This is a genomic window from Barnesiella sp. An22, assembly GCF_963931395.1.
In the GTDB taxonomy this organism is placed as follows: domain Bacteria; phylum Bacteroidota; class Bacteroidia; order Bacteroidales; family Barnesiellaceae; genus Barnesiella; species Barnesiella merdigallinarum.
This window is the reverse complement of sequence record NZ_OZ007014.1, coordinates 1,326,446-1,384,116: the sequence shown is the minus strand read 5'-3', so window position 1 is coordinate 1,384,116 and position 57,671 is coordinate 1,326,446. Positions and strand designations below refer to the sequence as shown.

At 55.3% G+C, this 57,671-nt stretch carries 47 protein-coding genes and 6 tRNA genes (2 of these 53 running past the window's edge); 19 read left to right on the top strand and 34 right to left on the bottom strand.

Features of this window, described 5'->3' with window-relative positions; genetic code table 11:
* The 9 genes from ABGT88_RS05550 to ABGT88_RS05510 form a co-directional block, all read left to right on the top strand.
* Positions 1-608 carry the 3' portion of a sensor histidine kinase gene (locus ABGT88_RS05550; RefSeq protein WP_087409444.1) on the top strand. Its footprint begins 403 nt before the window's first position, so 608 of the gene's 1,011 nt are visible here — the last part of the coding sequence; the start codon falls outside the window, past its left edge; its stop codon occupies positions 606-608.
* Complete coding sequence (locus ABGT88_RS05545; protein ID WP_258327911.1) at positions 605-1,327, top strand: LytTR family DNA-binding domain-containing protein; 723 nt, start codon at positions 605-607, stop codon at positions 1,325-1,327. Before ABGT88_RS05550 ends, ABGT88_RS05545 begins: the two co-directional genes overlap by 4 nt.
* Before the next feature lie 142 nt (positions 1,328-1,469).
* A complete protein-coding gene (locus tag ABGT88_RS05540) occupies positions 1,470-3,338 on the top strand; it encodes an alpha-L-fucosidase (protein WP_346700875.1) in 1,869 nt (622 codons plus the stop codon).
* A gap of 333 nt (positions 3,339-3,671) precedes the next feature.
* Positions 3,672-5,960, top strand: coding sequence for a TonB-dependent receptor (locus tag ABGT88_RS05535; RefSeq protein WP_298663933.1), 2,289 nt, complete (start codon positions 3,672-3,674; stop codon positions 5,958-5,960).
* A 253-nt stretch (positions 5,961-6,213) separates the two neighbouring features.
* A complete protein-coding gene (locus ABGT88_RS05530) occupies positions 6,214-8,100 on the top strand; it encodes a DUF4980 domain-containing protein (RefSeq protein WP_087409447.1) in 1,887 nt (628 codons plus the stop codon).
* A 19-nt stretch (positions 8,101-8,119) separates the two neighbouring features.
* Positions 8,120-10,315 (top strand): alpha-galactosidase, encoded by a 2,196-nt coding sequence (locus tag ABGT88_RS05525; protein ID WP_346700872.1) that lies wholly within the window; start codon positions 8,120-8,122, stop codon positions 10,313-10,315.
* Positions 10,316-10,415: 100 nt separating this feature from the next.
* Positions 10,416-11,579 (top strand): MFS transporter, encoded by a 1,164-nt coding sequence (locus ABGT88_RS05520; RefSeq protein ID WP_087409449.1) that lies wholly within the window; start codon positions 10,416-10,418, stop codon positions 11,577-11,579.
* A gap of 39 nt (positions 11,580-11,618) precedes the next feature.
* Positions 11,619-12,515, top strand: coding sequence for a carbohydrate kinase (locus tag ABGT88_RS05515; RefSeq protein WP_087409450.1), 897 nt, complete (start codon positions 11,619-11,621; stop codon positions 12,513-12,515).
* Between the two features lie 263 nt (positions 12,516-12,778).
* A complete protein-coding gene (locus ABGT88_RS05510) occupies positions 12,779-15,544 on the top strand; it encodes a substrate-binding domain-containing protein (RefSeq protein ID WP_346700869.1) in 2,766 nt (921 codons plus the stop codon).
* Positions 15,545-15,619: 75 nt separating this feature from the next.
* On the opposite strand, the gene ABGT88_RS05505 is transcribed toward ABGT88_RS05510, so the two are convergent.
* From ABGT88_RS05505 to ABGT88_RS05495, 3 genes are all read right to left on the bottom strand, one after another.
* Positions 15,620-16,417 carry a Cof-type HAD-IIB family hydrolase gene (locus tag ABGT88_RS05505; RefSeq protein WP_346700867.1) on the bottom strand — a complete coding sequence of 266 codons (798 nt, stop codon included), beginning with the start codon at positions 16,415-16,417 and terminating at the stop codon, positions 15,620-15,622.
* A 150-nt stretch (positions 16,418-16,567) separates the two neighbouring features.
* Complete coding sequence (locus ABGT88_RS05500; RefSeq protein WP_087409452.1) at positions 16,568-17,185, bottom strand: response regulator transcription factor; 618 nt, start codon at positions 17,183-17,185, stop codon at positions 16,568-16,570.
* Positions 17,182-17,877: a hemerythrin domain-containing protein gene (locus ABGT88_RS05495; protein ID WP_087409453.1), complete on the bottom strand. Its 696-nt coding sequence runs from the start codon at positions 17,875-17,877 to the stop codon at positions 17,182-17,184. The genes ABGT88_RS05500 and ABGT88_RS05495 overlap by 4 nt, the downstream gene beginning before the upstream one ends.
* A 230-nt stretch (positions 17,878-18,107) precedes the next feature.
* On the opposite strand from ABGT88_RS05495, the gene ABGT88_RS05490 reads away from it, so the two are divergent.
* Together ABGT88_RS05490 and ABGT88_RS05485 are read left to right on the top strand one after the other, a co-directional pair.
* Positions 18,108-18,677, top strand: a complete 570-nt coding sequence (locus ABGT88_RS05490; RefSeq protein WP_346700864.1) for an N-acetylmuramoyl-L-alanine amidase — start codon at positions 18,108-18,110, stop codon at positions 18,675-18,677.
* A 49-nt stretch (positions 18,678-18,726) separates the two neighbouring features.
* Positions 18,727-19,233 carry a copper resistance protein NlpE gene (locus ABGT88_RS05485; RefSeq protein ID WP_258327920.1) on the top strand — a complete coding sequence of 169 codons (507 nt, stop codon included), beginning with the start codon at positions 18,727-18,729 and terminating at the stop codon, positions 19,231-19,233.
* Positions 19,234-19,369: 136 nt separating this feature from the next.
* On the opposite strand, the gene ABGT88_RS05480 is transcribed toward ABGT88_RS05485, so the two are convergent.
* The 9 genes from ABGT88_RS05480 to dnaN all read right to left on the bottom strand — a co-directional run bounded on the left by ABGT88_RS05480 (position 19,370) and on the right by dnaN (position 29,414).
* Positions 19,370-21,052, bottom strand: coding sequence for a hypothetical protein (locus ABGT88_RS05480; protein ID WP_346700862.1), 1,683 nt, complete (start codon positions 21,050-21,052; stop codon positions 19,370-19,372).
* The gene (locus ABGT88_RS05475) at positions 20,992-21,978 is read right to left on the bottom strand and encodes a hypothetical protein (protein WP_346700860.1); all 987 of its coding nucleotides are present in this window, start codon (positions 21,976-21,978) and stop codon (positions 20,992-20,994) included. The genes ABGT88_RS05480 and ABGT88_RS05475 overlap by 61 nt, the downstream gene beginning before the upstream one ends.
* 215 nt (positions 21,979-22,193) lie before the next feature.
* Entirely contained in the window at positions 22,194-22,781 is a 588-nt protein-coding gene (locus ABGT88_RS05470) for a Crp/Fnr family transcriptional regulator (protein WP_346700858.1), read from the bottom strand.
* 56 nt (positions 22,782-22,837) lie between these two features.
* On the bottom strand, positions 22,838-23,581 hold the full coding sequence (gene rlmB / locus ABGT88_RS05465; protein ID WP_346700856.1) for a 23S rRNA (guanosine(2251)-2'-O)-methyltransferase RlmB: 744 nt from the start codon (positions 23,579-23,581) through the stop codon (positions 22,838-22,840).
* The gene (gene recN, locus ABGT88_RS05460; RefSeq protein ID WP_346700854.1) at positions 23,568-25,250 is read right to left on the bottom strand and encodes a DNA repair protein RecN; all 1,683 of its coding nucleotides are present in this window, start codon (positions 25,248-25,250) and stop codon (positions 23,568-23,570) included. The genes rlmB and recN overlap by 14 nt, the downstream gene beginning before the upstream one ends.
* A gap of 16 nt (positions 25,251-25,266) precedes the next feature.
* Entirely contained in the window at positions 25,267-26,163 is an 897-nt protein-coding gene (locus ABGT88_RS05455) for a DUF4835 family protein (RefSeq protein ID WP_087409460.1), read from the bottom strand.
* Between the two features lie 52 nt (positions 26,164-26,215).
* A complete protein-coding gene (gene coaBC, locus ABGT88_RS05450; protein WP_346700852.1) occupies positions 26,216-27,424 on the bottom strand; it encodes a bifunctional phosphopantothenoylcysteine decarboxylase/phosphopantothenate--cysteine ligase CoaBC in 1,209 nt (402 codons plus the stop codon).
* Between the two features lie 34 nt (positions 27,425-27,458).
* Positions 27,459-28,259 (bottom strand): 3'-5' exonuclease, encoded by an 801-nt coding sequence (locus ABGT88_RS05445; protein WP_087409462.1) that lies wholly within the window; start codon positions 28,257-28,259, stop codon positions 27,459-27,461.
* Between the two features lie 27 nt (positions 28,260-28,286).
* Positions 28,287-29,414, bottom strand: a complete 1,128-nt coding sequence (gene dnaN, locus ABGT88_RS05440) for a DNA polymerase III subunit beta (RefSeq protein ID WP_087409463.1) — start codon at positions 29,412-29,414, stop codon at positions 28,287-28,289.
* A 280-nt stretch (positions 29,415-29,694) separates the two neighbouring features.
* Between dnaN and ABGT88_RS05435 the strand changes: the two genes are divergently transcribed.
* Entirely contained in the window at positions 29,695-30,465 is a 771-nt protein-coding gene (locus ABGT88_RS05435; RefSeq protein WP_346700850.1) for a hypothetical protein, read from the top strand.
* A gap of 46 nt (positions 30,466-30,511) precedes the next feature.
* On the opposite strand, the gene ABGT88_RS05430 is transcribed toward ABGT88_RS05435, so the two are convergent.
* From ABGT88_RS05430 to ABGT88_RS05345, 18 genes are all read right to left on the bottom strand, one after another.
* A complete protein-coding gene (locus ABGT88_RS05430) occupies positions 30,512-31,858 on the bottom strand; it encodes a hypothetical protein (RefSeq protein WP_346700848.1) in 1,347 nt (448 codons plus the stop codon).
* Positions 31,859-31,891: 33 nt separating this feature from the next.
* The gene (locus ABGT88_RS05425) at positions 31,892-32,857 is read right to left on the bottom strand and encodes an IS30 family transposase (protein WP_346699950.1); all 966 of its coding nucleotides are present in this window, start codon (positions 32,855-32,857) and stop codon (positions 31,892-31,894) included.
* A gap of 625 nt (positions 32,858-33,482) precedes the next feature.
* A tRNA-Leu gene (locus ABGT88_RS05420) sits at positions 33,483-33,566 on the bottom strand.
* 23 nt (positions 33,567-33,589) lie between these two features.
* A tRNA-Leu gene (locus tag ABGT88_RS05415) sits at positions 33,590-33,674 on the bottom strand.
* 28 nt (positions 33,675-33,702) lie between these two features.
* Positions 33,703-33,778: transfer RNA gene (locus ABGT88_RS05410), tRNA-Gly, on the bottom strand.
* A 45-nt stretch (positions 33,779-33,823) separates the two neighbouring features.
* A tRNA-Gly gene (locus ABGT88_RS05405) sits at positions 33,824-33,896 on the bottom strand.
* A gap of 108 nt (positions 33,897-34,004) precedes the next feature.
* On the bottom strand, positions 34,005-34,595 hold the full coding sequence (gene folE, locus ABGT88_RS05400; RefSeq protein WP_346702825.1) for a GTP cyclohydrolase I FolE: 591 nt from the start codon (positions 34,593-34,595) through the stop codon (positions 34,005-34,007).
* Between the two features lie 26 nt (positions 34,596-34,621).
* Positions 34,622-35,125 carry an SPOR domain-containing protein gene (locus ABGT88_RS05395; RefSeq protein ID WP_087409428.1) on the bottom strand — a complete coding sequence of 168 codons (504 nt, stop codon included), beginning with the start codon at positions 35,123-35,125 and terminating at the stop codon, positions 34,622-34,624.
* A gap of 83 nt (positions 35,126-35,208) precedes the next feature.
* Positions 35,209-35,964, bottom strand: coding sequence for a triose-phosphate isomerase (tpiA, locus tag ABGT88_RS05390; RefSeq protein WP_087409427.1), 756 nt, complete (start codon positions 35,962-35,964; stop codon positions 35,209-35,211).
* Between the two features lie 28 nt (positions 35,965-35,992).
* Positions 35,993-37,453, bottom strand: coding sequence for a BT_3928 family protein (locus ABGT88_RS05385; RefSeq protein ID WP_346700845.1), 1,461 nt, complete (start codon positions 37,451-37,453; stop codon positions 35,993-35,995).
* Complete coding sequence (locus tag ABGT88_RS05380) at positions 37,434-37,985, bottom strand: DUF1599 domain-containing protein (protein ID WP_346700843.1); 552 nt, start codon at positions 37,983-37,985, stop codon at positions 37,434-37,436. The genes ABGT88_RS05385 and ABGT88_RS05380 overlap by 20 nt, the downstream gene beginning before the upstream one ends.
* A 189-nt stretch (positions 37,986-38,174) precedes the next feature.
* Positions 38,175-38,810 carry a tetratricopeptide repeat protein gene (locus tag ABGT88_RS05375; RefSeq protein WP_346700841.1) on the bottom strand — a complete coding sequence of 212 codons (636 nt, stop codon included), beginning with the start codon at positions 38,808-38,810 and terminating at the stop codon, positions 38,175-38,177.
* Between the two features lie 432 nt (positions 38,811-39,242).
* Positions 39,243-39,470 carry an SEL1-like repeat protein gene (locus ABGT88_RS05370; RefSeq protein WP_346700839.1) on the bottom strand — a complete coding sequence of 76 codons (228 nt, stop codon included), beginning with the start codon at positions 39,468-39,470 and terminating at the stop codon, positions 39,243-39,245.
* A gap of 393 nt (positions 39,471-39,863) precedes the next feature.
* The gene (gene rplT, locus ABGT88_RS05365; RefSeq protein WP_008860709.1) at positions 39,864-40,208 is read right to left on the bottom strand and encodes a 50S ribosomal protein L20; all 345 of its coding nucleotides are present in this window, start codon (positions 40,206-40,208) and stop codon (positions 39,864-39,866) included.
* Between the two features lie 123 nt (positions 40,209-40,331).
* Positions 40,332-40,529, bottom strand: coding sequence for a 50S ribosomal protein L35 (rpmI, locus tag ABGT88_RS05360; protein WP_087409424.1), 198 nt, complete (start codon positions 40,527-40,529; stop codon positions 40,332-40,334).
* A 51-nt stretch (positions 40,530-40,580) separates the two neighbouring features.
* Positions 40,581-41,111, bottom strand: coding sequence for a translation initiation factor IF-3 (gene infC, locus ABGT88_RS05355; protein ID WP_087409423.1), 531 nt, complete (start codon positions 41,109-41,111; stop codon positions 40,581-40,583).
* Positions 41,112-41,167: 56 nt separating this feature from the next.
* A complete protein-coding gene (gene thrS, locus ABGT88_RS05350; RefSeq protein ID WP_346700836.1) occupies positions 41,168-43,108 on the bottom strand; it encodes a threonine--tRNA ligase in 1,941 nt (646 codons plus the stop codon).
* A 158-nt stretch (positions 43,109-43,266) separates the two neighbouring features.
* Positions 43,267-45,348, bottom strand: coding sequence for a tetratricopeptide repeat protein (locus ABGT88_RS05345; RefSeq protein WP_298662099.1), 2,082 nt, complete (start codon positions 45,346-45,348; stop codon positions 43,267-43,269).
* 185 nt (positions 45,349-45,533) lie between these two features.
* On the opposite strand from ABGT88_RS05345, the gene ABGT88_RS05340 reads away from it, so the two are divergent.
* The 3 genes from ABGT88_RS05340 to ABGT88_RS05330 all read left to right on the top strand — a co-directional run bounded on the left by ABGT88_RS05340 (position 45,534) and on the right by ABGT88_RS05330 (position 49,480).
* Complete coding sequence (locus ABGT88_RS05340; protein ID WP_087409420.1) at positions 45,534-46,820, top strand: NAD(P)/FAD-dependent oxidoreductase; 1,287 nt, start codon at positions 45,534-45,536, stop codon at positions 46,818-46,820.
* 53 nt (positions 46,821-46,873) lie between these two features.
* Entirely contained in the window at positions 46,874-47,692 is an 819-nt protein-coding gene (locus tag ABGT88_RS05335) for an META domain-containing protein (protein ID WP_346700833.1), read from the top strand.
* A 297-nt stretch (positions 47,693-47,989) separates the two neighbouring features.
* Positions 47,990-49,480 carry a hypothetical protein gene (locus tag ABGT88_RS05330; protein ID WP_298662097.1) on the top strand — a complete coding sequence of 497 codons (1,491 nt, stop codon included), beginning with the start codon at positions 47,990-47,992 and terminating at the stop codon, positions 49,478-49,480.
* Between the two features lie 414 nt (positions 49,481-49,894).
* On the opposite strand, the gene ABGT88_RS05325 is transcribed toward ABGT88_RS05330, so the two are convergent.
* From ABGT88_RS05325 to serB, 4 genes are all read right to left on the bottom strand, one after another.
* A tRNA-Arg gene (locus tag ABGT88_RS05325) sits at positions 49,895-49,968 on the bottom strand.
* Between the two features lie 58 nt (positions 49,969-50,026).
* Positions 50,027-50,100, bottom strand: a tRNA-Arg gene (locus ABGT88_RS05320).
* 124 nt (positions 50,101-50,224) lie between these two features.
* Complete coding sequence (locus ABGT88_RS05315; protein ID WP_346700831.1) at positions 50,225-52,513, bottom strand: patatin-like phospholipase family protein; 2,289 nt, start codon at positions 52,511-52,513, stop codon at positions 50,225-50,227.
* 40 nt (positions 52,514-52,553) lie between these two features.
* Positions 52,554-53,780 (bottom strand): phosphoserine phosphatase SerB, encoded by a 1,227-nt coding sequence (gene serB / locus ABGT88_RS05310; protein ID WP_346702823.1) that lies wholly within the window; start codon positions 53,778-53,780, stop codon positions 52,554-52,556.
* A gap of 542 nt (positions 53,781-54,322) precedes the next feature.
* Here serB and ABGT88_RS05305 point away from each other — a divergent pair.
* The 4 genes from ABGT88_RS05305 to ABGT88_RS05290 all read left to right on the top strand — a co-directional run.
* Complete coding sequence (locus tag ABGT88_RS05305; RefSeq protein ID WP_087409416.1) at positions 54,323-54,814, top strand: peroxiredoxin; 492 nt, start codon at positions 54,323-54,325, stop codon at positions 54,812-54,814.
* 241 nt (positions 54,815-55,055) lie between these two features.
* Entirely contained in the window at positions 55,056-55,607 is a 552-nt protein-coding gene (locus ABGT88_RS05300; RefSeq protein ID WP_087409436.1) for a DUF4924 family protein, read from the top strand.
* Positions 55,608-55,623: 16 nt separating this feature from the next.
* Entirely contained in the window at positions 55,624-56,490 is an 867-nt protein-coding gene (gene rfbD, locus ABGT88_RS05295; RefSeq protein ID WP_300133618.1) for a dTDP-4-dehydrorhamnose reductase, read from the top strand.
* Positions 56,491-56,494: 4 nt separating this feature from the next.
* Positions 56,495-57,671, top strand: the 5' portion of a protein-coding gene (locus ABGT88_RS05290; RefSeq protein ID WP_087409414.1) for a peptide chain release factor 3. Its footprint extends 404 nt past the window's final position; the window shows 1,177 of its 1,581 coding nt (coding positions 1-1,177); its start codon is at positions 56,495-56,497; its stop codon lies beyond the right edge, outside the window.

Below are 57,671 nucleotides of genomic sequence, written 5' to 3'. Positions count from 1 at the left end.
AGCAGATACTCTCGAAGCAGGAAATCGAAGCCGAGAAGAACAAGGCCGAGCTGGCGCTCTACAAGGCACAGATCAACCCGCACTTCCTCTTCAACACGCTCAATGCCCTCTACGGGCTGGTGCTCACCAAATCGGACAAGACGGAGTCGGCCTTTATCCAGTTCTCCGACATCCTCAAGTACATGTACACCCAGACTACACTCGACACCATACCCATCTGCAACGAAATCGAATACATCAGGCAGTATGTCGACCTGCAGTCGCTGCGCCTCAACCGCCATACCCACATCGACTTCCACACCGAGACCGACGACGAGCAGGCCCAGATACCGCCCATGATTCTCATCACCTTTGTCGAGAATGCCTTCAAGTACGGCACCTCGTCCGATGTCGACTGCACCATCTATATCCAGATTGCCGTGAAGGAGGGGGTGTTGCACTTCGAGACCGAAAACACCATTATGAAGGAGAAGAAGGAGCCGACCCCGGCCATCGGCATCGAGAACTGCCGCAAACGGCTGGAGCTGCTCTACCCCGGCCGCTTCTCGCTCACGACCGGCCGGGAAGGCAACCAGTTTAAAACCCGACTGACTATTCAACTACAATGAAAAAAGCCACCTGCATAGCCATCGACGACGAGCCTCTGGCATTGCTCGTCATCACCCAGTTCTGCGAACGATTCGGCGGGCTGGAGCTGACCACCTTCAGCGAACCCCTCGTGGGGCTCGAGGAGATACGCCGCTGCAAGCCCGACCTGGTGTTTCTCGACATCGAGATGAACAGCATCAGCGGCCTCGACATAGCCCGCGACCTGCCCGAGGAGTGCTGTTTCATCTTCACCACGGCTCACGCCCAGTATGCCCTCAACGGCTTCGAGCTCGACGCCGTCGACTTCCTGCACAAGCCCTTTGCCTACGAGCGGTTCGAGAAGGCGGTCGAGAAGGCCATCCGCCGCATCGAGACCGAGCGCGACCGCACCCCCGACAGCATCGTGGTCAAGCAGGAATACAACAACGTGACCATCCCCACCAACGATATTCTCTATATCGAAGCGATGGAAAACTACACCAAGATTTTCCGCGAGAGCGGCGGCTACATCCTGTCGCGCACCAACATGAAGGCCCTCCAGGAGATTCTGCCCGAGGAGAGTTTCCTGCGCATACACCGCTCCTACATCGTACCGATAGACCGCGTGGAGATGTTTTCCAAAAAGAAAATCAAGCTCGCCGGGCAAGAGACACTGCTGCCCGTGGGCCGGCAGTTTGCCAACCACATCTACGACCTACTCATTGCCCGCAACTCGGGGGGCAGCCGGACCAATCTGTGACGGTTCCCTGCCCGGGTTCACCAACGACCGCCGGTGCCTCTTCGTCCCCCCTACTCGATTTTATCCGACGAAGTCTCCCCTCGCTCTGTTTTCTTTGGACAAAAACATTATCTTTGTGACCATAAACAACAAATTACCCGCAATGAAACACACCTGCATCACCGCTGCTTTGCTGGGGCTGCTGCTCATGGGCTGCCAGTCGAGCAAAACCCAGTATTACGAAAAGCATCTCGTATTTCCCGAAGGAGCCACCCTCGAACAGAAAGTCGACATGGCCTCGCGCCTGACCCCGTCGCCCCAGCAGCTGCAATGGCAGCAACTGGAGCTGACCGCCTTCCTGCACTTCGGCATCAATACCTTCACCAACAAGGAGTGGGGCGACGGCCAGGAAGACCCCCGCCTCTTCAACCCCACCCAGCTCGACGCCGAGCAATGGGCCCGCACGCTCAAGGAGGCGGGCTTCAAGATGGTCATCCTCACGGCCAAGCATCACGACGGATTCTGCCTGTGGCCCACGGCAACCACGCGCCACTCGGTAGCCTCGTCGCCCTGGAAAGAGGGTAAAGGCGATGTGGTGAAAGAGCTGAAGGAGGCTTGCGACAAATACGGTCTGAAGTTCGGTGTATACCTCTCGCCCTGGGACCGCAATGCCGAGTGCTACGGCGACTCGCCCCGCTACAACCAGCTGTTCATCCAACAGCTCACCGAGCTGCTCACCCACTACGGCGAGATTCACGAAGTGTGGTTCGACGGTGCTTGCGGCGAAGGCCCCAACGGCAAGAAACAGGTCTACGACTGGGATGCCTTCTACAAGACCATACAACGGTTGCAACCCAACGCCGTGATGGCCATCATGGGCGACGACGTGCGGTGGGTAGGCAACGAGAAGGGATTCGGCCGGGAGACCGAGTGGAGCGCCACGGCTCTCGTGCCGGGCATCTACCAGCGGGCCGACAGCGTGAACCAGGCTCTGGGACTGGCCAATAAGAGCGAAGACCTGGGCAGCCGCGAGCTGCTGGCCCGGGCCAACGAGCTATTCTGGTACCCGTCGGAGGTCGACGTCTCCATCCGTCCGGGGTGGTTCTATCACCCGGCCGAGGACAATCAGGTGAAATCGCTCGCCCGCCTCGTCGACATCTATTTCGAGTCGGTGGGCTACAACTCGGTGCTGTTGCTCAACATCCCGCCCGACACCCGGGGACTCATCCACGAGAACGATGCCCGACGGCTGCATGAACTGGGGCAGTACATCCAACGCACCTTCGCTACCGACTACAGCCTCGCCGGCAACCGCACGTTTACCGGCCGGGAGGGCGACTCGTTCGAAATCGAGATACAGGACAACGTCCCCGTCAATACCCTGATGCTGCAAGAGGACATCGAGCAGGGGCAACGCATCGAAGCCTTCACCGTAGAGGCCTCGATCGACGGCACCTGGCTCCCGATTGCCCAGGGTACCACCGTGGGCTACAAACGACTCGTGCGGTTCGACAACCTCGTGGCCGACAAACTGCGGGTGACCATCGACCGCTCGAGGGCCGACTTCTCAATCGCCCGCGTGGGTCTCTACTACGCGCAACCCATCATCGAAGCCACCGACACCGAGGGGTTGAACCTCATCGCCCCCAAGAGCTGCCGGTTGGGCAACCAGCCCGCCCCCCAGGCCATCGACGGCAACAGCACTACCGCCGCCCGTGGCGAGGGCCTCGTGCCCATCGTCGTCGACCTGGGCGAACCCAAGGCAATAACAGGATTCTGCTACACCCCCGTAGCCGAAGGCAACACCGAGGGAACCATGTTCCGCTACCACCTCTACCGCAGCAATGACGGCCAGACGTGGGAGCGCATTGTCGCAAACGGCGAGTTCAGCAACATCAAGAACAACCCCATCCCCCAGGTGGTCGCGCTGGAGAATATCCCCCAAACCCGATACCTGAAACTCGAGCCCCTCGAAGAGATCGACGGCCGAGCCCAGACCTCGGTAGCCGAGCTGGGCGTCGTGGCTCCCTGACCTCCCGACCCATCCATACATCCAACGCATACCGCAGCACCCGCTCACACCCCGTGAGACCGGGTGCTGCCGCTTTAAATGGCCCGCTCCAAGACTATTAAAAATGTTACATTCACTATCAACGAGGTTTCGTGCAACATTTTTAGGAGCTTTCGCAACATTTGTTCTATGTACCGGCGTGAACCATTTTCTATTTTTGCTCTCGCTAAGCCAAAAACAAGAACTTAACACAAATTTTATTTTTATGCTACCATGAAAAAAGGTATTGTAAATCAAATTCTACTAAAAGCAGGCACAGCCCTGTTGCTCGTGACCCTGACTTGTGGAAGCGCAATGGCACAAGAACAAGAAAAAGGAGATGCCAACCAGAGCGAAAATGCTTCTACCTCTAAAGAGGAGGGCAACCGCAATGTGATGCTCAACGCAGCCAGCGCCAACGGGCCCCGCGAAATACAAATAGGTTTACCCTCGGCCGATGTCAACGTGCTCGAAAACGGCATGCTCGTGACCTACGCCACCAACCCCCACTCCGTCAACTCGCTGTGGCGTGCCGACGCCAGCCTCAGCCATGTGGGACTTCTCAAAATCTCGGAGACGGCCATCACGACCGGTAACATCGGTTATGCCGTCAACTCCTTCACGCAACTGGGCGAAAAGGGATTCCACGGCACGCTCAACTACAAGAGCAACCACTTCGGCATGCAGGAGTTCTCGCTCAACGTCAACGGCGGCATTGGCAAAGACTGGTACTACAGCGGCAGCATCTACCAGGATTTCGACCCGGGAACCTTCAAAATCAAATCGACTCCTTTCCAGGACCGTACCCAAATCTACAAGGTAGCCCTCACCAAGAAGTACAATGACAACCGGGGCGAACTGACCGCCATCTACCACTACAGCAACAGCCACCCGGTTTACAACTATGCCACGCAATCGGCCCCCTTCATCTATGTAGGCGACGGTAGCGTGCGCGAGTTCGGCGACTTTGCCCTGGGTACCACCTCCTACCTGCCTGTCGACAACGAGATGGTATATCGCGACATGCGCACCGGCGAGGTTAAGAAGACCAACCTCTACGACGCCACCCAAAACCTGGGAAGCATGGTTACGCTGATGAACAACTACACGTGGGACAACGGACTCAACTGGAAAGCCATCGTCAAGTACGACCACTCGACCGGTTCGTGCGTGTACCAGACGCCCATGTCGCTCGACCAGAACGAAGCCGGCATCAACTACCAGTACGAAGCGGCCGACGGCAGCCTGCAACCCTACACCGGCGACTATGTGCAGAGCCGTATGTCGTGCCTCAACCGCGGTTTCATCAACTCGCTGATGTTTACCAGCGAACTCTCTCGCCAAACGGCCAACAGCACGTGGAGGCTGGGTGTGAACGAGTGGTACTACCACATCGACTATACCTCGTCGACCACCATGTATGACCAGTCGGTACCCATGGACGGCAGCTATCCCGTGCGCCTCTTCAACTCCGACTTTGCCTCATACACCGACCGCGCCTATGCCGGTAACGGATACTACTACGACTTCAACAAAAACGCTTCGGAGTATTACAAGGGATTCGAAAACAAGGTAGCCCTCTACTTCACGCACGACTGGAACATCACCGACCGGTTGAACCTCTACTACGGTGCCCGTCTCGAATACCAGGCTCTGCGCGGTGAGAACGCTGCCGTAAAGGATGCCTCCGGCAATTATGTGGGACGTTTTGCCAACTACTACCTGGGTGCTACGGCCCCCGACGGTGTGACGCTGATTGCCCCCACCAACATCGACCACGACTGGTTCAACTATGCCCTCACCGCCGCTGTCACCTACAAACTGAACAAGCAGTTCGGATTCACGGGCGACTTCACCTACATCACCCAGCACCCCAAAATCGAGAACTTCGCTCCGGCCACGCTCCCCAACGTGGGTGAGATTTCGGTACCGCTGGGCCGCGCCGGTATCTACTACAACAACAGCTGGTTGAGCCTGACTTCGCTCTTCTCCTACATCTCGAAGACCAACAACAACTCGACACTGAACCTGCAGCACAAGACCCCGGCCGGACAAACCGAGATTATGGCCGCACCGCTCAACTTCGACATACAGACGCTGGGCTGGACCACCGACGTGGTAACCACACCGTTCAAGGGCTTCGACCTGCACTTCCTCTTTACCTACCAGCAACCTACTTACAAGAAGTACGAGACTTCGGTCACCTTCTCCGACGGTTACGTGGGTAAAATCAACGCCACGGGCAACATCGTAGCCGAGATTCCGCAAATCATCATCGAGATCGACCCCAGCTACATGATTACCGACTACCTGAAGATCTGGACCAGCTTCCGCTACTTCAGCAAGACCTACGCCAACATCAACGACGCCTACTACTTCAACGGCCGCTGGGAGACCTTCGGCGGAGTAAACTGGCAGGTAAACAAGAAGCTGGCTCTGGGTTGCACCGTAGTCAACTTCCTCAACCAAACGGGAGCCAAGGGTAGTATCGCCGGTGCCGAGCTCATCGAGAAAGAGGATGCCGGGCAATATGCCGGACACGTCATGGCCGGCAGCTACATACGGCCGTTCACCGTAGAGTTTACCGCCAGTCTCAAATTCTGATACAGATTCTTCTATACATGATAAAATCATAGGTGTTTATTTTCCGGGACAGAAAGATTCAATCCAAGGACAACAGTAGAGACAAAGAGGCGTTTCGGCGAGGCTCAGGTTACAAGCCTCGCCGAGACCCCAACCCGGAACAAGGCGAGCCCACTCTGCTCGGGCTCTGAAAAAATAGGGAGAGGTAAAAAAATTGTTTTAGGTTATTATTTACAAGTACGATTTTTCAAACATTCAATAAATAAAAACGACCATGAAAATAGATTTCAGACATTCGACAAAAGTGCTGGCAACAGCAGCCGCAGTGGCCGCTCTCGCAGCTTGCCAACCGCAAAAAGGCAGTATCAGTCTCGAACACCAGGGCGATACGCTCACCATCGTTCACATCACCAATCCCTCGAAATACCTGATTCTCCCCATCCAGGAGTCTCGTCCCGAAGGTAAAGTGAAACTCGACACCGGCAGTCCTGCCGATGTAACCATGGACATCCGTCTGGCCGTAGACAGCGTAGACTACTATGTGCCTTTCGCCTTGCCCGAGGGAACCAAAGAGGCTACCGTAACTATAGGACAGGTTGCCGCCAACGCCATGTGCTGGGACAGCCTGCGTCTGGCCGACACGTTCGACACGACCAACACCGACTACTACCGCCCCGTCTATCACCACACCCCGCTCTATGGCTGGATGAACGATGCCAACGGTCTGGTATACAAAGACGGTGAGTATCATCTCTATTTCCAATACAACCCCTATGGTTCCAAATGGGGCAACATGCACTGGGGCCACTCGGTGAGCAAAGACCTCATCCACTGGGAACACCTGGCACCGGCTATCGCCCGCGATACGCTGGGTCACATCTTCTCGGGCAGCTCGGTAGTCGACCACTTCAACAGCGCCGGCTATGGCAAAGATGCCCTGATTGCCTTCTATACCTCGGCCAGCGACAAGTACGGTCAGATTCAGTGCATGGCTTACAGCACCGACAACGGCCGCACCTACACCAAATACGAGGGTAACCCCATCCTCACGCCGTTCGACGGACTGAAAGACTTCCGCGACCCGAAAGTATTCTGGTACGAACCGGCTCAGAAATGGTACATGATTGTATCGGCCGACAAGAACATGCGCTTCTACAACTCGACCGACCTGAAACACTGGGAATACCTGAGCCAGTTTGGCGAAGGCTACGGCGTACAGCCCAACCAGTTCGAATGCCCCGACTTCATCCAACTGCCTGTCGACGGCGACAAGAACCACATGAAATGGGTGATGATTGTCAACATCAACCCGGGTTGCCCCTTCGGCGGTAGCGCTACCGAATATTTCGTAGGCGAGTTTGACGGCAAAGAGTTCAAATGCGACAACGACAAGAGCGTGACCAAATGGCTCGACTTCGGTAAAGACCACTATGCTACCGTATGTTTCTCCAACACGGGCGACCGCACCATTGCCGTGCCCTGGATGAGCAACTGGCAATATGCCAACGCTACCCCCAACCTCCAGTACCGCAGCGCCAACGCCCTGCCCCGTGAGCTCTCGCTCTATACCAAGGACGGCGAAATCTACATGGCTGCCAATGCCGTGAAAGAGACCCAAGGCTTGCGCAAAGGTACCACGACCATCGCCGACATCGACCTGAAGGACGAGTATACCGTAAACCCGATGAAGACCGGACCCGAAGGTGCCTGCGAACTGGAGATGGACATCACGCCGAATAACGCCGACACCGTAGGCTTCGCTCTCCTCAACGACAAGGGCGAAAAGGTAGACATCTACCTCGACCTGAAGGGCGGCCGCATCGTCATGGACCGTACACAAAGCGGTATCACCGACCTGAGCCGCTACGGCGAAGTGACCGTACACGCCAAGGAGACCGACGACCACCGCAAGAAACTGTCGGTAAACTACGTGAACGACTTTGCGCTGGGTACCTGGGCACCCCTCTCGCTGTGCAACGGCAAGACTTACCACCTCGATGTATTCGTAGACAAATGCTCGATCGAGATTTTCGTAGACGGTGGCCGCATTGCCATGACCAACCTCGTGTTCCCCACGGCTCCTTACAGTGCACTGCGTTTCTATTCCAAGGATGGTGAAGCCCAAATCAAAAATTTGAATATATACCAACTGAGTCTGTAATTCCTATCACTCGTATTCCATGAAACACAATCTGGTTTTAGCAGCAGTTTCGCTACTTGCCATAACGACACTGAATGCCAGTGATATGAAACAGATACGCATCTCGACCGACCGCACCGACCTCGTGCTGCAAGTAGCCGAGAACGGGCGCCTCTACCAGAGCTACTTCGGCGAAAAGCTGCTCAACGAGGCCGACCTGAAGGAGCTGGGGTGGAGCGTGCACGCAGCATCGGACGGCAGTGTATGCCGCCGCGGATGGGAGGTATGCAGCGGCTCGGGTAACGAAGATTTCTTCGAACCGGCCCTGGCCATCACCCACAACGACGGCAATCCCTCGACGTGGCTCTACTACGTCTCTTCCTCGACCCATGCGGTCGAGGGGGGCGTGCAGACCGACATCGTGCTGCGCGACGACAAGTATCCCGTAGAAGTGACCCTGCACTATGTGGCTTACCCCCGCGAGAATGTCATCAAGACCTGGAGCGACATACGTCATGGGGAGAAGAATCCCATCGTGCTCTCGACCTATGCCTCGACCATGCTCTACTTCAGCCGACCGGCCTACTACCTAACCGAGTTCAGCGGCGATTGGGCCAAAGAGGCGCAGATGAGCTGCCAGCCCCTGCAATTCGGCAAGAAGGTGCTCGACACCAAGCTGGGCAGCCGGGCCGCCATGCACACCCACCCCTTCTTTGTCGTCGGGCTCGACCAGCCTGCACAGGAGCGTCAAGGCGAGGTGCTCATGGGTACGCTGGCCTGGACGGGAAACTTCCGCTTCACCTTCGAGGTGGACAACGTGGGCAACCTGCGCGTGATTCCCGGCATCAACCCTTACGCCTCGGCCTATAAGCTCAAGCGCAACGAGACCTTCACGACGCCCGAGTTCATCTTCACCCTCAGCACCGAGGGCATGGGGCAAGGCAGCCGCGACCTGCAGGCCTGGGCCCGCAACTACCAGTTGAAAGAGGGCAAGGGGCCGCGCCTCACACTGCTCAACAACTGGGAAAACACGGCCTTCGACTTCGACCAGGAGATGCTGGCCGAACTGATGCGCGAGGCCAAAGAGCTGGGCGTGGACATGTTCCTGCTCGACGACGGGTGGTTCGGCAACAAATATCCCCGCGAGAACGACCGCGCCGGACTGGGCGACTGGGAGGTGACTCACGACAAACTGCCCGGCGGTATCCCCGCCCTCACAAAGGCAGCCCGCGAGGCGGGTGTGAAATTCGGCCTGTGGATCGAGCCCGAGATGGTGAACCCCAAGAGCGAGCTCTTCGAGCGTCACCCCGAGTGGGCCATCCACTACCCCAACCGCGACACCTACTACTACCGCAACCAGCTGGTGCTCGACCTGAGCAACCCCGCCGTGCAGGAGTATGTATACGGCATCATAGACAAGCTGCTGAAGGAGAACCCCGACATCGCCTACTTCAAGTGGGACTGCAACAGCCCCATCACCAACATCTACTCGCCCTACCTCAAGGCCGACCAGGGACAACTCTACATCGACCATGTGCGGGGCATATACCGGGTGATGCAACGGGTGCACGACAACTACCCGCAGGTGGCCATGATGCTCTGCTCGGGCGGCGGTGCCCGCTGCGACTACGAGGCGTTGAAATACTTTACCGAATTTTGGTGCAGCGACAACACCGACCCCGTGGAACGTGTTTATATACAGTGGGGCTTCTCGCACTTCTTCCCGGCCAAGGCCATGTGTGCCCACGTGACGAGCTGGAACAAAGAGGCGTCGATCAAGTTCCGCACCGATGTGGCGTCGATGTGCAAGTTGGGTTTCGACCTGGGGTTGAAGGAGTTGAGTGCCGACGAACTGCTCTACTGCCAGGAGGCTGTGGCCAACTGGAAACGGTTGCAACCGGTTATTCTCGACGGCAGTCAGTATCGCCTGGTTTCGCCCTACGAGAGCAACCACATGGCCGTGAACTATGTCGGGGCCGACAGCCGCAAGGCGGTGCTCTTTGCCTATGACCTCTACCCGCGCTACCAGGAGAAGCTGCTCACCGTGAAGCTGCAGGGCCTCGACCCGCACAAGCGCTACAAGGTCGAAGAGATAAACCTCATGCCCGGTGTAGAGTCTACCCTGCCGGCCAACGGCAAAGAGCTCTCGGGCGACTATCTGATGAAGGTAGGCCTCGACGTGCTGGGTTTCACCCCCATGCGAAGCCATGTAATAGAAATTACCGCGATAGATTGATAGAAGCAAGAGGGGACGAGAGAGGTGACCGCTCTGTGTGGCGGCCCTTCTCTCTCCCTCTCTTCAGAAAACGAAACAACAATTACTCTATATAACGATTATGACAGCTAAACAACAAATAAAATACGGCCGACTTATCCCCGTCATGCTCTGCTTCTTTGCCATGGGTTTCGTCGACCTGGTAGGTATCGCCTCGAACTATGTGAAGGCCGACCTGGGCCTCACCGATTCGCAGGCCAATATCTTCCCGTCGCTCGTCTTCTTCTGGTTCCTCATCTTCTCGGTACCCACGGGCGTATTGATGAACCGCATCGGGCGGAAACGCACCGTGTTGCTGAGCCTCGTGGTGACCGCCGTCTCGCTGCTGTTGCCCCTCTTTGGCGACGGCTACGGGCTCATGCTCTGCTCCTTCTCGCTGCTGGGCATCGGCAATGCCTTGATGCAGACCTCGCTCAACCCGCTGCTGAGCAACATCATCTCGGGCGACCGTCTGGCCAGTTCGCTCACCTTCGGGCAGTTTGTCAAGGCCATCGCCTCGTTCCTGGCCCCCTATATCGCCATGTGGGGTGCCACGCAGGCCATGCCTACCTTCGGGTTGGGGTGGCGCGTGCTCTTCCCCATCTACATGGTCATTGCCATCATCGCCATCCTGTGGCTCTCGTCGACCCCCATCGATGAAGAGAAACCCGACAAGGCTTCGGGATTCCGCGAATGCCTGCGCCTGCTGGGCAAGCCCTTCATCCTGCTCTGTTTTCTGGGTATCATGTGCCACGTAGGCATCGACGTAGGTACCAACACCACGGCTCCCAAGCTGCTGATCGAGCGGGTGGGCATCACCCTCGAGGAGGCCGGCTTTGCCACCAGCCTCTACTTTATCTTCCGTACGGCCGGGTGTCTGCTGGGAACCTTTATCCTGCGTCACCTTTCGGGCCGTAAATTCCTGGCCATCAGTGTGGCCTGCATGCTGGTAGCCATGATCGGGCTGCTCTCTACCGAGTCGCTCCCCGTCATCTACGCCTGCATCGCCCTCATCGGCTTCGGCAACTCCAACGTCTTCTCCATCATCTTTGCCCAGGCTCTTACCGCCGTTCCCGACAAAAAGAACGAGGCTTCGGGACTGATGATCATGGGCCTCTTCGGCGGCACCATATTCCCGCTGCTGATGGGTGTGGCCAGCGACGCCGTGGGTCAGGCCGGTGCCATAGCCGTGATGACCGTAGGGGTTCTCTACCTGATTGTATACACCATCAAACTGAAAAAATAACTTATCGACTTATTAAATTCAAACACTAATTATAACGCCATGAACAATAACGACCATATCATCGTAGGAATGGGCGAAGCACTGTGGGACGTGCTGCCCGAAGGAAAGAAACTGGGTGGAGCTCCTGCAAACTTTGCCTATCACGTATCGCAATTCGGCTTGAACAGCCGGGTAGTAAGTGCCGTAGGCCAAGACAAGCTGGGCACCGAAATACTCGACAACTTCCGCGAGAAACGGCTGCAAGGGATTATCGAAACGGTACCCTACCCCACCGGCACCGTACAGGTTACACTCGACAACGAGGGTGTGCCTTGCTACGACATCAAAGAGGGAGTAGCCTGGGACAACATACCCTATACCGAAGAACTGGACCAACTGGCTCGCCAGACACAGGCCATCTGCTTCGGGTCGCTGGCACAGCGCAGCATCGTTTCGCGCGAGACCATAGCCCGATTCCTCGCCACCATGCCCGATACACCTGAGACGTTGAAAATCTTCGACATCAACCTGCGCCAGAGCTTCTATACCAAAGAGATTCTGTGCGACTCGTTCAGCCGCTGCAACGTGCTGAAGATAAACGACGAGGAGCTGGTAACGGTAAGCCGTCTGTTTGGCTACCCCGGCATCGACCTGCAAGACAAGTGCTGGATTCTGCTGGCCAAGTATAACCTGAAGATGCTCATCCTCACCTGCGGCGTAAACGGCAGCTATGTCTTTACCCCGGGTCATGTGTCGTTTGTAGAGACTCCCACCGTACAGGTGGCCGACACCGTAGGTGCGGGCGACTCGTTCACCGCCGCCTTTACCGCCGCCATCATCCGCGGCCGTTCGGTACGTGAGGCCCACCAGCTGGCCGTCGACACCTCGGCCTACGTGTGCACGCAGCAAGGAGCCATGCCCGTGCTGCCCGAGAGCCTCACCAGTCGGTTGGCTTAATACTACTTTTTCCTTTTATTTTGACGAGGGAGATCCTCCCGATACGAACCGGGGCGGTCGTCCTCGTCGTATAACCGTTTTTTTCTCATATCCAGTATTTAACAGGCTACCCTACGCCACTCGCGCAACAGCTGAAACCCGGCCGGGGCAACCCCGAAGGCAGCTCGACAAAGGGGCTGTACCGCAATTCTTTCACTTGGCAGGCGTGCTCTTCTCATTAAATTTTTTATCTTTGCCTATCTTAATCCTCAAAATGAGAAGCTATGAGACGCCTACCTTTTCTTTTGCTCCTCGCCTCGTGCACTCTCGTGCTGTTGCTTACCGCCTGTACCCAGGAGAAAAACCGTTTTCTCATAGGGGTATCGCAATGCAGCGACGACGAGTGGCGCACCCAGATGAACAAGGAAATCCGCCGCGAAGCGCTCTTCTATCCCGGATTGGATGTGGAGATTCGGTCGGCCAACGACGATAACCAACGCCAAATTGCCGACATCGAATACTTTATCGACGAGGGGGCCGACCTCATCGTGGTGGCTCCCAACGAGGCCGAAGCCATTGCCCCCATCGTGGAGAAGGCTTACAGCCAGGGAATACCCGTCGTACTGGTCGACCGCAAAACCGACTCGGACCACTATACCGCCTATATCGGAGCCGACAACTACGACATGGGCTACCAGATAGGTACCTACATTGCCAGCCGCTTGCACGGGCAGGGCAACATGGTAGAACTCACAGGATTGAAGGGCTCTACCCCGGCCCGTGACCGCCACCAGGGATTGGTCGATGCCCTCTCGCATCATCCCGGTATCCACATCGTAGCCACAGCCGATGCCGGTTGGTTCCAGCAGTCGGCCGAAGAGGCTTTCGACTCCATTCTGGCCCGGCAACCCCACATCGATCTCGTCTTTGCCCACAACGACCGCATGGCCGCCGGAGCTCACGAGGCAGCCGTGCGCGAGGGCCGTGCCGGCCACATGCTCTTTGTGGGAGTCGATGCCCTGTCGGGTAAAGAGATGGGCGTGGGACTGGTTGCCGACAGCATACTCGATGCCACCTTTATCTACCCCACGGGGGGCGACCGGGTGGTGCAGGTAGCCATGGATATACTCGAAGGGCGCGACTTCCCGCGCGAAACGCTACTCTCGACGGCACTGGTCAACCATCAGAATGCCCGCATCATGCAGATGCAGAATGCACACATCAGCACCCTCGACGAGAAAATCGAGCGGCTCAACAGTCAGCTCGACGCCTTCCTGATGCGCTACTCGGCCCAACGCATGTTCCTCTATGCCTGTATCGTGATTCTGGTGCTGGTGGGTATCCTGCTCGTGATTGTCGTGCGGGCCTTCTGGACCAAAAACCGGCTCAATACCGAACTGTCGGACCAGAAACGGCAACTCGAGGAACAGCGCGACCAGCTCATCACCCTCTCGCGCCAGCTCGAAGATGCCACCCATGCCAAACTGGCTTTCTTCACCAACGTGTCGCACGACTTCCGCACACCGCTCACACTCATTGCCGACCCGGTAGACCAGCTCGGCCAGAGCCAGCACCTCGACAAGCACGAGCGCTTTCTGCTCAACATCATCCACAAAAACGTGACGGTGCTGTTGCGGCTCGTCAACCAGGTGCTCGACTTCCGTAAATTCGAGGATGGCAAACTGCAATTGCGCCTGAGCCAGTTCGACCTGCGCAACTCGCTTGCCGAGTGGAGCGACGCCTTCCGCACCCTCTCCTACCGCAAGCACATCCACTTCGACATCCAAGCCGAAGAAGATACCGACTTTACCGTCACGGCCGATGCCGAGAAACTGGAGCGCATCGTCTACAACCTGCTCTCCAACGCCTTCAAGTTCACACCCGACAATGGCTCGATTCGCATCACCCTCGCCCGATACGACCACGAGGGCGAGCCCTACCTGCGGCTGCAAGTCGCCGATACCGGCGTGGGCATGCCGGCCGAGCATGTGCAGCACATCTTCGACAGCTTCTACCAGATAGACGTCCACCATGCCGGCTCGGGTATCGGGCTGGCTCTGGTCAAGGCCTTTGTCGAAATGCACCACGGCACCATACGCGTGGAGACGACCGAGGGGCAAGGTACCTGCTTCACCATAGAGATGCCGGCCCGGCAGTCGGGAGCTCTCGACCCCGACACTACCCGCAGTGCCGTGCTTACCAACCTGAAAGAGGGGGCCGTACTGGCTGCCGACCAGGAGACGTTGCAGGCCCAGCCGCGCGAGACGACGCCCGACGACAAACCGAGTGTGCTCGTTATCGACGACAATCAGGACATACGCGACTATGTGCGGACCATACTGCAAGACCAATATCAGGTTATCGAGGCGGCCAACGGCCAGGAGGGCATACGCCTGGCCATGAAGTACGTGCCCGACGCCATCATCTGCGACGTGATGATGCCCGTGATGGATGGGCTGGAGTGTTGCCGCCGGCTGAAGTCGGAGCTGCAAACCTCGCACATCCCCGTGATGATGCTCACCGCCTATGCCATGGACGAGCAGAAAATCAAGGGTTATGAGTGCGGAGCCGACTCGTACATTGCCAAGCCCTTCAGTGCCCGGCTGCTCACCGTGCGTCTGCACAACCTCATCGAGAACCGGCACCGCCTGCAAAACATCTTTACCGAGAACGGCAATACGCCTCTCTCCCCGGCAAAGACTCCGGTAAGCGACGTAGACAAGGGCTTTGCCGAAAAGCTGCGCCGCATCATCGACGAGAATCTGTCGAATGCCAACTTCAGCGTCGAGGAGCTGGGCGAACAGATTGGGCTGAGCCGCGTGCAGCTCTACCGCAAGACCAAGGCGCTGTATGGCTACTCGCCCAACGAACTGATGCGCATCGCACGCCTCAAACGGGCGGCCTCGCTGCTGGCCTCGACCGAGAAGACGGTGGCCGAGATTACCTACGAGGTGGGCTTCAGTTCGCCCTCGTACTTCACGAAATGTTACAAGGAGTATTTCGGCGAGATTCCTACCGAATTTCTCAAACGGAAAAAAGGCGAAAGCTGACCCCGCCCTCGCCTCTAATCTATCTCTATTTTTCCCGGTATCCTCACAGACATGCCAGACAGCGGCCTGCGCCGGTTACAGCACGTGCCAATGCTCGAGAGCACGCTTCACCCCGTCGTCGTCGACCGAGGTCGTCACATAGTCGGCCACAGCCTTCAGCGGTTCGTTGGCGTTGCCCATGGCCACCCCGATGCCGGCTACCTGCAACATGCGGGTATCGTTGCCCCCGTCGCCGAAAGCCATGGTGGCCTCGACGGGGAAACCGAAGTGACGGGCTACGGTCCTCACCCCCTCGCCCTTATCGACCCCGCGAGCGGTCACATCGGCAAAGGCGGGATACCACCGGCTCGACTCGCACGAGGGGAGCAGCGGCATAATCTCGGCCTCGACATCGGCCGTAATGATAGGGGTCATCTGGGTGATGCGCTGCTGCAACAGGGCGTCGAGCGATACGGGGCTCGAAATCTGTTGCAGGTCGAGCAGACGGTGGAAAAACTCCTCGACCTCGTGCGTAGCGTTGTAGAGCAAGGCATCGGTCTCGCCCACTAGAATGCAGGGGAAATGACGCTCGTCGGAGAAGCGCATCATCGTGCGCACATCGGCTTCGGGTATCGCATGGCAGGCCACCACCTGCCCGTCGATGACGATGCAGGCACCGTTGGTGGTCACATAGCCATCGACGAGATGGGCTATGTCGGCCAGGTTGTTGATGTAGACCAAGGGGCGACCCGTGGCGATAAAAATCTTGATTCCCTTCTGCTTGGCCGCCTCGATGGCCTCGATGGTCGAGCGGGGAATACGGTGGGTATTGAAACTGACGAGCGTGCCGTCTATATCGAAAAACAGGGCTTTAATTTCTCTTTCCTTTTCCATACGGCAAAGATACATCAAAGCGCGCAGACTCGAGCCGGATATAACCTTTTTTCACGAGGCTTCCGACTCTGCCGGGCATGAAAAAATCCGCCTGAACGAGCAGGCGGATTTTCCCAAAAACAACATCAAATAACTTATATAACGAAGTAATCACTCCTCACGGTTATAAATGGAATCCTTTATGTCGTTGATATCGACAAACTTGTTGACTATGGCGTAGATGGTGAGCCCGGCCGGACTGTGTATCTGCAACTTGCCGGCAATGTTGCGCCGATGGGTGATGACCGTATGGGCCGACAGGCACAGCTGCTCGGCAATCTGCTTGTTAGTCATGCCCTTGACCACGCCGATGATAATCTCTTTCTCACGCTCGGTGAGGGGCTCCTGGCGCACCGTCTCCTCGGGAGCGGCGTGTACCAGGCGGTCGAACTTCTCGCGTATCTGCTCGGCCGTGTCGTAAATCGAGATGACCTCGTCGTACAGTTTCAGGACCGAGGCATCGACCAACGAGTTTTGCAGGGCGATACACTTCGGGGCCGGTCCGTCGGCACCCTTCTTGATCTGCGCTACCGAGACCACTCCCGCCAGCCCGGGATTGACGATGAACACATCGGGCTTGCGCCACGCCAGCGAGGCGGTGAGCTGCTGCACGTCGGCCACCTCGGTCGTCTCGATATTGATGGTGGTCAACTTCTTCAGCACCGAGAGCAACCCCTTGCGGATAATCAACGAGGGCTCGGCTACAATCACTTTTACGACAGGCTTCATCTCGTTTCGTCTATTTGGTTTTCCAGCTCCTGAATGGCCGGGACAAACAGGTAATCTTCTATATAGTTGTGCGAGGCCAGGTCCTGCTCGCAGGTAAAGATGTCGAACAAGACACTGTTCAACTCGTTGCTGCTCGTGGCCGGGTAATACTTGATGAGTATATTTTTCAGCTCGGTGAGCTTGGCCTCGACCTGGTCGTGCCGCTTGCGAAAGACGGCAATGCTGTACTCGCCGGGATGCACGCCGTTGAGCAGGGCCGTCACGTAGGGAAAGACCGTGCGCTCTTCGTAGCGCATGTGCTTCTGCACCTCGGCCACATACTCGTCGAAAAAGCGGAGTATGGCAATGGCTATGTCCTTGGCCCCGCAGTCGATGGCCCCCAGCAGATTGCGCCGGATGGCCGGCAGCCTGAAGTTGAGGAAATAGTCGTGCGAGTTGTGCAGATAGCCCAGCAGGGCCCCCACCGATATGTCGCTCTTGTACTCCTCGGGGTCGCCCTCGTCGAGCAACAGATTGACCACAGCCAGGAAGGTATCGGTATGCACGCCGTTCTCGTCGCACACCTGCCCTATGCTTTTGTCGCCGAAACCCAGGGCGATGCCGAAGCGGCTCATCACCAGCAGCACGGGATAGTTGTCGCACACCAAATCGCTCATGCGATTGTCTCGATTATAGGCACCCAGTTTATACATTCTATTCTCTTTTTTCGTTCATGAATACACAAAGATAGTCATATTCTCACAGTCACAAAATCGTTGCCGGTTTCGACACTACAAAGAAACAGCATTCGTACCACCTGCACAATCCCCTTTTTAGATGAAACCAACGCACATCCCTACCTAATTGTTGGGAGTCTGTATCGTCATGCCACAAACGGAGCTGACAACCGACCTAATTTTACGCCGTAAAAAGAACGGAAAAGATGATAACGATACTACTCGACAACGGCCACGGCTGCGACACGCCGGGCAAACGATCGCCCGTGTGGCCCGACGGGCGCCAACTGCTCGAATGGGAGTTCAACCGCGACATCGTTTCGCGCATGGCTCAACAGCTCGACCAGGCGGGCATCGCCTGCCGTCGCCTGGTTCCCGAAGATACCGACATCGCCCTGTCCGAGCGGTGCCGACGTGCCAACCAGTGGGCCCGCCAGGGCGACTGCCTGCTGGTCTCGGTCCACGCCAACGCCGGCGGCGGGAGCGGCGGCGAGGTATACAGCTACCCGGGTGCCGACAAGAGCCGGCAGTATGCCCGCCTCTTCGGCGAGGTGTGGCCCCTCGTCTTCCCCGACCTGCGTTTCAGAGGGTGCAAGGAGGCCAACTTCGCCATCTTGCGCGAGAGCCTCTGCCCCGCCCTGCTCACCGAAAGCCTATTCATGGACAACGAGCACGACTGCCGGATACTGCTCTCGCCCGAGGGGCGCGACCGGATAGCCCGCTGGCATGTCGAATCGATACAACGCATTCTGCAACAATTTTTTCCCAATCGGTAAACTTTTCGCCGCCACGCATGTTATAGGAGAAAACCAATTATACAACGATATGAAAAAAATTGTTTTTACAGTTCTTGCTGCGGCGGCACTCATAGCCTGCCAATCGAACAATAACAAAAATCAAATGATCGACGAAGGCGAAGCCGTAGAGATGATGGGTACCGACTCGACCGGTATGGTGGACATCTTTGCCTACGAAGGCGTGGTACCGTCGGAGTCGGGCCAAGGCGACAGCATCGACTACATGGTGATTATCACCCAGCAAATCGACACGGTAAACGGGGTGTACCAGATGACCCAAACCTATGTGACGGCCGACGGCAAAGCCGGCCAGCAGATGAAGAGCAAGGGTAAGAAGCTGTTCCAGCGAGGCACCCCGCAGAACAAAGCGGCCAAGGTGTATAAACTGGTTCCCGACAGCGGTTCGAACCAGACGGTAAACCTGTGGGTCGAGACCGATACGACGGTCGTATTGCTCGACGACCAGATGAAGGCCCCGGCCAAACCCGACAAGCATCGGCTCAAAGCGGTAAAACATCACAAGCACCACCTGTAATCTTGCAATATTGTTTTAGGTTTATAGAGAGGAAGACGGGAGACCCGGTTGTCAAAAACCGAATCTCCCGTCTTTTTTTTTCAGGCTTTCATCATAACCGGCGGGAGAGGCGGTTGCCTCCCCGTCGTTGTCGCGGTTACTTCACAACCACTTTGTAACGTGCACCCTCCACATCGACTACATAGATGCCGGGGGCTGCGCCGACAATAGCCTCGTCCCCTTGTGTAGCATATACTTTCTGTCCACCGATACCATAGACATCAATCGAGCATTCGCTACCGGGTTGTGCCTTCACGACAATCTGACCCTCGGTTGTGGCATATACCCGATACTTGTCTACTCTGTTGTCGGCAATACCTACCACCGAGCGCTCCTGTACCTGGATATTGTCGATATTGATATTGGTCGTTCCGTCGACAGCCTCGCCCACGAACGAGAGGCGCAAAGCCGTCTCGCCCTGGTAGGCATCGAGCGGAATGATTGTCTTCGCCCAACCTTCGGCTTCGTTACCCGATACGCAGACAGGCTCGGCTACGGCCACAAATTCACCGTTGTTGCGCGAAACCTCTACGGTGAGGTTGTCGTTGCTCTTCTCGCCCGTGGTCTGATAGATATAGAATCCCAGAGCCGGCTCGGACAGGTTGCCGATGTTGATCTTGGCACTGGTCAGGCGGGTCTTGGTACCCACGTTCACGTTGGTAGCCATGAACGAAGCGAGACCGCCATCGCCATCCTGCGGCTGGGCGTCGGGCGAATAGGCCTGCTCGCCTATACCCCAACCGCTGTCGAGTCCTTCGAGTTTATCGGAGAGCCACATGGTGTTCATGGCACCGCCGGCAAACGATTCGGCATAGGGTGCCGAATAGGGAGCTCCGATAAAGTAGAGTTCGGAGTAGGTGCGGCGACCTTCGCCCGAGAGGTTGCTCGACAGAATCGTATAGAATACCGGTGTTTGTCCGTACTCACACGGTATGGTATTGTCGACTACCGAAGTCCCGGTGACGGCATTGGCCACAATGGTTTCGTTGTTGCGGATAACGGTGTAGTAGATGGGGCAGTCGTACATCTCGCCGCCATCGATACCCTCGGGTTTGTCCCAGGAGATGACACACGAGTAGTCGGCCTGCTCGACAATCGAGAGGTTACGCACCTCGGCCGGACGGGCGTAACCGGCCACTACCAGGATGGTAGCCGGGTCGCTCTTCTGCCCGTTGGCATAGGCATATATCTCGTAGGTATTCTCACCCTTCACCGCATGGGTATCGACCCAGCGGGTTACCAGCGAGGCACCCACCTCTTCGGAGGTGTAGACCGGTTCGGCCGAACCGTTACGGTAGACCTCCATCTTGTCGACACTACCCAGTACATCGCCTCCGATGGTATAGACCGGAGCGTAGAAGTCGATTTGTACCTGCAGCGACTGGTCGTTGGCGGCAATAGCACTCAAGCCGTAAGGCTCCATGGGGGTATTGGAAGGCCGGTAGTTGTAGACCGTGAGCGTGTCGATGGCCACCTGCGAGCCCACGAGGCTGTTGTTGAAGCAGATACCTATGCGGAAGGCTCCGTTTTGGGGGGCAATGATATATCCCTCGATTTCACTGCCTTCGCCCGGCTCGATGGTGTGAATGTTGCCGACAGCACCCAGCGGGGTGAGCTCCTCGTCGTTGCTGCACAGAATCATCTGTATCTGTGCCGAATCGCAGTCGTTGGCCAGGCGGGCGTTGAAGACAATCTTTACCTCGGTATCCGAAGCCATGTTCAACGGCGGCAGATAGAGAATATCGGGAGCTTCGGAGGCCGTGCTCGAGGAGCAGACCAAAGCCCCGTTTTCGATACGCCAGGTCGACCCGTCGGCATTGCCGTCGACCGCATGGCCCCCGACTGTGCATAGTCGCGTGTATAGGGCAGGTCGTAGGTATCGGTGTCGGCCAGGTAGTGGTTCTCGTAGGTGAGCGTCGACCCCGACATCCAGTCGTCGGTCCAGTCGTCCCAACGATACGAAGTCTTGGTGGCGATATTGCCATACTCGTCGTAAGTATATTCATACTTCAGGCGTTCGCCGTCTACCCACGAATCGATGTACATGAAGGAGGACTGCTCGGTAATGTTGCCGTGGTCGTCGTAGCTGTACACCACACTGTCGGTAGGGGTATAGACATAGTCGCCCACCTCGAAACTGAAGGCCCCGTTGCTGTACCGCACATAGGTGACGAGGCGGCCTGCGTCGTCGTATTCGTAGCGACGGCGGTCGGCGGTAGAGAACTTGTCGTTGAGCCACCGTTCCCGGTCCTCGATAGCGACGTTGCCGTCGTAGGTATAGACCCCGTGCAGGTATACGTGCTCGCCCCACTTCTCGATGGAACTGTCCCATTTGTAATAGTCGACCTCGGCAATACGGTTCTGGTCGTCGAAGGTCATGTGCTTCTTGGCATCCTCTTTGGGACTGCCCAGCCACGACATCGACGAGGCGTGCCACACATAGCTCTCATAGTCGTTCATGCGGTCCTCGGCATCATAGCCATACACCTCGCGCGAGTTGTTGGTCAGCACACCGTCGTTGTTGAGCATCATGGTCTCCATAGACTGCAAAGAGCCGTCGCTGTTGTAGATGTAAATAATCTTCGAACTCACCTCGCTGCCCGCATACACAAATACATGGTCGAGCCTTTTCCCCGAATCAGCATCGGCGGCAAATGCCAGCCCTGCCATCAAGGAAAACACAGCAAACATGTAAAACTTTCTCATAATCACAAAAATTTAGTTCAATCCTATATATTTTAATAAAATGTCGATAATTTCTTATAAAATAAAAGAAAATTATCGACAAAACAATTAACATATGATAAAAAGATATTTATCACACCATATAAAATAACAGGAAATACTATTTGTCCCCGACAGCCATATCCCCCCTCGGTCGGGGGCAATATAGAGGCTCGAGACTCGTGTAAGTGTATTGTTTACTGGTTCTTAATCGAAGCGTGCAACCGGCTCAACGATTGCTGGGTGATGCCCAGATAAGAGGCTATATGCTTGAGAGGCACCTCCTTGACAATTTGCGGGCGCACCTTTATCAGGCTGATGTACCGGCTGAGGGCGTCGTCTTTCCCGAAGATCTTGCATTTGCGTTCCAGGCAATAAAGTTCTTCGATGCAGATGGTACGGAAGAGGTTCGAGATAGCCAGATTCTGCCGGCAGAGCTCCTCCAAATCGTCTTTACGGATAGAATAGAGCACCATTTGGGTCACCGCCTCGTATTGCAGAAAAGCCGGCTCGCCCTTGAAGTAGCAGAACATCGAGGCAAACAGGTCGCCGCTCACCCCGAAACACTCGGTGACCTCGTTGCCTTTGGTATCCCAGAAGTAACCGCGTGTAAGACCGCTCTCGACCAGAAAAATCTCGTCGGACAACCTGTCGGCTCCGATAATGATTTCGCCCTTGGCATACTCTACCCGACGGAATTTCGAAAAGAGCAGTTCGAAATCCTTCTCCTCTACCTGATAGTTTTTCAAAAACAAGTCTCGTATCTCTTCTCGAATCGGTTGCATCTTGTATAAAATTACTGGTATCTACTATACTGTCTTTTATTCCGGGAGCATCGGTCCTAAACCTCGGACATCCGCTGCCGCACCACTTCGTACATCATCACCCCGGCTGCTACCGAGACGTTGAGCGACCCGATATTTCCCACCTGGGGAATGGCTACCATCTCGTCGCACAGGCGCAGGTTGTCGGGGTCGACACCGGTATCCTCGGCCCCCATGACCAGTGCCACGGGCAGCGTGTAGTCGGCCCGGGTGTAGTTGAGGGCGGCCTTCTCCGACGCGGCTACGACCTGTATGCCGCTATCCTTGAGGTAACGGATGGCACTGTGTATCGACCGCTCGCGGCATACGGGAATGTGCAGCAGGGCACCGGCCGAGGTCTTCACGGCATCGGCGTTGACACTGACGCTGCCCCGCTCGGGCACCACGATGGCGTCGACACCGGTACACTCGCAGGTGCGGGCTATGGCACCGAAGTTGCGCACATCGGTCACCCCGTCGAGCAGCACGATGAAGGGCACCTTACCCTCCTCGAAGAGGGTGGGCACAATGTCGCCCAGCCGCTGGTAGGCAATCGACGAGATGAAGGCGACCACCCCCTGATGGTTCTTGCGGGTGATGCGGTTGAGCCGCTCGACCGGCACCCGCTGTACCAGGAAGCCACGCCCCTTGATCAGGTCGAAAAGCTCCTTGGCCAGGTCGCCCTGCAGATCTTTGCGTATCAGAATCTTGTCTATCTCCTTACCGGCTTCGATGGCCTCGATAACGGCCCGAATGCCAAATATCATTTCATTCTTTTCCATTGTTCTGTTCGTTACGGTTCAACAATTCGCGGGCGTTGTCGAGGGCCGCAGCCGTGAGCGACGAGCCGCTCAGCATGCGGGCAATCTCCTCGACCCGCTCGCTATCGGTAAGGCGCACCAGATGGGTGGCCGTAGCGGTGGCGGTGTCGCTCTTGTAGACGCGGTAGTGCGTCTGTCCCCACGCAGCCACCTGGGGCAGGTGGGTGATGCTGATGACCTGCATGCAGCGGGACATCTCGCGCATGATGCGGGCCATCTTGTCGGCAATCTCGCCCGAGACCCCGGTATCTACCTCGTCGAACACGATGGTAGGCAGGGCCATGGCGTGTGCAACCAACGCCTTGAGCGAGAGCATCAGTCGCGAAATTTCACCGCCCGAGGCAACCTCCGACACGGGTTGCAGGGGCTGGTTCTTGTTGGCCGAGAAGAGGAACCGGATGGCGTCGCCTCCCGTCTCGTCGAACTGCGGTCGGGGCGAGACCTCTATCTCGAATTGCAGGTGAGGCATACCCAACGGTTTGACCCGCTCGGTGAGAGTGCTCGAGATGTTGGCGGCCGACTGCCGGCGCACCCGGGTGAGCTGCTCGGCCAGGTTGCGCACCTGGCTCTCGGCCTCGTCGACCTCGTGCTTGAGGGCAGCCAGCTCTTCGTCGTAGTTTTCGATGCGGGTGAGCCGCTCGGCAAACGAGTCGCGCAGGGCCAGCAGCTCGGCGGCACTGGCGAGGCGATGCTTCTGTTGCAGCGAATAGTAGGTGTCGAGCCGGTTCTCGACCCAGGCCAGCCGCTCGGGGTCCATGTTGAGGTTCTCTTGCGAACGGTCTACAGTCGAGGCAATATCCTTGAGGTCGATGTAGTCCGACTCGAGGCGCCCCGCCCACTCGTCCACCTCGGGATAGAGGCGCGAGAGGGCCCGCATGCGCGAGAGGGTGGCATTGAGCAGCGACACGACGCCGGTCTCCTCGGCGTGCAGAAACTCCTGCAGCACGGCCAGTTCGTTCTTGATCTCCTCGGCATGCTGCAGCGTCTGCAACTCGGCCTCGAGCTCCTCCTGCTCACCCTCCTGCAGATGGGCCTCATCGAGCTGGGCCAACTGATAGCGCAGGTAGTCCTCCTCTTCGCGACCCGAGCGATTCTCCTCCTGCAGGCGGGTATAGGCCTGCAACCGCTCGCGCCACCGGCGGTAGTGCTCGCGGTAGTCGGCCAGCAGAGCGGCATCGCCGGCCATGGTATCGACCACCCGCAGTTGAAACCGCGAGTCGGCCAGCAGCATGTTCTGGTGCTGCGAATGTATGTCGATGAGCTGTTCGCCCAAGGTTTTCAGTTGAGCCAACGACACGGGCGTATCGTTGATGAAGGCTCGCGATTTGCCCGAGGGCAGAATCTCGCGGCGCAAGATGCACTCGCCCTCGTCGTAGTCGAGCTCGTTCTCGTCGAAGAAATCGCGCAGGTGATACGATGCGATGTCGAACACCCCCTCGATCACAGCCTTCTCGCCGCTACGACGCAACGACTTAAGGTCGGCCCGCTGGCCGAGTATCAGCGACAGAGCCCCCAGAATAATCGACTTGCCAGCTCCCGTCTCACCCGTAATGACCGAGAAACCGGCCGAGAAGTCGATGTGGAGCTCGTCGATGAGCGTATAGTTGGAGACACTCAGTTTCTTTATCATAATTGCGTTTCTCTCTTTATTCGGTCTGTTTAATCTTGTCGAGAATGGTTCTATCGGTGGGATACATACCGGTGAGTATATCGTAGACGGTCTCCTTCTCCGAAGTGGGAGCTTTGGAATAGACATTCACCAGTTCGTCGAGTTTGGCATCGCGGAAGAGGGTAATCACCACCGACATGGGCGAAGCCTCGTAGACCTTCTGCAACTGTTGCAGCGACTCGGTAATCTTGGCCCGTCCCTTGTCTACACTCAGAGCCATCTCGTCGAGGCCGCCACGGTGATAGTCGTACCACAACTGGCGGAACCCGGCCGTGCTCTGCTCGACAAAGGCCGACAGCAGCGCGTGTCGGTTGCGGTTGTCCTCAAAGGCTTTCCAACCGGTCTCCATTGACGATTGCCCCAGGTTGACCACCTGGCGAGCCAATTCGTAGAAGGGGGTCCCGCCCATGGGCGAGAAGCTGTCGAAGTCGACCCCGAGAATCATATAGACATAGAAGTTGATGACGGCCGTGAGGTTGCTCTCGATACTGGTTTCGGAGAAGACCAGCGGCTCGTACTCCTGATAATTGAACTCGACCTGCGTATCCTTGAAGTTGATCAGCGTCGTGGTGTAGGAGCTGTTGTAGACCGGACGGCGCGACTGCACCTGCAACTCGCACACAAAGCGGTTGTCGGCATACTCCTTGACGGTAAAGAGCATCGAGCAGTCTATCCGTTCGACGGGCGAAATTTGTGCCGTAGACCATTTACGGTCATTGATGTACTCGGTAATGGCCTCCTTGAGGGTGGTAAACACCTCCTTGTTCGTGCCCTGTATCTGGTCGCTGTTCACCTCGACACGGCAGTTCAGTTCCTGGGCTACCGACAGGAAGGGACAAAGGAGGAGCAGCACATACAAGAGATTTCTTTTCATATTCTCATCGTTTGAAACAGGGTTACGCAAATGGTTTCCGACCCGCAGCCCGTCAATGGCTGTCGGTCAGATAGCGGGCCAGGATGTCCACAATATCGGCGGCCACCTCGGTCTTGAGCTTGCAGGGAATCTCGACCGGCTCGCCCTCGCGCCCGATGACGGTCACCTTGTTGGTGTCGCAACGAAATCCGGCGCCTGCGTCGCGCAGCGAATTGAGCACGATGAAGTCGAGATTTTTCTTTTCCATCTTCAGGCGGGCGTTGCTCTCCTCGTCGTTGGTCTCGAGGGCAAAACCTACCAGGCACTGCCCGGGGCGCTTGCGGCGACCCAACTCGGCAGCGATGTCGGGGTTGGGTTTGAGGCGCAACACACGCTCGTCGCCGCTCCGTTTCAGCTTCACGTCGCTCACCGTTTCGGGAGCGTAGTCGGCCACAGCGGCACACATGATGGCGGCATCGGCCCGGTCGTAGGCATCGACGGCGGCCCGGTACATCTCGGCAGCCGACTCCACATCGACCCGATGTATCGACGCATGCGAGATCGTCAGGCTCACCGGCCCGGCCACGAGAGTCACTTCGGCTCCGGCTTCGGCACAGGCCTCGGCCAGGGCAAAACCCATCTTGCCCGACGAGTAGTTGCCGATGAATCGCACCGGGTCTATCTTTTCGTAGGTGGGCCCGGCCGTCACAAGTACCCGCTTTCCGGCCAGCGGCTGCGGGCGGTCAAAGAACCGGTCGAGCACGGCCACAATCTGCTCGGGCTCTTCCATGCGGCCCTTGCCGGTGAGGTGGCTGGCCAGCTCGCCGGTTGCCGGCTCGATGATGTGGTTGCCATAGGAGCGCAACAGCTCGAGATTGTGCCGGGTCGACGGATGGGCATACATATCGAGGTCCATGGCCGGGGCCACAAACACCGGCGCCTTGCACGACAGGTAGGTGGTCACGAGCATGTTGTCGGCTATGCCGTGGGCCATCTTGCCGATGGTCGAGGCCGTAGCGGGGGCTACAATCATGGCATCGGCCCACAGGCCCAGGTCTACGTGGCTGTGCCACTCGCCGGTATTGGCGGTAAAAAATTCGCTCACCACAGGCTTCCCGCTCAACGACGAGAGGGTGACGGGCGTAATAAACTCTTTGCCCGCAGGGGTCATCACCACCTGCACCTCGGCGCCCTGCTTGATGAACAACCGCAGCAGATAGGCGGCTTTGTAGGCAGCGATGCTGCCCGTAATACCCAGTATGATATGTTTGCCTTTCAACATAGTTTCGAATCTTTGGAGAGAGACCCGGGCACCGTCAGAAGCGACGGCGTGCGCGGGTGTATATCTCGGTAATCACATTCTTGGTATTCAGGGGGAAATCGCCCTGCATCATCCAACTGTAATAGCTGGGCTCGAGCTGGAACACCTCCTCGACCGAACGCCCCTTGTACTTGCCGAAATTGAATACCGGCACATCGTGCTCGTTGAGAATGATGCGGCCCGAGAAATCGACGTTGCGGTTTTGGGTCGAGAACGATACCCACGAGTCGATGTCGTTGGTGAGGTATTTTCCCTCATACTCGTCTTTCACCGCCTCGGTATAGCGGTCGAGCTGCGCCTTGAAGACCTCGTAGGTGGCCCGGGTATCGGCCAGAGCCGAATGGGCATCGACCAGCGGCGCGCCACAATAGAACTTGTAGGCGGCCTTGAGGGTGCGGGGTTCCATGATGTGGTAGATGGTCTGCACGTCGACGAACTTGCGTTTCGAGATGTCGAGATTGACGCCGGCCCGCAGCAGCTCTTCGATAAGGAAAGGCACATCGAAGCGGTTGGAATTGAACCCGGCAATATCGGCCCCCTCGAACACCTTGGCGATGTTGCGGGCTACCTCCTTGAAAAGAGGCTTGTCGGCCACCATCTCGTCGGTGATGTGATGCACCGCCGTCGAAGCGGGCGGAATGGGCATGCCGGGGTTGACAAATATGTCTTTCTCTTCCACCTCGCCATTAGGGAACACCTTGACATAGGCCAGTTCAATAATGCGGTCGGTGGTAATATTGGTACCCGTCGTCTCCAGGTCGAAGAAGACGAGCGGGTTCTTTAAGTTCAGTTGCATGATTTACTGTTCAATAGCTTGGGTTGATTAAAAATCGCTGAGCATCATGGGCATCAACAGCATGAGCAGGTCTTCGTTCTCCTTGTTCTCCAGCGGTACGATGATACCGGCACGGGTGGGATCGGAGAGCTCGACCAGCACCTCGGTAGAGGGGATATTGTTGAGTATCTCGATGAGGAACGACGCCTTGAAGCCGATGGTGAGGTCGTCGCCCGTGTAGTTGCAGGCCACCTTCTCCTCGGCCGAGATGGAGTAGTCTTTGTTTTCGGTCGACACGAGCAGCTCGCCGTTCTTCAGCTGCAGCTTGGCCAGACCCAAAGCGGCATCGGCAAATACCGACACACGACGCAGCACATTCACAAACAGGGAGCGGTCGATGATGAGTCGGTTGGTATTGTTGGTAGGGATTACCGAGTTGTAGTTGGGATAGTGCCCCTCGATAAGGCGGCAGTTGAGTACGAAATCGGAGAGCTTGAAGCAGGCATTCTTCGAATCGAACGAGAGCTCTACGTTGCCGTTCTCCTTAGGCAGAATCGACTTCAACAGATTGGCCGGTTTCTTGGGCAGGATAAACGAGGCACGCACCCCGGGAGCCACGGCCTGATTTTTGAAGCGTACCAGCTTGTGAGTATCGGAAGCCACGAACGAAATACTGTCTTCGAAGATGTCGAGATAGATACCGTTCATAATGGGACGCAACTCGTCTTCGGCCGTGGCAAACAGCGTGCAGCCTATGCCGCCGAGCAGCTGTTGCGCATCGAGCGAGAGGGTTACGGCCGAGGTATCCATCGGCATCTTGGTGGGATATTCGTCGCCATTCACGCCGATAAAGTTGTAACGGCCATTCTGGAAATAGAGGAAAATTTCCAGATTATTGTCGTCGATTTCGAAAGTCAGCGGTTGGTCGGGCAACTCTTTGAGGGGTTCGAGCAAGATTTTGGCATTCACGGCAAAGACGCCTTCGCCCTCGGCCTCCATCACGTCGATAGCCGTAGTCATGGTGGTCTCCTGGTCCGATGCGGTCATCGAGAGGCGCGTGCCCTCGAGGCGGAACAGGAAGTTGTCGAGGATAGCCATCGAGTTTTTCGAGTTAATTACCCGGCTGATAGTCTGCAAATGTGATAGCAACAAGGTGCTGGATACGATAAATTTCATAGATATATCTTTTTGTTTATTTGTTTCTTAGCCTGTTTTCCCTGCAAAAGGACAGCGCCCTGCAGGCCCGAGCAGGCGAACCGCCGTCAGGCCGAACGGTTCCCCATCTCTTTAACGAACAAATGTAATGAAAATTTTTGGCTCGACCGACTAATTCGCAAGAATAAATGAATAAGTTATCAACACCGTTATACCCGCCCTGCCCGAAATGCTTTTCCCCCCTCGACCGTTCATTTTTCGAATATTATCGTTATATTTGTCAATCATGCAGGCCAATAGGGTGAATCCCAGACATATCAGCATACTGTGCATCGTCCTGTGCATCTTGTTCGCGGGTGGCTACATCGCGCGGCAAAACTACCGGCTCGCCCAAGCCTGCCAAACAGCCTCGCCCTACGACTACATCCCGGCCGGAGAGAGCCGGGCCATTCTCGAGACCACCCCGGCCCTGCCGCCCGACTCGACCGCCGCCCTGCCCTATTGGCAACGCGCCCGCACGCTGGTGCGCCTGTGGCAAGAGATTCGCACGGCATCGGCCCTGCCCGAAGTCGATACCATCGTACTTTCGTTCACCCGCGACGGCAATGTGACCCTGTGGTACCGCACCTCCCCACAAGAGCAGAAGAGTCTTGCCCGGCGGCTGCCCCGTCTGCTCTCAAACGACTATCGACCTGTATGCCAAACGCATGACGAAATATCCGTGCGCCACTATCCTTTGCGCAACGGTACTTTCCTGCACACCCTTTCGGCCCCGGGAGTGATGGCCTTCTCGTTCGAGTCGGCTCCCTTCCGCGAAGCCCTCGAAACGGTCGACGTACTGGCTCGCCGCGAGCAGTTTACCAAAACCTTGCGCTCGCTCGACATTCAAGCCCCCGCCCGACTTCTGCTTCAGGTCAACGACCTGGGCTACCGCAGTTCCGGCCGCTGGCAGGGGCAGGCCATCTATCCTCACACCTCCGCACCCGATGCCCTCCCGGCCACCCCGACCGACAGCGCCCGAGACACAAAAAATGTCCCGCCCCCTGCAACAGGGAACGGGACAGCGGGCTGACACTCCCGAACGCAACAGCCTGAGGCCGTACACCCGGGAAGTTCCTTCAAAATCGTTTGAAATCGGAGGTCTTGCGATTCTCGCTACCGGTATCGCGGCGGCTCACCCACGACTCCTTGCGTCGTATCTTCACCCGTTCGTGACCACAATGGCGACATCGGTACAGCTCCCTCACCTTGTCGATGCGCACCCGGTCGACCCAAGTCTCGACCTCCTCGTCGAAGTGCTTCTCTTCCCACTCCTTTTCACGCCCCTCCACCTGCCCGTTGCGTGTACGCTCGGTGTAGGCGGTCGTCGTGCCGGTATGCGTGCGGCGCTTCACCGTCTCGCCCTTCCGGTCCCTATACCGTTGGCTGAGTACCTCGGTACTCACCAGTTCGTGATCTTCGAGCCGCTTGCAGCGAGGGCACCTCAACCCTCGGTAGAGCCCCCAGAAGAGCCCCACGACCAGAATGGTAATGACCCATACCAGCGGATAGGCCGAGATAAAGGGATAGCCCCGCAACAGCATCAGCTTGGGCCACAGCCAGAAACCGAAAAGAATGCAGGCCGCTATCAGCAGATTGACCGCCCAGTTGGGCACATAGTAGAGCGGGCGACGCAACGCCAGCAGCCCCATGAGCAGACAAAGCGGCAGGAAGGGAACCAGATTCAGGAATATCCCCGACAGCAGCCAGGTCGACATCACGGCCGGAAATTCGGGGTGCGAAATGACCCACGAAAAGAGGTCGGTGATATGAGCCCGCAAGCCATCGCCCCCCATCATCGGTTCGTGCGAGGTAATCGCCGAAAGCCAATGTCGGAAAGAGGTTGGCCAATAATGCGACCCGGCAAACGAGCCGTCGGGGTTAAAGGTAAATGAGACCCGAAACATGTTCCACCAGTCGTCGAGCAGCACCAGATTGGGCACCACCACAATCGAGTCGGGCGTCGTCTTCACGCTGTTGACCGTCACCCGATCGTACAGCCGCTCCATCGAAAAGTCCGGGTCGTCGACCATTCGGAGGTATTTGCGGAACGAAATCTTACGGTCCTGCTTGAGCGAGCGCTCCGGCAACCCCTCGGGAGCCACCGCCACCCCGGCCGGAATCACGCCCCGGAAACGGCCGTCGGGTGTCTCGGCCCAGACCATCTCGCCCTGACGGGCCAACAGTCGCAGCGAATCGCCCGGCGAAATATGCAAGGTATCGGAGAGATCACCTCCCCGCCCCACAAACATCGGCCCCTCGGACACAGCGACAGTCCGGTAATCGGCCTTATGCCCGAAACTGACAGTCATCAGCACAAGCGCAGTCACCGAAACGGCCACAAGAATAGCCATCTGCCCCCACAGCGGCAGCTTCAGGAATTTCGAAAAAATCCAAACTATCGGTTTGAATATCCACTTCCACATGGTCGTCGGTAGAGTCCAACAGCAAATGCAAAACTACAAAACGTTTATGAAGAATCTGTATTTGGGCGAATCAAAATTAAGTTTTTCCCGAGGTCTTCGATTCAATTTCTTTTGTATCTCTTTGATTTTCCAGTCGGAGAAATCCTGAAAGTTGGCCTTTTTTGGGATATATTTCCGAATAAGCTTGTTTGCATTCTCAATGGCTCCTTTCTGCCAGGCTGAATAAGCATCCGTAAAATAAACCTTAACTGGCGGCCTACCTTTGAGGCTGAGTTGTTTGGTTATCTCCTGATGTGCTGCAAATTCACAACCGTTGTCGGTGGTAATCGTATGTATCGTTTGCCTATATGGGAACAGCAGTCGGATGACCGCCCGGGCCGTCGGTAGGGCTTTCCGTCCCTGAGGCAACTTTTCCATGAGTATGAAATTGGTCGAACGTTCGGTTAGGGTGACGATGGCATGACCGCAGGAGTCGATGATGGTGTCCATTTCCCAATCGCCGAATCGGGTTCCGTCTGCCTCCTTGGGGCGCTCGTGTATGCTTGTGCGGTTGGGTATATTGGTCGCTTTTGTCGGACACAGGATTTTGCCTCGCTTTTTGTATTTGAGCCCATGAGGCATATGCAGAGCCAGTTTCCCGGTCGTATCGGCATGGACATGGTTGTAGATGGTCTGCTTGGCGATGTGGATACCTTCTTTCCTGAGTACTCCCGCTATCTGGGCCGGAGACCATTCCTCCTCTTCGATCATGCGCTCAATTCGCCACCATAGATCTTCCGGTTTCCTGTGATGGCCCTTAAATCCGTGCTTGCGGCTATCACACTGCCTCTGAGCATATTTCCATATATACTCTCCTTCCGGCTTTGAGTTGCGCCTGATTTCCCGACTGACTGTCGATTTTGATACTCCTATTTCCTCTGCTATGCGAGAACGGCTCCATTTCCTTTTCAGACCAAGATATATTTCATATCTTTGGGCTTCGATTAGTTGATTTGACATGGCAATACAAAATTAATTAATCGTAGGGAGATTTCGGTCTCCCTTTTTTGTATTGCTGTTGGACGCTCTCAGGGGCTTTGCGCCCCCGCCGCTATGGCTTCCCCCGCAGTGTTTTTCATAGTTCTTGTTCCTTCCTTACTCGAAAAACGTTGCGTTTTGATTTGGATTCTTCAGTCGGGTTTTATGATAAATGAATGTGTCTGTCGTCCCCTGAAATACAGTCCCTGTAAATTCAAATTATCTACAAATATAGATTAAATTAAGAAAATACAAAATAAATAGCACCGCTTTTGCTATTCAGCCATTCATTTTTCTCCTTTACAGAAATCGGGAAAAGATATAGACCTTCCTCTCCTTGCCACAAATAGACTTACCGGATTTACCCCACCCCGCACAATAACCTCCAACAGATTGACCACCGAATAGGCTTGAGAAAATTTCTGGATACCGCATCAAGTGCGGTATGCCCCAAACCTCCGCATCGAATGCGAAATGACGGGCTGGGTATTTCTGGATACCGCGTCGTAGCGTGGTATGACAGGCGAGGCCCCTCGCAGGGGATACGGGGCCAGAAGGGCACAAAAACAAAAAGGTCGGTAACCGCAAGATTACCGACCTTTTCGAGTGTCCGAGATGAGATTCGAACTCACACGAGCCAACGCCCACTACCCCCTCAAAGTAGCGTGTCTACCAATTCCACCACCCGGACATACGGTATCTCGTCTCTCATCTTGGTGCCCAGAACAGGACTCGAACCTGCATGCCTCTCGACACACGCACCTGAAACGTGCGCGTCTACCAATTCCGCCACCTGGGCATTTATTGTTCATCGATAGAGATACCGATGGAGCGAAAAACGGGACTCGAACCCGCGACCCCAACCTTGGCAAGGTTGTGCTCTACCAACTGAGCTATTTTCGCATTTCATCATTTCAAAGCCTTTTTCGGAACGCTTTCCGATGGTCGAGCGAAAAACGGGACTCGAACCCGCGACCCCAACCTTGGCAAGGTTGTGCTCTACCAACTGAGCTATTTTCGCGATTGCGAGTGCAAAGATAAACCCTCTTTTTGACTTATGCAAGAGCTTTGCGAAATTTTCTCAAACATTTTTTTCATCAAAACGGATTACTGTTTGATAAATAATTGGTTATTGCTCGCAAGAATTTTTACCGATGAGCGAATAAAATTCGCGGCGCCACTCGGGTTGCTCAAATTTACCGGTACAATCGTAGGTAACGGTGACGGCTCCCTGCTTCTCGACGCCCCGCATCTGCATGCAGAGGTGACGGGCTTCGACCATGACGATGACCCCTTCGGCCTCGAGGGTATCGGCCAAGCTGTGGCAGATTTGCGCCGTGAGACGCTCCTGCACCTGAAAGCGGCGGGCATATACCTCGACCAGGCGGGCTACCTTGCTGAGCCCTACGATGCCCTTGGTGGGGATATAGCCTACGTGCACCTTCCCGAAGAAGGGGAGCAGATGGTGCTCGCAGAAGGAGTAGAACTCGATGTCGCGTACAATGACGATGCGCGAACCGGTGTGCTCGAATATGGCCGACGATATGACGTCGCGTGCCGACTGACGATAGCCTCTGGTCAATTTCATCATGGCTTTGGCGGCCCGCTCGGGGGTCTTGCGCAACCCTTCGCGATCGGGGTCGTCGCCCAATAGAGAGATGATAGCCCGATAGTGTTCGGCCAATTCCTTGCAAACCCGTTGTTGCTCTTCCGGGCTCATAACCTGTTCATCCATGAATCAACAAATTATTCGGTAAATCCTTGATGTATCTGTATTTGTATCTTATCGCGCACAATTCGCATCTCGCGAGCCATCTGGGGGAACTCCCGCCTCAACTCCCGCAGGGCGTTGCCGGCCTCTTCGTAGGAACGGAAATCGCCTACTCTCAGCCGCCAGAAGGGCGAAGTGAAGGTGACATAGGTGTCCAGCTCGGGGAAGGCCTGCCGGATGAGCCCCTCCTTGTAGAGGGCATTGTTCTTGGCGGTGCGGTAGTCGTTGTCGGAAAAGACCTGAATGCGGAATCCCGACGACTGGGCATAGCCCTTGTTGCCGTCGTACTTGACCACGCCTTCGGCCCGGCTTACCCGCTTGGCCAGCTCGGCCGGTTGCACCACTTTCACTTTGCCACCGGTCTCGGGACGCTCGAGGTACTGTACTATCGAGGTGTCGGAGACTGCGACCTGGGCTTGTGCCGTCGCGCCTGCCGCTCCTATCACGAGCAGGGCCAGTATTACATGTGATTTGCGCATAACCTACAACTTTTCAAAAACAATGAGGCTGCAAAAATAAGAATTTATTCCCACTTTTGCAGCCTCTGTAAAAATCTATTTTATCAGAATGCGGTAATAATGCCCATGAACGAGTCGGCTTTCAGGGCAGCACCACCAATCAGACCACCGTCTACGTCGGGTTTGGCGAAGAGCTCGGCAGCGTTGCTGGGTTTGCAGCTACCACCATAGAGAATCGAGGTGTTCTCGGCTACTTCGTTGCCATACTTCTCGGCAATGGTCTTGCGGATGAAGGCGTGAATCTCTTCGGCTTGGTCGGCCGTAGCAGTCTTGCCGGTACCGATGGCCCAAACCGGTTCGTAAGCCAGGATGATTTTACCGAAGTCTTCGGCCGAGAGGTTGAAGAGCGACTCTTCTACCTGTGCTTTTACGACATCGAAGTGTTTGCCGGCTTCGCGCTCTTCCAGAACTTCGCCGATGCAGAAGATGGGAGTCAGACCGTTGGCCAGAGCCAGAAGGACTTTCTCTTTCAGGATTTCGGGAGTTTCGTGATAGTAGGCACGACGCTCGGAGTGGCCGAGGATTACGTATTGTGCACCCGTCGAAGCGACCATTTTGGCCGAAACTTCGCCCGTGAATGCGCCTTCGGTCTTGTCGGCACAGTTCTCGGCACCTACACCGATACGTTTGGTGTCGATAGCATTTACAACCGATACCAGGTGAGTGAACGGAGTGGCGATGATTACATCGCATTTGGTGGTTACACCGGCCAGAGCGGCGTCGATTTCTTTAGCCAAAGCCACGCCCTCTTGTACGGTCGTGTTCATTTTCCAGTTTCCTGCAACAATGTTTTTTCTCATAACAAATCTTTTTTAGAGGTTAAAAAAATTATCGTATTTCGTTTTGTTTCTCATTCTCGTTTTTCGGTTCGCTCCCGGGCGAATCAGATTCAGCCGCTGGGGCTGCCTCTTCGGGTTGGGGCGATGCCCCTGCCGCTTTAGCTTCTGCGGCCTTCAGGGCTTCGTGCTCGGCCTTGCGCCGGCGGCGTATGCGATTGAGCCGCCACAGCTTCACCCGCCCGATAATCATGGCCACGGTTCTCTCGGTCAACAGCAAGAAGAGCATGGGTATGACGTAGAGCATCGCGATGAACCCCAGACGATGGCGGGGCCTGTACACCTCGGGCCGGCCGTAGTCGAGCTGGTCGAGCGGCTGGGTGAGCAGGGTCTCATCGGGCAGTTGCGAGGGTGCGGTCTTGCGCAAGATGGTACCCCCCTTGAGCAACAGCACGCAGGGGTTGCCCCGCGCTATGGTGCGTATGGTGGTCTTGTCCATGAAATAGAAGGGATACTCGGCCCCGGTATTCTCGAGCCAGGTCACTATGCCCCGCGGACTCGAGGCGGTGACGCAGGCAAAGGCGTAACCCCGCTCCACACAGTAGTCGTAGAGCTCGTTTATGCGGTCTACCTCGCTGTCGTCGGCCCGTTCGAGGTCGGGCGAAAGCAACAGGATGCGGTAGTTTTCGTCGCTCAGAATTTCGTCGGAAATATCGTCTTCGCCCCGATAGACGGTAAACTCGTCGATGGCAGACGCCTGCGGCCGGGTGCTCTCAATCACCGTTTCGCGCCGGTCGACAAAGGTCCACCCCTCCTCTTCGCTGGGGAGACTGTCGAGGGAAAACTCTTGTTGCTGCCCATCCTTTTCATAGATGAAGATAAACTCGTGCTGAGGCTCGCTGGCGGCAAGGGCTTCGGGTATGTTGACCCCAATCTTGTAGGGACGGAAATCGAGATAGGGCTGGTAATTGATGCCGACATAGGCAAAGAAGAGGACAAAGACCAGCGAGTAGAGGCCCGTGAGCCACTGTACTTCCCGGTTGTACAGAGCCCGCAACCGGGTATTGTCGTATACCAGAAAGACAGTTATCCCCAGCAGCACCAGATTCTTGAAGAAGGTGGCCCAGTTGCTCAAATGGACGGCATCACCAAAGCAGCCGCAATCGGATATGGGGTTGGCAATGGCCAGATAGAGCGTGAGGGGAGTCATCACGCAGAGGAAAAGGAAGACCAGCCGCGGCGTGGACTTGCGGTACGACCCGAACAGCAAATGAACACCCAGCAAAAACTCGACCACCGAGAGGGCTACCGAGAAGAGCAGAGTGAACGACGAGAGAAACTCGAGGTGAAATGCAGTGAAATAGTCTTCAAACTTATAGGCGGTACCGTATGGGTCGACGGCTTTTACAAAGCCCGAAAAGACGAACGTCCCCCCGACAATCAGACGGGAGAGAAAAACAAGCCACTGTATCAGAAGGGCTTTGCGTTTCTCGTTAATCGTCTTGCTCTCCATACTCTATCTTTATAAGGCCAAACAGCGAGTAGTTAATCATGTCCATGTAGTTGGCATCGATACCCTCCGAGACGAGAGTCTTGCCTTCGTTGTCTTCGATTTGCTTGGTACGGCACACCTTGGTAAGAATCAGGTCGGTATAGGAGCTGATGCGCATGCTGCGCCACGCCTCATCGTAGTCGTGGTTCTTGGCATACATGAGGGTTTTGGTCTCGGTCATGTACTTGTCGTAGAGGGCCAGGGCCTCGTCGTTGCTGATGTCCTCGGTATCGGCATAGCCGAGATGCAGCTGGATGAGCCCGATGATACCGTAGTTGACAATGCCGATAAACTCGGAGCGAATGCCTTCATCGATTTTGCTTTCGCCCTTCGTCTCGATGCTTCTGATGCGTTTTGCCTTGATAAAAATCTGGTCGGTGAGCGACTGCGGACGCAGGATGCGCCACGAAGCGCCATAGTCTTTCAGCTTTTTGACGAACAGATCCCGACAAATAGATATTACATGCTCAAATTGCGCTACCGTATCGGCCATAACTAATCTTTTTTTTTAACTCACCCCGGCACCAGTATCCAAAGCCTCGAACACGAGAACCTTACACCTCGGCCGGCATGTGCGGTTTTTATCCCTGCAAAGTTACAATTTATTCCTAAAACTTGCACTCAAATGGCGATTGATATTTAGTCCGAGGGAGAGGGTGCTCTCTCCCCCACCCACTCCGCGCTAAAAGCCGAAGAACTCCATCAGCGCATCGGTCTCCTCCTCGCCCTCTTCGATCGAAGCGATATACTTGCGGGCTATCGTCCGACTCAAAGAGGTGGCGTTGGCATTGTCCACACACTTCTGGAACCAGGCCTTGGCTTTGGAGAGGTCGCTATCGATATATGCCGAAAGGCCCATATAGCATTGTGCCAAAGCATCGCCCTTGCTCGACATCAACAGCAGCTCGGCAATCGAAAGCGTGAGGTAGTTGAGATCCGTACGGTTCTGCTGCTGCAGCCACTTGCGGCAACAGTGGGCTGCCGCCAGCATGAAATTGCCCTTCTCGTAATACTTGAAGGCTATCTGGTAATCCCGGATTACACCAATACCCTCTTCATAACAGACGCCCAGTTTGAAACAGGCATCGTTCTCGCCCTGCTCGGCAGCCTCGGTATACCAGTAGGCAGCTGTCTTATAGTTGCGGTCCACACCCAAACTGTTGTAGTAGCACTCGCCCAATTGCAACGAGGCTTTGCCATATCCCTGTTTTGCGGCTTGACGCCACCAGTACACGGCTTGCTCGTAGTTCCCGTCGTCGAAATACTGCTGCCCCAGCACATACTGCGACACATCGATTCCCGACTGGGCATTGGCCAACGTCGAGGGGTCGACATGCGAGCCCGACGATGACGAAGAAGTGGATGCCGTCGAGGCCGACGTTGTGGAACTGCCGTCGGCCGACAGGCCCAGCTTGGACAGCCGCTGGCGGGCATCCTCATTGCCGCTCGCAGCCGCCTTGCGATAGTAACTGATGGCCAGCGACCGGTTGGAGGCAACCCCCTCCCCATTTTCGTAACACCAGCCCAGGTTGTAGCAGGCCGAAGGGAACTCCTGGTCGGCCGCCTTCTTGTACCACGAGGCCGCCTTTTCGTAGTTCCGCTCGACACCCCGTCCGTAGTAGTAGCACTCGCCCAGATTGTTCTGCGAGAAGCGGTTGCCCTGGTCGGCGCTGCGGCGATACCAGTACGCCGCTTCACCGAAATCCCGTGCGGTGCCGTAACCATTTTCATAGAAATAGCCTACCCACGACTAGGCATAGGCATTGCCTTGCTCGGCCGCTTTCTTGGCCCAATAAAAAGCCTTGCCGTCATCTTTCGGGGCCCCCTTTTCCCCCTTCCAGTAGCACATGGCCAAATCGTACTGTGCATCACTGTTTCCGCTTTCGGCCTGTTGCTGGAGAGTAGCCAGCGACTCGGCCCAAGCCGTTGCCGTACTCAAGAGGAGAGCGAGTACGAGGCTTGCAAACATACGTTTCATTTCCCTTTATAATTATGATATTCAACGAATAATAGTCCCCTATAAAAAAGCCCGACTCCGTGCAGGAAACCGGGCTATGTAAGGGGTCGTATCAAAGGATGCGATGAAACTCCGAAAGACAGGATTTGAGGGCCTCCGCCCCTTTGTAATCCACCGTGCAAAGCAAACCTCAAAAGGTTGTGGCCCGCCATTGGAACGGAAAGCGTGTCTCGGCATTTCATAATTTTTGATGAGTTTCCCAATCTACTCTGATACGACCGGGCTTTCTCTTTCTCTTTGATACAAAGCTATACAATTCCTTTGAATATACAAAATATTTCGATAAAAAAATTTAGGGATCCCCTGTGCGGGAATCCCTAAACAGCTATAATAAAAGAAGATTATGCGTCTCTCTTATTTTACTTTCTCGACGATAGCCTTGAAAGCCTCGGGGTTGTTCATGGCCAGGTCGGCGAGAACCTTGCGGTTGATTTCGATGCCGGCTTTGTGAAGGGCGCCCATCAGTTTCGAGTAGGACATGCCTTCGAGGCGAGCGGCTGCATTGATACGTTGAATCCACAATGCACGGAAATTACGCTTATTGTTTTTGCGGTCACGGTAAGCATAGGTCAAACCTTTTTCCCAAGTATTTTTGGCAACGGTCCAGACGTTTTTGCGCGAACCATAGTAACCGCGGGTAAGTTTAAGAATCTTTTTTCTTTTTGCTCTTGAAGCAACGTGATTTACTGATCTTGGCATAGTTTTTTTTGTTTTGAATGTTAGCGCTACCGTTCAAGGTAAACTTCAAGCTAAAAACATTCGGTTAATAAATTTTGAAACTACTCTTTTGTGTGAGAAAATTTTTCGGAAACCCGTCGAGCATTATTTCAAGCCCAGCAATGCTTTTACATTGTTCACATCGACCGTCTTCAGCGTAGTCATGTGAGTGAGGTTTCTTTTTTGCTTTTTCGTCTTCTTCGTCAGAATGTGGCTTTTGTAAGCATGTTTTCTCTTGATTTTTCCTGTTCCGGTAAGGGCGAACCTCTTTTTGGCACCGGAATTAGTTTTAATCTTTGGCATTTTACTAAATTTTAATTTTATAATTGAATGAATAGTCTGTCCTATCTCTTCTTACTTTTTCTTGGGGCTTATCATGATAATCATGCGCTTCCCCTCGAGAACCGGCATCATCTCTACCTTGCCATAGTCTTCCAGGTCGTTGGCAAAACGCAGCAACAGCACCTCGCCCTGCTCCTTGAAAAGAATCGAGCGGCCTTTGAAGAATACGTAGGCTTTCACCTTGGCACCTTCGTTGAGGAAGCCGATGGCATGCTTCAACTTGAAGTTGTAGTCGTGATCGTCGGTTTGCGGTCCGAAACGAATCTCCTTCACCACAATCTTGGTCGATTTGGCCTTCTGCTCCTTCTGCCGTTTCTTCTGCTGATAGAGGAATTTCTGATAATCCAGAATCTTGCATACAGGCGGCACTGCATTGGGAGAAATCTCGATCAAATCGAGACCTTGCTCGTCGGCCATGTGCATAGCTTCCTGTATGGTGTAAACACCCTGCTCTACATTATCGCCGACCAGACGCACCTCTTTGGCACGGATGCGTTCGTTGACACGATATTGATCTTTAATGTCATTCTTTTTTGCAGGCATAGGTCTGTTAGGCCTACCGGACTGCGGTTGTGGTTGTGGTTTTTTCTCCATTCAGATTACCATTCTTTGAGTAATTCTTCTACTTCTGCATTTAAATTTGCGGCAAAGGTAGCAATTTTCATCGAACCTTTATCACCTTCGCCCTGTTTTCTTACAGAAACTTCACCATTTTCGGCCTCTTTTTCACCAACAATGAGCAAATAGGGAATCCGTTTCATCTCGTTGTCGCGAATCTTACGGCCAATCTTTTCGTTACGATCGTCGACGATGGCACGAATATCTTGCTCGGCCAACTGGCTGGCTACCTGTTGTGCATAGTCGTTGTACTTGGCACTGATGGGCAGGATAGCTACCTGGTCGGGGGTGAGCCACAAGGGGAATTTACCGCCGGTGTGCTCGATGAGCACGGCCACGAAACGCTCCATCGAACCGAAGGGGGCACGGTGAATCATGACGGGGCGGTGTTTCTGGTTGTCGCTGCCGGTGTATTCGAGTTCGAAACGCTCGGGCAGGTTGTAGTCGACCTGAATCGTACCCAGCTGCCAACGACGGCCCAGAGCATCCTTGACCATGAAGTCGAGCTTCGGTCCGTAGAAGGCGGCTTCGCCATACTCTACACGGGCTTTCAACCCTTTTTCCTCGCAAGCCTCTACGATGGCACGTTCGGCCTTCTCCCAGTTCTCGTCGCTACCGATATATTTCTCGCGGTGAACGGGGTCGCGCAGCGAAATCTGAGCTTCGAAGTTGTCGAACTTCAAAGCCTTGAAGATAATGAAGATAATATCCATCACCTTCAGGAACTCCTCTTTCAACTGGTCGGGACGGCAGAAGATGTGGGCATCGTCTTGCGTAAAGCAACGTACACGGGTCAAGCCGTGCAGCTCGCCGCTCTGCTCGTAACGGTATACCGTACCGAACTCGGCGAAACGCAGCGGCAGGTCTTTGTACGAACGGGGCGATACTTTATATATCTCGCAGTGGTGCGGGCAGTTCATGGGTTTGAGCAGATACTCTTCGCCCTCCTCGGGAGTGTGGATGGGCTGGAACGAGTCTTTGCCGTATTTGGCATAGTGGCCCGATGTTACATAGAGCATCTTGTTACCGATGTGCGGCGTGATTACCTGCAGGTAGCCGAAGCGTTTCTGCACCTTGCGCAGCATGGCCTCGAGGCGATCGCGCAACTGGGTACCGCGGGGCAACCACAAAGGCAGACCGGGACCTACGTTGGGCGAGAAGGCAAAGAGCTCCATCTCCTTGCCAATCTTGCGGTGGTCGCGTTTCTTGGCCTCTTCGAGCAATACGAGGTATTCGTCGAGCATCTTCTTCTTGGGGAAGGAGATACCGTAGACGCGCACCAGCTGTTTGCGCGTTTCGTCGCCGCGCCAGTAGGCACCGGCCAGCGAAGTAATCTTCACGGCCTTGATGAGCCCGGTATTGGGCAAGTGCGGGCCACGGCACAAGTCGGTAAATGCGCCTTGCGTATAGGTGGTGATAGTTCCGTCTTCAAGTTCGCTGATGAGTTCGACCTTATACTCTTCGCCGCGTTTGCCAAACATGTCGAGGGCATCGGCTTTGGAAATTTCTTTCCGTACGATGGGGTCTTTGTGACCGGCCAGCTCGAGCATCTTGGCCTCGATGGTGGGGAAATCGGCAGCGGTAATGGTAGCTTCGCCCGGATCTACATCGTAGTAGAAACCATTTTCAACAGCCGGACCGATACCGAATTTGATACCGGGATAGAGCTCTTGCAGGGCCTCGGCCAGCAAGTGAGCCGACGAGTGCCAAAAGGCATGCTTGCCTTCGGGATCGTCCCATTTGAAGAGTTTGATGGCCGCATCGGCAGTAATGGGACGGGTAAGGTCCCACTCCTGACCATTGACAGTTGCGGCAAGAACTTCCTGTGCCAACCGGGGGCTGATGCTCTCGGCAATCTGTAAAGGGGTAATGCCAGACTCAAATTCCTTTACCGAATTATCGGGAAATGTAATCTTAATCATCTTTTCTTTCCTTTATCTTTTCAACAATTCTTGAAAAACGTCTCTATATTGATACGCAAATTTTATTCCATATATGGTGGCATCCGGTGTGTACCTTTATACCAAGGCACAAAAGTAATAATTATTTCATTACGGAAACGGATATTTATAAAAATCTTTTAGTCACTCAACCGTTTCAACAGATTGTAGGCTGCCACCACGCCCAATTCGCCGGCTTTACTCAAATCGGCAGTACCGGCAGCGGTGTTGCCCTGCCTCAAGTAGACGAGACCGCGATTGTAGTAGGCGTCGCCAAAGTCGGGACGCAACTCTATGGCCTGGGTGTAGTCGGCAATAGCTCCCCGATAGTCTTGTTGCGAGCAGCGCAGGTTGCCGCGATTGTAGTAGGCATAGATGAATCGGGGCGAATCTTCAATCACTTTTTCGTAGTCGCGCAAAACCATTTCGTACTCCATCTTCAGGTTTTCGTTCCCCAGTGCCGCAAAGCCCATCGGGGTAAAGTCGTTGCCCTCTTTCTTGCGCTGGGCCTGGAAGTCGAGATTCTGAGCCGATGCCGAAGAGATTTCATACTCAATCTGCTTGGCCCGCACGACAGCCCGCAGGAAGTAGGCCATGGTGAAGTTGCGGCTGGTCATAATGGCCCGGTTGAGGTCGTCGAGCGCACTGGCAAAGTCTTGCACGAGCATGAAGTCGACCGCCCGGCCGAAGTAGGCCAACGGGTTGGAGGGGTTGATCTCGATCAGACGCGAGAAGTCGTTGATCGAAGAGAAATGGTAGTTGATCTGGTCGGAGAGCAAAGCGGCCTCGGAGTTGGTAAGCAGCAGTTTCTTGGCGAAAACATGGGTATCGTTGAGCTCTTCCAGCTCCTTGACATAGTAGATGTTCTGGCGCACGGCATCGGGGCGCTCGTAGTAGGTGAGCACATACATGGGTTGTATCGACACCTGCACGTTCTGGTCTTGCACCCGGCCACGTATCTTGTTCTCATACTCGGGTTTGTACTCGGTTTGGGCGTCGGCCACGAGTATCTGGTTGAACTTGTTGATGTTCTTGTCCGACTCGGAACGCTCGTCGGCAGCCTGTCCCGATTTGCTCGTGGTACCGGCGGCAGCCGTAGCCTCGTCGATGGGTTCGTACTTGGTCTTCTTCTGCAGGTCGAGGGCCAGCATGAAATCTTTCTCGCCCCCCTTCATATCGCCCATTTTACGCTTGGCCTCGGAGCGGGCAAAGAAACCGGCGGCAAAGTCGGGGTACTGCTTCAGCACCACGTCGAAGTCGGCAATAGCTTTGCTGTAACTGCCTATCATATCGTAGAGCAGGGCCCGGTTGTAGATGGCAAAGTAGTTGTCGGGCTCGGCCTTGATTACCTCTGTAAAGTCCGATATGGCCTTGTTACGCTCACCCACCTGCATGCGCAAGAGACCGCGGTTGTAGTGGGTCATCGTGTTGCCGGGATCGAGCTGGAGTATGTGGTCATAGTCGGCCATGGCACCTTGCAGATCGTCCTGGTGATACTTGATGCGGGCCCGGTTGAAGTAGTACGAAACCTCCTTGGGGTCGAGCCGCAGGGCCTCGTTCATATCGGCCAGCGCCGAGTCGTAGTCGGCATCGTGCAACACCTTGATGATGGCCCGCTGGGCGTATGCCCCCGACATGTACTTGTCTATCGAGATAGCCTTGTCGATGTCGGCCATGGCCTTGATGGTGTCGCCCTTCTCGAGGTAGAACTGTGCCCGGCTCATGTAGCCGTTGTAGTAGTTGGGATGCAGGGCGATGAGCTTATCGAAACTCTTTTCGGCCTCGTCGTATTTTTTCAGTTGCACCTCAGCAATCGCCTTGTTGTTCAGGAAAGTACGATCTTCGGGAGCATAGCGAAGCCCCTCGGTATAGTCATCGATGGCCCCTTGATAATTACCCAGATTCTGCCGGGCGATACCTCTCACCTGGTAAGCGTTCACGATAAAGGGGTTGCGCTCGATACAGAGCGTGCAATCCTCCTCGGCACCCTTGTAGTCGTCGAGGCTGAGCTTGGCGATACCCCGGTAGAAATAGGGCTCGGCCATATAGGGTTTCACCTTGATTACCTGATTGAAATATTGCATCGACAAGATGTAATCCTCGAAGTAGAGAGCGTTGCGCCCGATATTCATCACCCGGTCGGTGTTGATCTGAGCCACAGACCAGAGAGAAGAGAGCGAGAACAACAATAGTATGGTGTAGGACTTGATTGTAAGTTTCATTAAACGCGTAACATGATTATCAGACAAATGTACGCAAATAATGAGAAATCATCGCAAGGGCGTGAAAATTTTATAAGTTTTTTCTTTTCTCGCCACCGCCATGAACATTTTTTACAGCCGGCTGTCTTATAGGGAACAGACCAAACTTTTTTATTATCTTTACACCCCCAAAAATTTACACAGACATGACAACAGACAAACATAACGAAAATGAGTTGAAGCACCTCGTCATCGTGGGTGGCGGGTTTGCAGGCTTCCTGCTGTCGAAAAAAATCGACCACCGACAATACCGGGTGACACTGGTAGACCGGAAAAACTTTCATGCTTTCCCGCCTCTGTTTTACCAGATAGCCTCATCGGGTCTCGAGCCGGCGGCCATCTGCTTCCCCTTCCGAAAAGAGTTGCGCAAACTGCGTCACGTGCGGTTCCACATGGGCGAAGCCCTCTCGGTCGATACCGAAAAACGAGAACTCATCACCAACACCGGGACCATCCCGTACGACTATCTGGTGCTGGCCACGGGTACGACCAACAACTTTTTCAACATGCCCGAATTGCGGGAACGGGTCTATACCCTTAAATCAACTGCCGAAGCTATCAGACTGAGAAACGAGATATTGTTCTGCTTGGAGCGGGCCTGTACCTGCGCCGATGCCGAATCGCGCCGCACGCTGCTCTGCTTTACCGTCGTGGGCGGAGGTCCTACCGGAGTAGAGATTGCGGGTGCTTTGGGTGAAATGAAGAAGTACATTCTGGCTCGGGAATACCCCGAGATCAGCCCTAGCGATATGCGCGTCGTTATCGTCGAAGGTTCAGACCGCCTCTTGCAGAATATGAGTACCGAAGCCTCTACCAAGTCGCGCCAATACCTCGAAGAGCTCGAGGTCGAGGTGATGACGGGCCATACCATGAAATCGTTCGAGAACTATGTGGCAAGCCTCGACAACGGAGAGCAAATCAAAAGCCATACCCTCATCTGGACCGCCGGTATCACCGGCCAACCGCTGGAGGGTATCCCGGCCGAATCTATCGCCAGAGGAAAACGCATCATCACCGACGAATACAACCGGGTGAAAGGGTGCGACCGCATCTTTGCCATCGGCGATATTGCCCTGCTTACCGAGAAGAATTACCCCAAAGGCCACCCGCAGGTGGCCCAGGTGGCCATCCAACAGAGCGAACTGCTGGCCCAGAATCTGAACAAGGGGAGCTTCGACACCCCCTTCCACTACAAGGACAAGGGCAACATGGCCACCATCGGCCGCAACAAGGCGGTAGCCGACCTGCCTCACCTGAAGCTCTACGGCCGTCCCGCCTGGTTCACCTGGATGGGAGTACACCTCGTATCCATACTGGGTATGAAAAACAAGATTATCACGCTGCTCAACTGGTGCTGGTACTACTTCACCTATAACGCCACGCTGCGGCTGCTGATACGTCCTACCCGATTCCCGAAACGGAACGAGGAGTAACCGCCCGGTCACACACCGATACTTTTTTTTGTAAACAGATAAAATACGGAACCATGAGATACAAGTTGCTTACCCCGCTGGGCGTGCTGGTGCTGCTGTCGTTTACAGCCTGCAAAACGACCCAGAAGAGCGCTGTCGTCGAAAAGGAGGAGACCGAAACGCAAGAGCCCCGCAAGATACCGACCATCCCCCGCGAAGAGTTCGGCGGGACGTGGATTATCGCCACGGCCGAACGCCACGACGTGGTAGGCGAAACACCGGCCGAAATCACCTTCGACCTGGCCACCGGCCGCATCTATGGCAACGACGGCTGCAACGTAGTGAACGGCACTTTCGCCCTCGGCGACGAGAACGAGCTGGAGTTCGGGTCGCTCATCTCGACCCAAAAGGATTGCGGACCCGAAGTGACCGACCGCGCCGTACTCCGCGCCCTGAACAATACCCGCTCCTACAAGCGGGCTCACGGCGACGAGTTGCGCATCAGACTGTGCGATCGTCGGGGCCGCACCGTAATGACACTCGAAAAGCGACAGGTCGACCTGCTGAACGGGGCCTGGCGAGTGACAGCCATCGAGGGAACCGCCATCGCCGAAAAGCAGCCCAAACTGGTTATCGACATACCCGAGGCCAAACTCTCGGGCTTTGCCGGCTGCAACCGCATATTCGGGCACATCGCACTGGACGGGACTCCCTGTGGCATTGCCTTCACGCAGGTGGCCTCTACCCGCAAGAGCTGCCCCGAGATGGAAACCGAGACCCAGTTGCTCGCGGCTCTCGAGCTGGTGACCGGCTTCTACCCGATAGACGACACCCACGCCGTGCTCTACCAACACCCCGATACCCCCCTCATCACCCTCGAAAAGGGACTTTAATCGGGCCAAACCCATCCAAGAAATTGTTTTGTCACAGGAAATAAATGCCCTCGAAAGGTGCATTTGTTTCCTTTTTTTCGTATCTTTGTAAAAGATAGGAGGCGGTTTGACATTGCCCAACCCAGACCCCTGTTCCGGTTGGCCTCTGCACTCAACTCTCGCTATCCTTGTAAAAGACAGAAAAACCAGAAGGAATCGAATGATGAAAAACACAATCTTTCATTGAACCCTAATCCTTCACTTCTCGATTGTATCAGTGTCAGTCCTGCATATTCACCTTAAATAAAATAACTGCTTATGAAAAAAATTTCTACTCTTCTCCTGTTGGCCGCTCTCTCTACCGGCTCATTCAGTCTGCAAGCCGCCTATTCGGGGGTGGGCACCTTCAACAAGATTGCTTCGGCCAGTGAAATCACTACGGGGTCATACGTATTCATGGCCAACGACCAAGCCATGAGCAACGACTTCAACAAACGCTTCACAGCCGTAGCTCTCACTTATGCCGACGGTACCAAAACATCGATTACCGACCCCGATGCCAGCATCGTCTTCGACATCGTAGCCGATAACGGTACCCTCACCATCACCAACGGCGACCGCATCGTGGCCTACAAGGGCGACGGTACCGAGTTTACCTTCAACACCAGCCACGCTCAGGATGCCACACTGGAACAGTGGACGGCCGCAGATGGCACGAAAGGTATCATCGTGAAAAACGTAAACACCAACACCCGCTACATCATGTTGCGCGAATCGTCGGGTACCTTCGGTGTCTATGCCAGCTCGAACGAAAACAACTCGGACTACTTCACCCTCACCTTGTTCAAGAAGGCCGACAACGGCATCTCGCCCGAATTGGCCTTTGACAACGGGAAAGACCGCTACAAAACTTTTGCCGAGGGGTATACCTTCAGCAGCACAGCCTCTTCAAAATCGGCAAGCCCCATCGCATACAGCAGCTCCAACACGGCTGTCGCCACCATCGACAACAGCGGCACCGTGACCCTCAAAGGTGTGGGTGAGACCGAAATCAAAGCCGAAGTGGCCGCCAACGACACCTACGAAGGTGCCGCCGTCAGCTACAAACTGACCGTAGTCAACCCGTCGGCCGAACTGCCCTATGTGACCAGTTTCAAAAACGGTCTGGGCGACTGGCTCAACTACTGCGTAACCGGCACCCTGCCCTGGGAGTCGCACGAGAACTACGGTGCCCAAATCAACGGCTACAACAAGGGGTCCAGCGAAACCTGGCTGGTATCGCCCACTGTATCGAACGAGACGGTATACCTGGCTTTCTCGGCCTACACGAAGTATACCGGCAGCGAAGGCACCGGCCTGTTCCTGCTCTACTCGACAAACTTCGACCCCAACGCCATGGATAGCCCCGCCGAGGCAACCTGGACCGAAATCACCGACCAGGCCAACTGGCCGGCCGAAGGTTCGGGCGAAACCGTAGCCTCGGGTACCATCACGCTCTCGGGCTTGACGGCTCCCGTTCGTGTCGCCTTCAAATATACCTGTGGCGAAGAGGCTTCGCAATGGTCGCTCACCGACTTGATTCTGTCGAACCAGACTCCCGGCTCGGTCGACGAGACTACCCTCTCGGGTCTGAAGGTAATCAGCGGTCGAGGCGAAATCACGCTTCTCACCGACCAGGAGACCGAGATTGCGGTCTATGCCCTCACCGGAGCCCAGGTACTCCGCACCACTGTGGCTGCCGGCAGCACACCTATTGCCCTGCCGGCCGGTATCTATCTGGTGAACGGTGTTAAGGTTATCGTATTCTAAGGAAACTAAAAAAAGAGTCTATTCCCAAGGGCTGCACCCGAAACATCGGATGCAGCCCTTGCTCTTTACGGGTCAGTCGACATCAAGCCGACTTATGAAAGCAAACTAATAAAATAGTTTATATACTATTATAATAATTCATTTGAAACTATAAGCCTCATCACGCCCCCAGCTCGACAGCTTCTGTAAAAAATGAAGCCGACCGATACCGGGTGACCCGGATATACATAAGAACTCGCCGACGAGAAGTCTATCTCGCCGCTTGCGTCAAGACCAGAAACGGGCGGGAAAGCCAGTAGAGGCAGATATGAAGCCCGAAATAATCGGGAAGTGTGATTTTGCAAACAGAGGAGAGCGGGAAACGACAGGTATAAAAAAAGAGATAGTCACCCGTGAGAGCGACTATCTCTTGAGTGACTCCAACAGGATTCAAACCTGTAACCTTCTGATCCGTAGTCAGATGCTCTATTCAGTTAAGCTATGGAGCCAATCCTTAATTTTGTTTTTTCATATCGACCGCCCTCGCTCGGACGGCTTTGCTCTGAGTGACTCCAACAGGATTCAAACCTGTAACCTTCTGATCCGTAGTCAGATGCTCTATTCAGTTAAGCTATGGAGCCGTTTGCGGATGCAAAGATAAGTATAATTTTATTCGCGTGTATCTTTTTTTCGAGTTTTTTTATCGCTTTTTTTTGCAGAAACTGCTATCGGTCCTATTTTCAGGCGCATAGAACTCCATTTTTTTTACTCGAGGAACTTGGGACTGAATACCAACAAACCTATATTGATACCGAAATTCCAGTTGCGAGCAGGATAATCGTAGTAGTTGGCATAGAGAGCTATCGAGGCAAACGAGAGATTCAGCACCACCGAGCTCTCGCCCATAAAGTGATATTTGGAGAAAGCCCGCCCGTAATAGGGCTCGTAATTGGCCCCTTCGTATATCTGTCGGAAAGGAGCAAAAAGGTAGAACTCGTTGCGGAATTGCAGGTTGTTCATAATCTTCCAGATGGGAATGACACCTGCGGCCAGATATTGCGTGGAGCGGAAGGCCGGGTTGAAGATGGTCTGGCTGTGCGGCGTAGGGGTAAAGGCCGGAGCTTGGGCTATGGTCGAGGTATAGTTGCTCAGGAGCCCCTTGCTCGAGACGACAGCCTTACCGCGAAGGCCCAGCACGAATTTATTGCTTATCGGGAGATAGGTGTGTATGTTGCCCTCGAGCTGCAGCCACGAGAGGGTTTGTGTCGAGTTAGACTGCAAAGTGGTGTCGTAGGGGCGGAACCGCTCTTTGCCATAGGCAAGCAGCCCCAGCACCGAACAGTCGGTGCCGGCCGTGGGATACATGTAGCTGTCGAGGTTGTTGCGGTCGAACTTCATCGAGGCCACAAACAGGTCGTAGCGGCTGCGGTCCTGCTCGTTGGTCGAGAAGTCTACGGTATTGGACTGGTAATACTTGTCGGTCATCGAGCCATAGCCTACCGACACGACGGCCTTGGAACTGGTGAGGAAGGGCAACCCCAAACGCAGCTTCACGTACTGCTCGGACTGCGTGACAAACGAGGGCATGCGGTCGGAGTAGAAAAGGGTCTCGTTCTGGTAGAACTTCTGTTTCGACGCGACGGCCTGCATCTTGAGGTACATGGGAATGGCGGTCTTCAGGTCGAACCGGGCCGAGAGTATCCCCGACGTATACGACTGACCTATCTGCCCCGTGAGGTCGACATCGAGCGAGTTGAGGCTCACGGTGCGGTAGTGTGCCCCGATGCAAATCTGGTTCGAACTGGTCGACGAGATAAAGCCTCCCATCCCCACCGACAACTGGTCGTGCACCTTGGCCTTGAGGTCGAGATTGAAGAGGCCGCTCGCCTTGTCGTAGCGAGCGTGGGGTATGAGGTCGGATATTTTCCCGTCGGAGATAGTCTTGTAGTAAGCCGCTTTGGCATCCTCGTCGGTAAAACGATTGCCGGTCTCGAATTGCCGCCTGATATACTCCTTCTGCTGGTGATTTCCCCCCTCGACCGAGACGCTGTCGAACACCAGGTCGGGAGTCTTGCTCTTGAATACCATGCGCTGCAACTGCCGGGTCTCCTGCGACAACTCTCGGGGAATACGACTCTTGATCGAGTCCATCAGCTCCATGGCATAGTCATACCCGATTTTGGCAATCTGCCGGGCTTTGGGAAAATCGAGCAGTCCCACATCACTCAGATTGAACCGCATCAGAATACCGTCCTCGGGATCGAGTGTATAGTCGCTCTTCTGCATAACCATATTCTCGATTTGGTTGATGAGGTCGTCTTCCTTGGGTTTATCTATTTTAGAGGCTACGATGCTGCCGATAATAATATCGGGGTTGAAGTCCGACTTCATCACATCGACCGGGAAATTGTTGTAGATACCCCCGTCGTAAACCAGCACACTGTCAATCTCGATGGGCTTGAAAACGAAGGGAAAACTCATCGAAGCCCGCACGGCATCGCCCAAATCGCCATCGCGCAGCACCAGCTCGCGCTTGTGATAGACGTCGGAAGCCACAGCCCGGAAAGGTACGAAAAGGTTGTCGAAATTCCCGTCGCACTGGGCCGAATAGGGGGCAAACAGGCTCATAAAGGCGTAGTTCATGGGGAACGGATTGATGAGGCTGTTGGGCAGGAAATGCGGCTCGAACTTGGTGGAGTCTTGCAAAGCGACGTTGAACGTAACGATTTCGGGCGTCGGGTCGGGTTTCTTGAAGTAGTAGACATAGCGCTCGTCGAAGATACCCCGCGACCACAGGTTGAAGTCGTCGGAGAGAATCAGGTTCAGCATATCGTCGGGCGTGTAGCCCATGGCATACCAGGCACCCACGATAGCCCCCATCGACGTACCGGCTACATAGTCGATAGGCACATTGTTCTCTTCGAGCGCCTTGATGATACCGATATGCGCTATACCCTTGGCTCCGCCACCACTCAACACCAAACCAACCGTCTGGGCCGGCACATGCACCCAGACATACAACGAGACTAACAGTAGCAACCAAATTCGTTTCATAGCCAATCGCAACAATTTCGAGATGCGACAATATTATACGTTATTTCGTTTCGGAGATAAACGAATCCTTAAATCCGATAAAGTAGAGCACACCGTCGAGCCCGATGGTCGAAATCGACTGGCTGGCATTCTCTTTCACCTTGGGTTTGGCATGATAGGCAATGCCCAGTCCGGCGGTGCTAAGCATGGGCAGGTCGTTGGCACCGTCGCCCACGGCTATGGTCTGGGCAATATCTACATGCTCGACCTGAGCGATGAGTTTCAGCAGCTCGGCCTTGCGGCGGCCGTCGACAATATCGCCCACGTAGCGGCCGGTCAGTTTCCCGTCGACAATCTCCAGCTCGTTGGCATAGACATAGTCGATGCCATAGCGTTGTTTCAGGTAGTTGCCGAAGTAGGTGAATCCACCCGAGAGGATGGCAATCTTGAATCCGGCCCGTTTCAGCACCTGCATCAGGCGGTCTACCCCCTCGGTCACCGGCAGCGACTCGGCGATCTCTTTCATCACCGACTCGTCCAGACCCTTGAGCAGGCTCACCCGGCGGGTAAAGCTCTCGCAGAAGTCTATCTCGCCCCGCATGGCCGACTCGGTAATCGCCTTCACCTCGTCCCCTACCCCGGCGCGCATGGCCAGCTCGTCGATTACCTCGGTCTCGATCAGGGTCGAATCCATATCGAAGCATATCAAGCGGCGGCAGCGGCGGTAGATACTGTCCTCCTGCAGCGAGATGTCGATACCCAACTGCGACGAGAGCTGCATGAACGACGACTGCATGGCCACCTTGTCTTTAGGCGTACCGCGCACCGACAGCTCGATGCACGACTTGGGCGGCCGCACATTCTCGTCGAGGGGGATACGCCCCGTAAGCCGCTGGATGGCGTCGATGTTCAACCCCTGCTCGGCCACGATGCGGGTCACCTCGCCTATCTGGCGGGCCGTGATGCAACGCCCCAGGATGGTAATAATGTAGCGGTTCTTGCCCTGCAGCCCTACCCAGCTGTTGTACTCCTCCTCGCTGATGGGCGAGAAGCGGATATTCACGTCGAGCTCATAAGCCTTGAACAAGAGGTCTTTGAGAATGTCGCCCGACTTGGTCTCGTCGGTCTTGAAGAGGATACCCAGCGAGAGGGTGTGGTGAATATCGGCTTGGCCGATGTCCAGGATGAATGCGTCGTAACGCGCCAATACTTCGGTCAATGCCGTGGTTACACCCGGCTTGTCATCGCCCGATATGTTGATAAGAATAATTTCTGCCTTTGGTTTCATCATCTTTTTTACTACATCTGTTTAGATTAAGCAGAGCAATCCCCTCCGCAAAAACCGAAGCCCGACCAACGGGCTACTCGGGACCGCACTGCCGACTATCGATCCAAGCCACAAAGATAATGCAATCGGCGGCAGAAACAAAGAGTTTTCTCCCAGACTTCGCGGCTACAACCCATCTTTACCACCCCTGAAGAAAAACGGAACAGCTCCCTCCCATCCCCCTCGACCGACCAATCGGTGCAGCCAGATGTTCCCTGAAGAAAAACGAAGTTCAAAAAAGAGATTTTTCAAGCACGAGCGAGTGTTGTTAACAGCCCATACAACACTGTATATCAATACACTACGAATTATACTATGTTAAATACCCGAGAATATTTGGTTAATTCCCTAAAAACCTTCAACTTTGCCGTCGAATTTATGGGTTCCCGTCAGCAAAGGAAGCGTCCCGAGCAAGAGGAACTAACCGCTGAAAATCAGCGGGGTCTGCCGTTTCGGTGTGATGCCCCCAACGTCAGATTTAGTATGAACCATAACACTTCAGTATGAAGAAAACCAAGTCAGTTATTGGTATGCTGGCGTTGATTTTGTTGTTTTCTTCGGCCTTCAACCCGAACAAAACGGGTCTGAAAGAGGGGGAGCGAGCCCCGCAGCTGAGCCTGCAAAACGCCGATGACAGCGTCTCGCTCCAATCGTTGAAAGGCCGGTACGTACTGTTGAACTTCTGGGCAGGCTACGACGCCCCCTCGCGTATGGAGAACATACGCTACGCCCGGGAAATCGACAAGAGCGGACTCGAAAACATCAGCCTCGTGTCGGTATCGTTCGATACCAACCGCAAGGTCTTCGAAGAGACCATCAAACGAGACGGCTTGAACGCAGCTACCCAATTCTATGACAAAGACGGCTCACGGTCGGATATATTCGACAATTACCGTCTGAGCAAAGGATTCGCCAGTTATCTGATTTCGCCCGAGGGTGTTATCATCGCCAAAGACCCGAATCCGGAACATTTGACAAAACTTATTCGTCAATAATCAAAAACCGCCGCTGTACATTTTTGTTCAACGGCGGTTTTCTTTTTTTTCGCATACCCCACCCTCGCGCTCGCGTGCACGCGCCGGCGAGCGGACTATCGTTTATTTTTACCCGGTAACATTGCGACAGCAAACGATTTGTATTAACTTTGCAGCCAATTTCGGGGACGACTCTCCGGCCATTGCCGCGGGGCTGCCGCTCACCCCCCCGAAGGGTCAACTTGCAAAGAAAGGCAACAACATGATTATCGCCAGCCAAAAGAAAAAAGAGAATATCGCCGAATATCTGTTGTACATGTGGCAGATCGAAGACCTCATACGGGCTTACGGGCTGGACATAGACCGCATACAGCAACAGATTATCGACCCCTACGACATCTCGCCCGAACAGAAGAAGGCGATGCGCGAGTGGTACGAGTCGCTCATCGACATGATGCACGCCGAGGGGGTGGAACAGAAGGGCCACCTGCAACTGAACAAAAACGTGCTCATCGACCTCACCGACCTGCACCTGCGGCTGCTCAAGTCGCCCCGCGAGCCCTTCTACGGCGCGGCCTTCTTCAAGACCCTCCCCTACATCGTCGAGCTGCGGGCCAAGTCGGGCGACGAGAAGGCCGGCGAGCTGGAGACCTGCTTCAACGCCCTCTACGGCGTGTTGCTGCTGCGGCTGCAGAAGAAGGAGATCAAGCCCGACACCTTGAAGGCCATCCAGCAAATATCGTCGTTCCTCTCGCTCCTGGCCGAAAAATACAAGCAGGACAAGGCGGGCGAACTGAAACTCGAAAACGATTAAAAAACAGATACGAACCATGACAAAAAGAGTTCTTATTACCGGCGCAAACGGCCAACTGGGCCACGAGATGCGCAACGTACTGAATGGTGATGACCGCTTCGAAGCCATCTTCACCGACGTAGCCGAACTCGACATCTGCGATGCCGAAGCCGTGAACCGGGCTGTCGCCGACAACCGCGTGGACTACATCGTGAACTGTGCCGCCTATACCCAGGTCGACAAGGCCGAAGACAACGTGGAGCTGTGCCGCAAAATCAACGCCACGGCCGTCGAGAACCTGGCCCGTGCCGCCGCAGCCTGCGGGGCCCGCATGATACACGTCTCGACCGACTACGTATTCAACGGACGGGGATACCGCCCCTACACCGAGGATATGACGCCCGACCCCCAATCGGTCTACGGCTCCACCAAACTCGAGGGCGAACAGGCCCTGATGCGCCTCTGCCCCCAGAGCGCCATCATCCGCACCGCCTGGCTCTACTCGCCCTACGGCAACAACTTCGTGAAGACCATGATGCGGCTGGGCACCGAGCGCGACGAGCTCTCGGTCGTAGCCGACCAGATAGGCACCCCCACCTGTGCCGCCGACCTGGCCCGCGCCATCCTCGCCGTGCTCACGGCCGAGACCTTCGTGCCGGGCATCTACCACTTCTCCGACGAAGGGGCCTGCAGCTGGTACGACTTCACCGTCGCCATCCACCGTCTGGCCGGCATCACCTGCCGGGTGAAACCCATCCGCAGCGACGAGTATCCCAGCCGGGCACACCGCCCCTTCTACAGCGTGCTCGACAAGAGCAAAATCAAACAGACCTACGGCATCACCATTCCCCACTGGTACGAGAGCCTGTCGCATTGCATAGAAATTTTACAAGAAACCCGTTAACATCGTGAGTACACTTACAGAGGAAATCAGTAAACGCAGAACATTCGCCATCATCAGCCACCCCGATGCCGGTAAAACCACCCTCACCGAAAAGCTGCTGCTTTTCGGCGGTGCCATCCACATTGCCGGGGCGGTCAAGTCGAACAAAATCAAAAAGACCGCTACATCCGACTGGATGGAGATCGAGAAACAGCGTGGCATCTCGGTAGCCACCTCGGTCATGGGCTTCAACTACGGCGACTACAAGATAAACATTCTCGACACCCCCGGCCACCAGGATTTTGCCGAGGACACCTACCGCACCCTCACGGCGGTCGACAGCGTCATCATCGTCGTCGACGTGGCCAAGGGCGTGGAGACCCAGACCCGCAAGCTCATGGAGGTGTGCCGCATGCGCAACACGCCCGTTATCGTCTTTGTCAACAAGCTCGACCGCGAGGGGCGCGACCCCTTCGACATCCTCGACGAGCTGGAGTCGGAGCTCAAAATCAACGTCCGCCCGCTCAGCTGGCCCATCAACATCGGCCAAAAGTTCAAGGGCGTCTACAACATCTACGAGCAGAACCTCAACCTCTTCACCCCCAACAAGCAGGTGGTGACCGAGCGCATCGAGCTCGACGACGTGAACAGCCCCGAACTCGAAGCCTACATCGGCGAGCAGGATGCCGAGAAGCTGCGGGCCGACCTCGAGCTCATCGAGGGGGTATACCCCGAGTTCAACGTCGACGACTACCTGGCCGCCCGCACGGCGCCCGTCTTCTTCGGCTCGGCCCTCAACATGTTCGGTGTCAAGGAGTTGCTCGACTGCTTCGTGAAGATTGCCCCCTCGCCCCGCCCCGTCCAGGCCGTGGAGCGGCTGGTGCGTCCCGAGGAGGAGAACTTCACCGGTTTCGTCTTCAAGATTCACGCCAACATGGACCCCAACCACCGCAGCTGCATCGCCTTCGTCAAGGTATGCTCGGGCAAGTTCGAGCGCAACGCCAACTACAAGCACGTGCGCAACAACAAGATGATGCGATTCTCGAGCCCCACCGCCTTCATGGCCCAGAAGAAATCGGTCGTCGACGAAGCCTACCCCGGCGACATCGTGGGTCTGCCCGATACCGGCAACTTCAAGATCGGCGACACCCTCACCTGCGGCGAAGAGCTCCACTTCAAGGGGCTCCCCAGCTTCTCGCCCG

Coding starts and splice junctions, on each gene's coding strand:
- thrS (WP_346700836.1), bottom strand. CDS start 43,108: ATGATTAAGATTACATTTCCCGATAATTCGGTAAAGGAATTTGAGTCT.
- ABGT88_RS05495 (WP_087409453.1), bottom strand. CDS start 17,877: ATGTATAAACTGGGTGCCTATAATCGAGACAATCGCATGAGCGATTTG.
- ABGT88_RS05470 (WP_346700858.1), bottom strand. CDS start 22,781: ATGCAACCGATTCGAGAAGAGATACGAGACTTGTTTTTGAAAAACTAT.
- infC (WP_087409423.1), bottom strand. CDS start 41,111: ATGCCTGCAAAAAAGAATGACATTAAAGATCAATATCGTGTCAACGAA.
- ABGT88_RS05305 (WP_087409416.1), top strand. CDS start 54,323: ATGAAGAAAACCAAGTCAGTTATTGGTATGCTGGCGTTGATTTTGTTG.
- ABGT88_RS05315 (WP_346700831.1), bottom strand. CDS start 52,513: ATGAAACGAATTTGGTTGCTACTGTTAGTCTCGTTGTATGTCTGGGTG.
- ABGT88_RS05430 (WP_346700848.1), bottom strand. CDS start 31,858: ATGTGGAAGTGGATATTCAAACCGATAGTTTGGATTTTTTCGAAATTC.
- ABGT88_RS05515 (WP_087409450.1), top strand. CDS start 11,619: ATGAACAATAACGACCATATCATCGTAGGAATGGGCGAAGCACTGTGG.
- ABGT88_RS05425 (WP_346699950.1), bottom strand. CDS start 32,857: ATGTCAAATCAACTAATCGAAGCCCAAAGATATGAAATATATCTTGGT.
- folE (WP_346702825.1), bottom strand. CDS start 34,595: ATGAGCCCGGAAGAGCAACAACGGGTTTGCAAGGAATTGGCCGAACAC.
- coaBC (WP_346700852.1), bottom strand. CDS start 27,424: ATGTTGAAAGGCAAACATATCATACTGGGTATTACGGGCAGCATCGCT.
- ABGT88_RS05445 (WP_087409462.1), bottom strand. CDS start 28,259: ATGCAACTGAACTTAAAGAACCCGCTCGTCTTCTTCGACCTGGAGACG.
- ABGT88_RS05540 (WP_346700875.1), top strand. CDS start 1,470: ATGAAACACACCTGCATCACCGCTGCTTTGCTGGGGCTGCTGCTCATG.
- ABGT88_RS05345 (WP_298662099.1), bottom strand. CDS start 45,348: ATGAAACTTACAATCAAGTCCTACACCATACTATTGTTGTTCTCGCTC.
- ABGT88_RS05530 (WP_087409447.1), top strand. CDS start 6,214: ATGAAAATAGATTTCAGACATTCGACAAAAGTGCTGGCAACAGCAGCC.
- recN (WP_346700854.1), bottom strand. CDS start 25,250: ATGATAAAGAAACTGAGTGTCTCCAACTATACGCTCATCGACGAGCTC.
- rlmB (WP_346700856.1), bottom strand. CDS start 23,581: ATGGAAAAGAATGAAATGATATTTGGCATTCGGGCCGTTATCGAGGCC.
- ABGT88_RS05380 (WP_346700843.1), bottom strand. CDS start 37,985: ATGGCCGATACGGTAGCGCAATTTGAGCATGTAATATCTATTTGTCGG.
- rpmI (WP_087409424.1), bottom strand. CDS start 40,529: ATGCCAAAGATTAAAACTAATTCCGGTGCCAAAAAGAGGTTCGCCCTT.
- tpiA (WP_087409427.1), bottom strand. CDS start 35,964: ATGAGAAAAAACATTGTTGCAGGAAACTGGAAAATGAACACGACCGTA.
- serB (WP_346702823.1), bottom strand. CDS start 53,780: ATGAAACCAAAGGCAGAAATTATTCTTATCAACATATCGGGCGATGAC.
- rfbD (WP_300133618.1), top strand. CDS start 55,624: ATGACAAAAAGAGTTCTTATTACCGGCGCAAACGGCCAACTGGGCCAC.
- ABGT88_RS05500 (WP_087409452.1), bottom strand. CDS start 17,185: ATGAAGCCTGTCGTAAAAGTGATTGTAGCCGAGCCCTCGTTGATTATC.
- ABGT88_RS05525 (WP_346700872.1), top strand. CDS start 8,120: ATGAAACACAATCTGGTTTTAGCAGCAGTTTCGCTACTTGCCATAACG.
- ABGT88_RS05335 (WP_346700833.1), top strand. CDS start 46,874: ATGAGATACAAGTTGCTTACCCCGCTGGGCGTGCTGGTGCTGCTGTCG.
- ABGT88_RS05330 (WP_298662097.1), top strand. CDS start 47,990: ATGAAAAAAATTTCTACTCTTCTCCTGTTGGCCGCTCTCTCTACCGGC.
- ABGT88_RS05340 (WP_087409420.1), top strand. CDS start 45,534: ATGACAACAGACAAACATAACGAAAATGAGTTGAAGCACCTCGTCATC.
- rplT (WP_008860709.1), bottom strand. CDS start 40,208: ATGCCAAGATCAGTAAATCACGTTGCTTCAAGAGCAAAAAGAAAAAAG.
- dnaN (WP_087409463.1), bottom strand. CDS start 29,414: ATGAAATTTATCGTATCCAGCACCTTGTTGCTATCACATTTGCAGACT.
- ABGT88_RS05535 (WP_298663933.1), top strand. CDS start 3,672: ATGGCACAAGAACAAGAAAAAGGAGATGCCAACCAGAGCGAAAATGCT.
- ABGT88_RS05300 (WP_087409436.1), top strand. CDS start 55,056: ATGATTATCGCCAGCCAAAAGAAAAAAGAGAATATCGCCGAATATCTG.
- ABGT88_RS05395 (WP_087409428.1), bottom strand. CDS start 35,125: ATGCGCAAATCACATGTAATACTGGCCCTGCTCGTGATAGGAGCGGCA.
- ABGT88_RS05505 (WP_346700867.1), bottom strand. CDS start 16,417: ATGGAAAAGGAAAGAGAAATTAAAGCCCTGTTTTTCGATATAGACGGC.
- ABGT88_RS05490 (WP_346700864.1), top strand. CDS start 18,108: ATGATAACGATACTACTCGACAACGGCCACGGCTGCGACACGCCGGGC.
- ABGT88_RS05455 (WP_087409460.1), bottom strand. CDS start 26,163: ATGAAAAGAAATCTCTTGTATGTGCTGCTCCTCCTTTGTCCCTTCCTG.
- ABGT88_RS05475 (WP_346700860.1), bottom strand. CDS start 21,978: ATGAGAAAGTTTTACATGTTTGCTGTGTTTTCCTTGATGGCAGGGCTG.
- ABGT88_RS05385 (WP_346700845.1), bottom strand. CDS start 37,453: ATGGAGAGCAAGACGATTAACGAGAAACGCAAAGCCCTTCTGATACAG.
- ABGT88_RS05485 (WP_258327920.1), top strand. CDS start 18,727: ATGAAAAAAATTGTTTTTACAGTTCTTGCTGCGGCGGCACTCATAGCC.
- ABGT88_RS05370 (WP_346700839.1), bottom strand. CDS start 39,470: ATGAAACGTATGTTTGCAAGCCTCGTACTCGCTCTCCTCTTGAGTACG.
- ABGT88_RS05520 (WP_087409449.1), top strand. CDS start 10,416: ATGACAGCTAAACAACAAATAAAATACGGCCGACTTATCCCCGTCATG.
- ABGT88_RS05545 (WP_258327911.1), top strand. CDS start 605: ATGAAAAAAGCCACCTGCATAGCCATCGACGACGAGCCTCTGGCATTG.
- ABGT88_RS05510 (WP_346700869.1), top strand. CDS start 12,779: ATGAGACGCCTACCTTTTCTTTTGCTCCTCGCCTCGTGCACTCTCGTG.